The 56,576-nt window shown below is 58.4% G+C and carries 53 protein-coding genes and 3 tRNA genes (1 of these 56 cut by a window edge); 38 read left to right on the top strand and 18 right to left on the bottom strand.

Translation table 11 applies throughout. The features are described from left to right. Both HMPREF0308_RS11330 and HMPREF0308_RS11325 read left to right on the top strand, forming a co-directional pair. A protein-coding gene (locus HMPREF0308_RS11330) for a fumarylacetoacetate hydrolase family protein (RefSeq protein ID WP_172465258.1) crosses the window boundary here: on the top strand, positions 1-523 show its 3' portion. 287 nt of this gene lie to the left of the window's left edge; only the last 523 of its 810 coding nucleotides appear in the window; the start codon falls outside the window, past its left edge; the stop codon is at positions 521-523. 19 nt (positions 524-542) lie between these two features. Next, positions 543-1,166, top strand: a complete 624-nt coding sequence (locus HMPREF0308_RS11325) for a class I SAM-dependent methyltransferase (RefSeq protein ID WP_005531713.1) — start codon at positions 543-545, stop codon at positions 1,164-1,166. Positions 1,167-1,193: 27 nt separating this feature from the next. Here the strand turns inward: HMPREF0308_RS11325 and HMPREF0308_RS11320 are convergent, their stop codons facing one another. After that, on the bottom strand, positions 1,194-2,297 hold the full coding sequence (locus HMPREF0308_RS11320; RefSeq protein WP_005531712.1) for an isochorismate synthase: 1,104 nt from the start codon (positions 2,295-2,297) through the stop codon (positions 1,194-1,196). Between the two features lie 220 nt (positions 2,298-2,517). Here HMPREF0308_RS11320 and HMPREF0308_RS11315 point away from each other — a divergent pair, with 220 nt between their 5' ends. Further along, positions 2,518-3,117 carry a CE1 family esterase gene (locus HMPREF0308_RS11315; protein WP_005531711.1) on the top strand — a complete coding sequence of 200 codons (600 nt, stop codon included), beginning with the start codon at positions 2,518-2,520 and terminating at the stop codon, positions 3,115-3,117. Positions 3,118-3,164: 47 nt separating this feature from the next. On the opposite strand, the gene HMPREF0308_RS11310 is transcribed toward HMPREF0308_RS11315, so the two are convergent. From HMPREF0308_RS11310 to HMPREF0308_RS11280, 7 genes are read right to left on the bottom strand one after another with little or no spacing between them, the layout of a single operon-like run. After that, positions 3,165-4,568, bottom strand: coding sequence for a choice-of-anchor M domain-containing protein (locus tag HMPREF0308_RS11310; RefSeq protein WP_034657527.1), 1,404 nt, complete (start codon positions 4,566-4,568; stop codon positions 3,165-3,167). Next, entirely contained in the window at positions 4,565-5,530 is a 966-nt protein-coding gene (locus HMPREF0308_RS11305) for an anchored repeat-type ABC transporter permease subunit (protein ID WP_005531709.1), read from the bottom strand. Before HMPREF0308_RS11305 ends, HMPREF0308_RS11310 begins: the two co-directional genes overlap by 4 nt. After that, a complete protein-coding gene (locus HMPREF0308_RS11300; RefSeq protein WP_005531708.1) occupies positions 5,527-6,258 on the bottom strand; it encodes an anchored repeat-type ABC transporter ATP-binding subunit in 732 nt (243 codons plus the stop codon). The genes HMPREF0308_RS11305 and HMPREF0308_RS11300 overlap by 4 nt, the downstream gene beginning before the upstream one ends. After that, positions 6,258-7,178: a choice-of-anchor M domain-containing protein gene (locus HMPREF0308_RS11295; protein ID WP_114976225.1), complete on the bottom strand. Its 921-nt coding sequence runs from the start codon at positions 7,176-7,178 to the stop codon at positions 6,258-6,260. The genes HMPREF0308_RS11300 and HMPREF0308_RS11295 overlap by 1 nt, the downstream gene beginning before the upstream one ends. A 57-nt stretch (positions 7,179-7,235) precedes the next feature. Then, the gene (locus HMPREF0308_RS11290; RefSeq protein ID WP_005531706.1) at positions 7,236-8,756 is read right to left on the bottom strand and encodes an anchored repeat ABC transporter, substrate-binding protein; all 1,521 of its coding nucleotides are present in this window, start codon (positions 8,754-8,756) and stop codon (positions 7,236-7,238) included. Beyond that, positions 8,756-9,850, bottom strand: coding sequence for a choice-of-anchor M domain-containing protein (locus HMPREF0308_RS11285; protein WP_005531705.1), 1,095 nt, complete (start codon positions 9,848-9,850; stop codon positions 8,756-8,758). The genes HMPREF0308_RS11290 and HMPREF0308_RS11285 overlap by 1 nt, the downstream gene beginning before the upstream one ends. A gap of 56 nt (positions 9,851-9,906) precedes the next feature. Then, on the bottom strand, positions 9,907-12,411 hold the full coding sequence (locus tag HMPREF0308_RS11280; RefSeq protein ID WP_034657551.1) for a choice-of-anchor M domain-containing protein: 2,505 nt from the start codon (positions 12,409-12,411) through the stop codon (positions 9,907-9,909). Positions 12,412-12,630: 219 nt separating this feature from the next. Between HMPREF0308_RS11280 and gltX the strand changes: the two genes are divergently transcribed. The 4 genes from gltX to HMPREF0308_RS11260 all read left to right on the top strand — a co-directional run bounded on the left by gltX (position 12,631) and on the right by HMPREF0308_RS11260 (position 15,279). Next, the gene (gene gltX, locus HMPREF0308_RS11275) at positions 12,631-14,139 is read left to right on the top strand and encodes a glutamate--tRNA ligase (RefSeq protein ID WP_005531703.1); all 1,509 of its coding nucleotides are present in this window, start codon (positions 12,631-12,633) and stop codon (positions 14,137-14,139) included. A 279-nt stretch (positions 14,140-14,418) separates the two neighbouring features. Then, positions 14,419-14,490: transfer RNA gene (locus HMPREF0308_RS11270), tRNA-Gln, on the top strand. Positions 14,491-14,525: 35 nt separating this feature from the next. After that, positions 14,526-14,598, top strand: a tRNA-Glu gene (locus tag HMPREF0308_RS11265). 608 nt (positions 14,599-15,206) lie between these two features. Further along, a tRNA-Glu gene (locus HMPREF0308_RS11260) sits at positions 15,207-15,279 on the top strand. A gap of 106 nt (positions 15,280-15,385) precedes the next feature. On the opposite strand, the gene HMPREF0308_RS13040 is transcribed toward HMPREF0308_RS11260, so the two are convergent. Continuing rightward, positions 15,386-16,018 carry a hypothetical protein gene (locus tag HMPREF0308_RS13040; protein WP_005531702.1) on the bottom strand — a complete coding sequence of 211 codons (633 nt, stop codon included), beginning with the start codon at positions 16,016-16,018 and terminating at the stop codon, positions 15,386-15,388. 105 nt (positions 16,019-16,123) lie between these two features. After that, complete coding sequence (locus HMPREF0308_RS14250; protein ID WP_005531701.1) at positions 16,124-16,417, bottom strand: hypothetical protein; 294 nt, start codon at positions 16,415-16,417, stop codon at positions 16,124-16,126. Between the two features lie 274 nt (positions 16,418-16,691). On the opposite strand from HMPREF0308_RS14250, the gene HMPREF0308_RS11245 reads away from it, so the two are divergent. Both HMPREF0308_RS11245 and HMPREF0308_RS11240 read left to right on the top strand, forming a co-directional pair. Beyond that, complete coding sequence (locus tag HMPREF0308_RS11245) at positions 16,692-17,498, top strand: chymotrypsin family serine protease (protein ID WP_155115467.1); 807 nt, start codon at positions 16,692-16,694, stop codon at positions 17,496-17,498. Positions 17,499-17,546: 48 nt separating this feature from the next. Further along, positions 17,547-18,137, top strand: coding sequence for an HD domain-containing protein (locus HMPREF0308_RS11240; protein WP_005531699.1), 591 nt, complete (start codon positions 17,547-17,549; stop codon positions 18,135-18,137). A 61-nt stretch (positions 18,138-18,198) separates the two neighbouring features. Here the strand turns inward: HMPREF0308_RS11240 and HMPREF0308_RS11235 are convergent, their stop codons facing one another. After that, complete coding sequence (locus HMPREF0308_RS11235) at positions 18,199-18,882, bottom strand: IclR family transcriptional regulator (protein ID WP_005531698.1); 684 nt, start codon at positions 18,880-18,882, stop codon at positions 18,199-18,201. 50 nt (positions 18,883-18,932) lie between these two features. Here HMPREF0308_RS11235 and leuC point away from each other — a divergent pair, with 50 nt between their 5' ends. From leuC to HMPREF0308_RS11220, 3 genes are all read left to right on the top strand, one after another. Continuing rightward, the gene (gene leuC / locus HMPREF0308_RS11230) at positions 18,933-20,351 is read left to right on the top strand and encodes a 3-isopropylmalate dehydratase large subunit (protein ID WP_005531697.1); all 1,419 of its coding nucleotides are present in this window, start codon (positions 18,933-18,935) and stop codon (positions 20,349-20,351) included. A gap of 47 nt (positions 20,352-20,398) precedes the next feature. Then, entirely contained in the window at positions 20,399-20,983 is a 585-nt protein-coding gene (gene leuD, locus HMPREF0308_RS11225; RefSeq protein WP_005531696.1) for a 3-isopropylmalate dehydratase small subunit, read from the top strand. A gap of 177 nt (positions 20,984-21,160) precedes the next feature. Next, positions 21,161-22,168, top strand: coding sequence for a hypothetical protein (locus HMPREF0308_RS11220; RefSeq protein WP_005531695.1), 1,008 nt, complete (start codon positions 21,161-21,163; stop codon positions 22,166-22,168). 126 nt (positions 22,169-22,294) lie between these two features. Here HMPREF0308_RS11220 and HMPREF0308_RS11215 read toward each other — a convergent pair whose 3' ends face one another. Then, a complete protein-coding gene (locus tag HMPREF0308_RS11215; protein WP_005531694.1) occupies positions 22,295-23,293 on the bottom strand; it encodes an NUDIX hydrolase in 999 nt (332 codons plus the stop codon). A gap of 208 nt (positions 23,294-23,501) precedes the next feature. Here HMPREF0308_RS11215 and HMPREF0308_RS11210 point away from each other — a divergent pair, with 208 nt between their 5' ends. Then, the gene (locus HMPREF0308_RS11210; RefSeq protein ID WP_005531693.1) at positions 23,502-24,500 is read left to right on the top strand and encodes an NAD(P)H-dependent glycerol-3-phosphate dehydrogenase; all 999 of its coding nucleotides are present in this window, start codon (positions 23,502-23,504) and stop codon (positions 24,498-24,500) included. Between the two features lie 23 nt (positions 24,501-24,523). After that, a complete protein-coding gene (locus HMPREF0308_RS11205; protein ID WP_034657526.1) occupies positions 24,524-25,588 on the top strand; it encodes a D-alanine--D-alanine ligase family protein in 1,065 nt (354 codons plus the stop codon). Between the two features lie 19 nt (positions 25,589-25,607). Here HMPREF0308_RS11205 and HMPREF0308_RS11200 read toward each other — a convergent pair whose 3' ends face one another. Beyond that, entirely contained in the window at positions 25,608-26,510 is a 903-nt protein-coding gene (locus HMPREF0308_RS11200) for a DUF3515 domain-containing protein (RefSeq protein ID WP_005531689.1), read from the bottom strand. Between the two features lie 44 nt (positions 26,511-26,554). Between HMPREF0308_RS11200 and HMPREF0308_RS11195 the strand changes: the two genes are divergently transcribed. The 8 genes from HMPREF0308_RS11195 to HMPREF0308_RS11160 all read left to right on the top strand — a co-directional run bounded on the left by HMPREF0308_RS11195 (position 26,555) and on the right by HMPREF0308_RS11160 (position 33,813). After that, on the top strand, positions 26,555-27,526 hold the full coding sequence (locus HMPREF0308_RS11195; RefSeq protein WP_005531687.1) for a thiamine-phosphate kinase: 972 nt from the start codon (positions 26,555-26,557) through the stop codon (positions 27,524-27,526). Between the two features lie 103 nt (positions 27,527-27,629). Then, entirely contained in the window at positions 27,630-28,241 is a 612-nt protein-coding gene (locus HMPREF0308_RS11190) for a uracil-DNA glycosylase (RefSeq protein WP_005531685.1), read from the top strand. A gap of 10 nt (positions 28,242-28,251) precedes the next feature. Beyond that, on the top strand, positions 28,252-29,598 hold the full coding sequence (locus HMPREF0308_RS11185; RefSeq protein ID WP_034657524.1) for a DAK2 domain-containing protein: 1,347 nt from the start codon (positions 28,252-28,254) through the stop codon (positions 29,596-29,598). 2 nt (positions 29,599-29,600) lie between these two features. Then, a complete protein-coding gene (locus tag HMPREF0308_RS11180; protein ID WP_005531682.1) occupies positions 29,601-31,715 on the top strand; it encodes an ATP-dependent DNA helicase RecG in 2,115 nt (704 codons plus the stop codon). Between the two features lie 63 nt (positions 31,716-31,778). Then, positions 31,779-31,994 carry an acyl-CoA carboxylase biotin carboxyl carrier protein subunit gene (locus HMPREF0308_RS11175; protein WP_005531680.1) on the top strand — a complete coding sequence of 72 codons (216 nt, stop codon included), beginning with the start codon at positions 31,779-31,781 and terminating at the stop codon, positions 31,992-31,994. Then, positions 31,991-32,593: a 16S rRNA (guanine(966)-N(2))-methyltransferase RsmD gene (gene rsmD, locus HMPREF0308_RS11170; protein WP_005531678.1), complete on the top strand. Its 603-nt coding sequence runs from the start codon at positions 31,991-31,993 to the stop codon at positions 32,591-32,593. Before HMPREF0308_RS11175 ends, rsmD begins: the two co-directional genes overlap by 4 nt. A gap of 3 nt (positions 32,594-32,596) precedes the next feature. Then, positions 32,597-33,073: a pantetheine-phosphate adenylyltransferase gene (coaD, locus tag HMPREF0308_RS11165; RefSeq protein ID WP_005531676.1), complete on the top strand. Its 477-nt coding sequence runs from the start codon at positions 32,597-32,599 to the stop codon at positions 33,071-33,073. Next, the gene (locus HMPREF0308_RS11160; RefSeq protein WP_034657546.1) at positions 33,073-33,813 is read left to right on the top strand and encodes a sulfite exporter TauE/SafE family protein; all 741 of its coding nucleotides are present in this window, start codon (positions 33,073-33,075) and stop codon (positions 33,811-33,813) included. Before coaD ends, HMPREF0308_RS11160 begins: the two co-directional genes overlap by 1 nt. A gap of 91 nt (positions 33,814-33,904) precedes the next feature. Here HMPREF0308_RS11160 and HMPREF0308_RS11155 read toward each other — a convergent pair whose 3' ends face one another. The 5 genes from HMPREF0308_RS11155 to HMPREF0308_RS11135 form a co-directional block, all read right to left on the bottom strand. Then, complete coding sequence (locus HMPREF0308_RS11155; protein WP_005531672.1) at positions 33,905-34,411, bottom strand: hypothetical protein; 507 nt, start codon at positions 34,409-34,411, stop codon at positions 33,905-33,907. Continuing rightward, complete coding sequence (locus tag HMPREF0308_RS11150; RefSeq protein WP_050765444.1) at positions 34,411-35,091, bottom strand: hypothetical protein; 681 nt, start codon at positions 35,089-35,091, stop codon at positions 34,411-34,413. The genes HMPREF0308_RS11155 and HMPREF0308_RS11150 overlap by 1 nt, the downstream gene beginning before the upstream one ends. A 108-nt stretch (positions 35,092-35,199) precedes the next feature. Beyond that, a complete protein-coding gene (locus tag HMPREF0308_RS11145; protein ID WP_005531668.1) occupies positions 35,200-35,676 on the bottom strand; it encodes a YbjN domain-containing protein in 477 nt (158 codons plus the stop codon). Next, on the bottom strand, positions 35,669-36,172 hold the full coding sequence (locus tag HMPREF0308_RS11140; protein WP_005531666.1) for a YbjN domain-containing protein: 504 nt from the start codon (positions 36,170-36,172) through the stop codon (positions 35,669-35,671). Before HMPREF0308_RS11140 ends, HMPREF0308_RS11145 begins: the two co-directional genes overlap by 8 nt. 83 nt (positions 36,173-36,255) lie before the next feature. Beyond that, entirely contained in the window at positions 36,256-37,671 is a 1,416-nt protein-coding gene (locus HMPREF0308_RS11135) for a TIGR01777 family oxidoreductase (protein ID WP_034657523.1), read from the bottom strand. A gap of 303 nt (positions 37,672-37,974) precedes the next feature. Between HMPREF0308_RS11135 and pyrR the strand changes: the two genes are divergently transcribed. The 16 genes from pyrR to rpe all read left to right on the top strand — a co-directional run bounded on the left by pyrR (position 37,975) and on the right by rpe (position 56,501). Continuing rightward, positions 37,975-38,553 carry a bifunctional pyr operon transcriptional regulator/uracil phosphoribosyltransferase PyrR gene (gene pyrR, locus HMPREF0308_RS11130; protein WP_005531662.1) on the top strand — a complete coding sequence of 193 codons (579 nt, stop codon included), beginning with the start codon at positions 37,975-37,977 and terminating at the stop codon, positions 38,551-38,553. After that, positions 38,554-39,507: an aspartate carbamoyltransferase catalytic subunit gene (locus HMPREF0308_RS11125; protein WP_005531660.1), complete on the top strand. Its 954-nt coding sequence runs from the start codon at positions 38,554-38,556 to the stop codon at positions 39,505-39,507. Positions 39,508-39,523: 16 nt separating this feature from the next. Further along, positions 39,524-40,873, top strand: coding sequence for a dihydroorotase (locus tag HMPREF0308_RS11120; RefSeq protein WP_034657521.1), 1,350 nt, complete (start codon positions 39,524-39,526; stop codon positions 40,871-40,873). 44 nt (positions 40,874-40,917) lie between these two features. Then, complete coding sequence (carA, locus tag HMPREF0308_RS11115; protein ID WP_049062358.1) at positions 40,918-42,087, top strand: glutamine-hydrolyzing carbamoyl-phosphate synthase small subunit; 1,170 nt, start codon at positions 40,918-40,920, stop codon at positions 42,085-42,087. A gap of 25 nt (positions 42,088-42,112) precedes the next feature. Then, a complete protein-coding gene (gene carB / locus HMPREF0308_RS11110) occupies positions 42,113-45,454 on the top strand; it encodes a carbamoyl-phosphate synthase large subunit (RefSeq protein WP_005531655.1) in 3,342 nt (1,113 codons plus the stop codon). Continuing rightward, positions 45,438-46,277 carry an orotidine-5'-phosphate decarboxylase gene (gene pyrF, locus HMPREF0308_RS11105; RefSeq protein ID WP_005531653.1) on the top strand — a complete coding sequence of 280 codons (840 nt, stop codon included), beginning with the start codon at positions 45,438-45,440 and terminating at the stop codon, positions 46,275-46,277. Before carB ends, pyrF begins: the two co-directional genes overlap by 17 nt. Before the next feature lie 294 nt (positions 46,278-46,571). Beyond that, on the top strand, positions 46,572-46,892 hold the full coding sequence (gene mihF, locus HMPREF0308_RS11100) for an integration host factor, actinobacterial type (protein ID WP_005531652.1): 321 nt from the start codon (positions 46,572-46,574) through the stop codon (positions 46,890-46,892). Positions 46,893-46,900: 8 nt separating this feature from the next. Further along, entirely contained in the window at positions 46,901-47,470 is a 570-nt protein-coding gene (gmk, locus tag HMPREF0308_RS11095) for a guanylate kinase (RefSeq protein WP_005531650.1), read from the top strand. 40 nt (positions 47,471-47,510) lie between these two features. Continuing rightward, the gene (gene rpoZ, locus HMPREF0308_RS11090; RefSeq protein ID WP_005531648.1) at positions 47,511-47,813 is read left to right on the top strand and encodes a DNA-directed RNA polymerase subunit omega; all 303 of its coding nucleotides are present in this window, start codon (positions 47,511-47,513) and stop codon (positions 47,811-47,813) included. 110 nt (positions 47,814-47,923) lie between these two features. Further along, positions 47,924-49,198 (top strand): bifunctional phosphopantothenoylcysteine decarboxylase/phosphopantothenate--cysteine ligase CoaBC, encoded by a 1,275-nt coding sequence (gene coaBC / locus HMPREF0308_RS11085; protein WP_050765455.1) that lies wholly within the window; start codon positions 47,924-47,926, stop codon positions 49,196-49,198. Between the two features lie 120 nt (positions 49,199-49,318). Continuing rightward, positions 49,319-50,551 carry a methionine adenosyltransferase gene (metK, locus tag HMPREF0308_RS11080; protein ID WP_005531644.1) on the top strand — a complete coding sequence of 411 codons (1,233 nt, stop codon included), beginning with the start codon at positions 49,319-49,321 and terminating at the stop codon, positions 50,549-50,551. An 11-nt stretch (positions 50,552-50,562) separates the two neighbouring features. After that, a complete protein-coding gene (locus HMPREF0308_RS11075) occupies positions 50,563-52,599 on the top strand; it encodes a primosomal protein N' (protein ID WP_005531642.1) in 2,037 nt (678 codons plus the stop codon). 133 nt (positions 52,600-52,732) lie between these two features. Next, positions 52,733-53,242, top strand: coding sequence for a peptide deformylase (def, locus tag HMPREF0308_RS11070; protein ID WP_034657519.1), 510 nt, complete (start codon positions 52,733-52,735; stop codon positions 53,240-53,242). A gap of 58 nt (positions 53,243-53,300) precedes the next feature. After that, entirely contained in the window at positions 53,301-54,254 is a 954-nt protein-coding gene (gene fmt / locus HMPREF0308_RS11065) for a methionyl-tRNA formyltransferase (RefSeq protein WP_005531638.1), read from the top strand. Beyond that, positions 54,251-55,771, top strand: coding sequence for an RsmB/NOP family class I SAM-dependent RNA methyltransferase (locus tag HMPREF0308_RS11060; RefSeq protein WP_005531636.1), 1,521 nt, complete (start codon positions 54,251-54,253; stop codon positions 55,769-55,771). The genes fmt and HMPREF0308_RS11060 overlap by 4 nt, the downstream gene beginning before the upstream one ends. Positions 55,772-55,835: 64 nt before the next feature. After that, positions 55,836-56,501: a ribulose-phosphate 3-epimerase gene (gene rpe / locus HMPREF0308_RS11055; RefSeq protein WP_005531635.1), complete on the top strand. Its 666-nt coding sequence runs from the start codon at positions 55,836-55,838 to the stop codon at positions 56,499-56,501. Positions 56,502-56,576 lie beyond the last annotated feature (75 nt).

Here is a 56,576-nt window from a genome sequence, read left to right as displayed (position 1 = left end):
CGCGGTCGTCGGGCCGAATGTGCCGATCAAGATTCCGGACTTTGCCACCAACGTAGAGTTCGAGGGCGAACTGGCCGTTGTTATCTCTAAGGTTTCTAAGAATATCAAGGCTGAGAACTGGAAAGACCACGTTTTGGGTTACGTCATCTGCAATGACGTTTCCTCCCGCGACCTGCAGTTCAAGGACGGCCAGTGGGCGCGTGCAAAGGGCATTGATACCTTCTGTCCACTGGGGCCATGGATTGAGACGGACCTGGATTCGCTGAACCTGGATGATCAGAAGATCAACGCCTACCTGACCCACGATGGCAAGCGTGAGCAGAAGCAGGACTCCAACACTGACCAGATGATCGTTAAGATGGGCGGCATCCTGGAGGAGATCTCCGCGGCTTATACGCTGCTGCCTGGCGACGTAGTAACTACCGGTTCTCCGGCTGGTACAGCGCCGATGGTTCCGGGCGACACCATCGAGATTGAGATTCCGGGTCTAGGCTCGCTGATCAACCCGATCGAACGCGCTTAATTTGGCGAAAGGTAGACCCATGCCCCACGTGGACAGTATGCACAATCATCATGAGCACGATAATGAGGGGCATGGGTCAACTCATGGCCCAGGGCATCTGCCCACCCGGGAAGAGTTTGAGGAACGCTACGCACAGAGCCAACAGATATGGTCTGGCAATGTGAACGCAACGTTGGTTGACGAAGTAGCTGAGCTACGGCCCGGTACCGCGCTTGACGTCGGCTGTGGCGAAGGCGCGGACCTCCAGTGGTTAACTGACCGCGGGTGGGAGGCACTCGGCATAGACTTTGCGCCGACTGCTGTGCAGCGTTGCTTGGATCGTGGGCTGTATGCAGAGGTGGCAGACTATAACGAGTTTGAGCACGAACCTTTCGATTTGGTGTCGGTGCACTATGGCGGTATCCCGGCAACCGAGGAGGGCGTGGCTAAGCTTGAGGCCTTGACTGGTGGTGTTTTGGTCTTTGTTCACCACGATCTTGAATCAGATGCCGTTGCCATGCCCGCGTGGCTTGCGGAGAACCTCAAGGAGCTTGAGGTGGTCAAGCTGGATAAGCGGGAACGCCGCGTCGAGGGCGGCGCAGGTGCCCACCATTCCCACGACGTGGTTTTGGTGGCCAAGCGCCCAACTGAAGCTGCTGGCTAAAGGGCTAGGGGTTCGGCGTTCCGAAAGCTAGAGACCCAAAGCCTTGAGGATGGTGCGTAGCTTTGCGCTCGTCTCGGCGAGCTCTTCTTGAGAGTTAGAGGATTCAACTATTCCGCCACCGGCCCAAGCTCGCGCGGAGAGGCCGTCGCCTGCGACTTCGGCGCAGCGAATGGCGACCATGTACTCGCCGTCGCCAGAGGAATCGCACCAGCCAACGGCGCCGGCATAGAAGCCGCGGTCGGATTCCGCAGTTTCAATGAGCGCTTGAGCAGCCTCAGTTGGAGTGCCGCAAATAGCTGGGGTGGGGTGAACCAGCATGGCAAGTTCTAGCGCGGTGAGCGCCGGTTCTTTCAACGTGCCGGCGATAGGCGTGCCTAGGTGCCACATCTCATTGGTGTTGATCAGCTCTGGGGTGGTCGGCGCGTCGAGAGTGGTACACAGCGGGCTGAGGATGCGGCGCAAGTGATCGACCACAAAGGCGTGTTCGTGGAGATCTTTCGCGGAACGTAGTAGGTCCTGCCCGGCCAAATGGTCGCGGGCTTTATCAGCTTGGCGTGGCGCAGAGCCTGCTAGCGGGAAAGCGGTGACAGTCGAGCCTTGTTTCTTGACTAGTACCTCGGGGGAGGCGCCGACCAACATTGCGCCGGGACGTCCTGCTGGAGAGAGATCCGCGATGAAGCCGTCACGGTTAGCGGAGAGATCGATAAGACGTGCTGCGACGAATCGGGGGTCGACCGGTGCGGCAAATTCGATGTCTACCCCACGAGCCAAAACTACCTTGTCAAGCTTTGAGGATTGAATCGTGGCGATTGCAGCATCTACTCGACGCAGGTGTTCCTCGGGCTCTGGGTCGAAACCGGTAACGCGCGCATTGAGGGTGCCCTGGCGGTAGTACGCGTGTGGTTCCAGCGGTCCGTCTTCGCGAATGATGGATGCGGGTTCGGTTAGGGCAACAGCTTCGTCAGGGTTGAAGGGAAGGGCGCCGACAATCATTTCTACGTTGCCAGTTCGAAGGGCGTTAATTGCGGCATCAGTGTCAGTGAAGGTCTTTTTCGCTCCTTGGGTGCGGACAGATCCTGTGGCGCGGGAGAGCAAAAAGTCGGGGGCCGTGGAGGGTCTGTTCGCATGCATGGGTATCTAGCTTACTTCTTTGCTGAAAATTCACAGAATTCCGCGCGTTCAAAGATGCCTGTGTGAAGAATGTGACTATTGTGACAAGGGTAAATTTTGCCCTTGATTAAGGAGTTGTCGGTGTTAAACCTGGGAAATTGGACGAAGAAGGTAGCTCGTTCGGCGATGGCTGTAGGAGCTGCTGCCCTCGTCGTGAGCGGCCCAGTTCAGCCAATCCCGAATGGGTAGTACTGGCGCTGCTAACGAGGCAATCATTGTCTATCCAGAAGGCTTTGAGCGTGCTTGGGAAGCGGCTCCCTATGCCAAGACCCGCGATGGCGAGGACATCCGTTTCATCCAGCGGATCTTGGACGCGGTCGATGCTGATTACCGCGTAGACCACTCGCGCGTATACGCAATGGGTATGTCCAATGGTGGTGGCTTTACCTCGGTATTGGGCTGCCACGCACAGGAAACATTTGCAGCTATTGCCAGTGTTTCCGGTGCTTTCTACAACCCGGTAGAGGTCAACTGTGTTGATGCGCCCATGCACACCCTCATCATGCATGGTGTCAATGACCACATGATGCAGTATGAAGGCGGAACTCACCATGAGGCCGGGTATCTTCCCGTTCGCGATGTGGTCGGTGGTTACCTTAATCGCAACCGATGTGACATGACCTTCCAAGCCGAGCAGAACGGTCCTATGGCTGAGCGTCTCCGCTTTAACAACTGCCTGAAGACCGTCGAGCTGCTTAAGGTCAAGGGCGACCATACCTGGTGGTATGAGCCGGACACCTCCAACGAGGTATGGAATTTCCTGTCCGACAAGCGTAAGTAGCCTCGTGGCTAGGACCGGTGAGGAGCCCAGCCACTAGGCATTAGTTCCTAGCTCCGCGTGTTACTCGGGAACTGCTGGGCGGGTACATCGGTTTGTCGGTTGCGGTTTCGGAAGAACTGCACCCACACGAATAGGCCGGTGCCGAGGAGCAAAGCAAATACCCCCATTCCTGCGAGGAATCCTGCCCAAAAGTTAAACAATGGCATCTCGTAGCTCATCTCTTGCGCATCTGTTTCCACATATCCTTGCTCGTCACCTGCGGCAAGACTATGGCTTTTAGCTGGATTTCTAAGGCCATGGCCCTTGGCGTCTTGTGTCTTCTTATCGCTCTGTTTGTCCGCTGTTTTCTGGGCCGTGCCTTTCCCGGAATTGCCTGAGCCGGAGTTCTTTGGGCTGTGGTCGCTCGTGGTCCCGCCTGAACGCATAGCGGGTGCAGTCTGACCGCGTTGAGCTGAGCCACCAGATTTTTGTCCGTCGGACGAGTCCTTTGTCGGCTCTTTCGAGGTCTTCTTCGCCGTCGTGGAACCTGTCTTGTCTTTCTTAGCGTTCTTGGTTGCAGTGGGCTTTGCGGAACTAGGGCTGCCTACTAGCTTCTCTGCTTCCTTGAGCGTTCCAGCTAGGGTTTTGTCGAGGCCGGCGATGGCTTTGCCAGTATCATTTATGTCCTTGGCCAACTGCTGGGCCCTGTTTTTTGGCTTAGCAGTGGACCCCCCAGCGTCAAAGCCCAGATTGCACAGTTCCGAGTCCGAGGTATTGCTACCCACCAGGAAAGGCACCTTCATGGAGTGCTCGGAGCCATCGGACATGGTGAAAGTAAACGTGACCGCGTATGCGCCAGGCTCGGTAAAGCCAAGATTGACGTGAGTGTGTGAACGGTAATAGTCCCACGCCATGCCGGGGTCGTCGCTGTCGAGCAGCAGCTGGTGACCGGTAAGCTCGTCTTTCCATGCAACGATACGCCCACCGGCCGGCGCGCTGTTGAGCTCCATTGTCAGCTGTGCCGTATCGGAGTCCGTCATCGTGGACAAGTGGAGAAGCGAGAAACCGAACCAGGGGCGGGAGTATTCCTGGTTTTGCGGCAGGAGCCACGCATTGCCAGAGATACCTGGGAACCCGAGATCGTCGAGGGAGCGCGTCATTGCGTCGTCTACTATAACGACGAACTCGCCCTCTTCGCGCTCCACGTGGCTACCACTGCTGTCATCGTCGACGGTAAAGCGCAAAGGGCCATTGTCGTCGCGTACCGCTAGATCCTGGTGACCCTTCGTAATTCGGTAAGCGTTAGCAAGGCTGCATGATTCTTCGGCATGAGCCACGGCGGTGTTGGCATACGTCGGCATGAGAACGGGAGCTGCGGTGCCCAGCAGAGCGGCTGCGCCCAAGGCAAGCGCTGTGCGCGGGAGACGAGTATGAGAAAGCGTGGAACGGAGTGGTCGTTTTACGAAGTTCATGCTGAAGGCTCCTTGTCGGTTTGGTTCTGGGTTTCGCTAGCTACAGGGGCGGAAATGGATGGGGTTGAAGAACCTGGAGAGGCTGCGTCCTTAGTTGAATTCATTCTCGGCTGGCGTGACGGCCTGCGTTGGAGTAGCGGGGAGACAAGCCAGGCCAGAAGGAACAAGGCCGTCAGTACTAGGACGATGGTCGCGCCCGCGGGCAGGTCGATGGCCCATGCGAGGTAGATACCGGCGAAGCTCGCCGCGGCGCCGATGAGACTAGAGGCGCACATCATGGCGCCAAGCGAGTTGGTAAGCAGCCGGGCTGTCGCAGCCGGCGTGATGAGAAGGGCCAGCACCAAGATGTTGCCGATGGTCCCCACTGAGATGACAACCGCGGCGGTAACGCACAGGTAGAGAACTAAGTCCAGAGCGAAGACTGGAAGTCCCATCGCGCGGGCGGTCTCTTTGTCTAGACACGCGGCTGTCAGCTGCGGTCCGAGCAACACGATGACGCCGACCACGCAGACGGTTACTGCCGCAGCGGTGTACAAATCAATGCGGGACACGCCCGTCAGTGTTCCGAAGAGGAAACTGGTTAAGGAAGCCGTGTAGCCCTCAACACGCGAGATGATGACCATACCGAGCGCGAAAGATGCGGCAAAGAAGATTCCGATGACTGAGTCTTCCCGTAGGTTACGACGCTGTGAGAAGCCCGCAATGAGCAGCGCCACGACAGTCCCTGCGACGGCACCGCCCAAAAGCACAGAACCCTGCAAGGCGAAGGCGACCGCCAGCCCCGGGAACACGGCGTGGGAGACGGCGTCACCTATGAAGGCCATTCCGCGTAGCACCACGTAGCAACCCACCACACCGCAGACAATGGCAGCCAATATGGAAATCCCGACCGCACGCGCGAGAAAGTCCAAGTTCGGATTCGCCAGGTCCCTAAAGAAGTCAATTAATGTCACCTCAATCATGCGGCGACTCCAATCGCGGAGAGCAAAGGAGAGTCTGCCTGAACACCGAACGTAGCGACCCACGAGGCGGCGTCGCCAAGCACGAGCTCTGCTGGTCCATCTGCCACCACACCCCGGTTGAACAGGACTAGGCGATGGCAGGAGTGGGCGGCTTCAGCGAGGTTGTGGGTGGACATGACGATGCTCGTCCCTTGGTGGCACAGCTGGTCAAAAAGGAAAAGCAACTCCTCTGTGTTGGGTGCATCCAGCCCGGTGAAAGGCTCGTCGAGCAGCAGGACCTCCGGTTCAGTGGCAAGGGCTCTGGCGATAAGTACTCGTTGGCGCTGCCCACCGGAAAGCTGTGCAATGGGTCGACGCGACAGATCCTCGAGGTTGGTCAACTCCAACGCTCGGCGAGCAGCCTCATGATCCACGCGCTTGGGGCGTCGGCACCAACCGATAAGTCCAGTGCGTCCGCCCAAGACGGCGCGATAGACGTTTATAGGGAAGTCCCACTCCACGTCGTGGCGCTGCGGAACATAGCCCACGGAAGCTGAGCGGTCTATGTTGCCTTGATACGGAATGAGGCCCAGGATCGAGCGCATAAATGTTGTCTTGCCAGCACCATTAGGGCCCAAGAGGCCGATGAACTCACTGCGGTCAACCCGCAGAGAAGCATTTTCGATTACGTTTCGACCGCTGAGCGTGACACATACGCGCTCCGCGCTAATCACCTTAGAGGTTTCCATTATTTGCCTTCCCTGCGTGAAGAGGCGACGAGCATCGCCACGGAACCTACGAGGACCAGGGCACCTAGCCCCACGAGGGCCCATATCCACCACGCCAATCCAGAATCGGCTTTCTCATTTACCGCGGCCGGATCCCACTCGGTGTTTTGGGCCTCCGCCACGTCGGTGTCATTGCCCACCGCAAAGGTGAGGACGCCGTCTGTGCTGAAGTCACTACCGTCCTTGGTTTTGCCGGAGAAGCGGACTCCTACTTGATGCACACCGGGTTCGGTAAAGGTCCAGTTCGCATGGGTGTGGGTGTTGAGATCGACCCAAAAGCCTTCCTGCTGTTGCTTAGCAGTGGACCAGAGGACTTGGGGTGCCTCAAAGCCGCCGTTTTGCAGGAACAAGGAGAACTCACCGGGGCCGGAATGCCCGAGGAACTCCAAGGTGACGCCACGATCGACGGCGTCGACAAGCGAGGGCGACTGAGTATTCCAACCTACCCACGGCACCCCGGCCTGCTCTGTCTGCGGAACAACCCAAACATTTTCGCCAGGGGTGCCGCCAACGAAGTCGAACTGGGCGTCGTCAGGCAGCGCCAGCTGTGCGTCATCGCCGACCTTGAACACAACATCGTTCAAGTCTCGCCACACTGGGGTGGCGGCGGAATCGTCACGCGCCAAGAACTGCGCTTTACCGTCGATAAATTGCGCGCCCACATCGACGTGGCCATGGTCGATGACAGCTTCGGTGCCAGGCTGCGCGATTTCCTCGTCCCCCGAGACCACCTGGGCCAGATCGCCTGCCCACGCACTCGGAACCGGAACCACCGAGGTCACCAGCACTGTCAAGGCGGTGGCCAACCCTAGGAAGACCACGGGGAGACGGGCGAGGAGGGAACCATGTGGAGTATCGGGTGACAGTAAAAATCTATGCATGAGTGTTTCCTTCTGTGGTGTGTATCGGTGTGTGCGAGCGAGGGGGCGTGAATTGGGTTAGGCCAGACATCGGCGAAGCGAATCAGCGTTGAAACGCATGAAGTCGATGTAGGTGGGGACGCGTTCGTCGAGGGTGTCGCCATAAATGGGACAGACTGCCACCCCTAGTTGAGCCGCGGCTTCAGTGAGCGTGGCGGTGCTTGATTGCTGAGTGGGCTCGACAAAGACTGCGGGCAGCTGGAGGTTTTCCAGCGTGCGGCGCAGCGCGATGACGTCGCGGGGTGAGGGTTCGATTGCCGGGTTTGGTGTCACGAAACCAGCCACCTGCATTCCGTAGCCCTGTTCGAGGTAGGCGTAGCCGTGGTGCGGCGTGACCAGGTGCCGGCGGCTTTGCGGAATGGCGTTTAACTGCGCTGCGACGTATTCATCGGTCTGACGTAACGAGTCTGAATAGGATTGCGCTCGCTTGCGATATTCCGCACCATGGGTGGGATCGACGAGGGCAAGTTGGTCCGCGATCACCTCGGCCTCGGCAATGACGTTGTCCACGTCGTGCCACAGGTGCGGGTCCACCTCGCCGTGGATGTGCTTGCCCAAGACCGCCTGGGGAAGAAGATAGGTTTCCGAACCCGGCCGGCCGAGGAAACGATAGCTTGGGTTCGGGGGAATCTCCTGCAGCGTTGAAGAGGGAAGTGCCAGGGCAGTAGTCGCTGGATCGAAATGCTTTCCGTTGTCTTGGAGGTCAATGGTGCTGCCCGCCATGTTCGCGGTGATGTCCACGTGGCCTTCACTAAGTGCCTGCATCCCGTCAGGTGGGTTAACGCCCACAGCCACGGTGACCTCGGTGCTTTCGGTCGGCTCGGTATCGCCCTCCCTGGAGTTCGCGCGGAACCCAAGGCGGTAGATGCCCGGCTTGGAAAAGCCCCAGGAGACGTGGGTATGAGCGTTGGCCGGCAGCTGCGCGGTGTCCTCGCGGGCGGAGATACCATCAGCGCTGTTGAAAAGAACTTCTGGGGTGCCAAAGGTAGTGACCACGTATGCGGACACATCCCCGGGCCCCTCTGCAGAAACCATGCTCAGCTCAACGGCGTGAGAGTTTGCTGGGGCATCCTGGATGCGCAGGCCCAGCCAGATGGCGTCGAGGGCGACGTTTTCTACGAGTGGGACCAGCTTTGCACCACGGGTTGAGGCTTGATCGGAGACTTCAACGACGGGAGCCGACGACGTCTCGCGGAGGGTGTCCATCAGCGCTTGGGGTTCGAGGAGATAACCGTTGGCGAAGGTGACGTCGGCGTTCGCTGCGTCGCGGATGGTACGCAGGGAGGGCTCAAAGGTGTGCGGGTCTTTGCCTGCAGGAATGAGCGTGGTGACGTTGACGTCAGGTCCTGCGACGTTGCGAACAACGTCGGCGAGGATTGGCGTAGTGGCTACTACGTTCAAGGCCGCGGGGCTGGTCGTCGCGCCTGGATGTAGTTCCGCTTGGCCTGCACTGGTACAGGCGCTGAGAGCGAGTGCGCTTAACGACGCCCCCAGCACCATGCATCTGCGCAGCCCAAGGCTAGGGATTGGGTATTGCATTAGTCGCGCGCCTTAGCCAATGCGAGACGAGCAACGCCCAAGCCAAGTACCAACATTCCACCGCCGAGGATTGCGATGCCCCAAGGCAAGTAGCTCCTGGGTTCCCCGTAAGCACCTGCTACTGATTGCAACTCGACGTCGGTATCCGGATCACCTTCCCCAGCGTGGGCCGCGGCTTTTTTGGAGTGGTGCTTGTTGCGGGATTTCTTCTGTTCAGCCTTGGCTTTTCGTCCGTCACCCGTGGTTCCGTTGGACGATCCTCGGGAGGAGCCGTTGCGCGAACCTGCAGCTGCGCCGCTTCCAGCACCGGCAAGGCCCGCGGCGGACGAGCCACCGCTGCGGGATACTCCGGAGGCAGCGGAGTCGGAGGATTCCTCCGAACCGGAGTAGTCCCCGTCCTCGGACGCTTCTTCATCCGAGGACGCTGCCTGTCCATCGCCCACGTCCCAGGTGTAGGTGACGGTGTTACTGGTGTCGCCGTTGGAGGCTGCCTGCACCGTCATGGTATAGATTCCTGGTTGGCTAAACGCCCAGTTGACGTGACGGTGCGCTGGGTATGGCTGATTGATGACATCGCCGCTGGTCAACTCCAGTGAGCCGGAGTTGGTCACGGCGTTGAGCTCGCCAAAGCCAGCGGTTTCGAAAACATAGACGGAACCTGGTCCGCTGACTTCACGGAACTTGAGATCAACGTCGGTGTAGCCGGCCTTTTGGGCGGGCTGGGTGTCCCACCCGGGCCAAAGGATGTCTTGTCGCTGCGTCTGGGGCAGGTAGTAGGTGGATTCGCCGATTCCGTCGATGCTCTCAGTGACGTCGGACCACGCGTTCTCATTGACTTTCAAAATCACGTCATTGCCTGGTCGCTCCACGGCAGCGCCCGTGATGTCTTCTTTCATAGACAAAGAAAGCTGACCATCGGGCGCAGACACGAAGAACGCGTCGACGTGCCCGGAATCGAATACTTCCTGTGCATGCGCCATAGGCCACGGTGCGATGCACACCGCTAGCAGACATGCCAAGAGCAGGCTAAACCTCCGCCACAGCTGGCGGGTATGGATGACAGGCGTTTCCAACAGGCGTACGAGTGAGTTCATGAAAATGGGTCCTGAATGAGTTTGGGTGAGTTGGGGAGGCGAGGGGAGTCCTCGGATTAGCGTCCGGTAAGACCACGCATCCACCGGTCAATTTGGGCGCGGTGATCGCGGTAGAAATTGAAGAACGCCTGGAAAATAGTTGCCAGGACCACTGGAAGCACGAGCGACAACGGATTAAAGGAGGAACCCTCCCCCTGCGGCTGTGGCGTTGGCGTTGGCTTTGTTTTAGGTGCAGCCGACGTCGAAGACGGTGCTGGTTTAGGAGCAGGGGCCTTAGACGTGGAGCTTGGGGCAGGCTTTGGTGCGACCGAGGTCGTCGTTGGTGTTGGTGCTGGTGCTGGTGCTGATTCCTCGGTGGTCGGAGCTGGTGATGGTGCAGGCTTTGGCTCTGGCTTATCCGCGGCACAGTCAGCAATAGCTTTGTCACCCATTGCCATGGTGAGATGCTGTGGCTGGGAAGCAAGCTTCTTACCGTCTGTCGTCTCAGCGGTGTAGGTCACCTCGAACACATAGGTACCTGGCTTAGAGAAAGCCCAGTTAGTATGGGTGTGCGTTGGGAACGTGGTGTCGATCGTGAAGTCGTCCTTAGTGGAGTCCACGAGAATCTCGCCTGGGCCACCGAGATTACCGGTGAGCCACATACCGAACGACGCCCCTTTAGGCATGGAAACCGGCTTGATGTTCAGCTGAACGACGCCGTCCTTGTAGTCCTTGTAATTGAGTTTCTCGGTGTTATAGCCAGGCCAGATAACGTCGCGTTTTTGAGTCTGCGGAAGCAAGAAAGTCTTTTCGCCGACCGGGCCCATGAAATCGAAGCTTGGGTTGCTATGGTTCTCAGGGCGGGGGATCATTGCATTGTTGTGTACCGCAAAGACGACGTCGTCAAGCTTGCGGTAGGTCAGCCCTGAAGCACCGATGTTTGTCTCATCCTTGAGCTTGGTCTCAAACGCATCGCCCTCGCGAACACCCATGATGTCGACGTGACCGTGGTCCAGGGAGAGCTTCGCAGAGCACACCGAGCCCTCGGCGTTCTTCCCTTCCGTTGCCGGGACAGAGGTCTCTTCGGTTGCTGGAGAGGTCGTCGGATTGGCTGAATTTTCATCGGATGGTGCCTCGGCTACGTCGAGCTTTCCGTCGGCGTCGTAGGTCTTTCCGAACTCGTACTCGTCTGTCAAGACGACTGAGCCGGATCCCGCCTTAATAGTTGGATGAGGCGTGACGGTGACCTTCACTTTAGCCCCGTTGTAGAGTCCCTCGTCCTCAAAGAGGAACTCGCCGTGACCATTGTTGATCGCACCTTCAAAATCGACGGTGGCGAAGTTAGAGTTGCCTTCGTAAAGACCGCCGTTGATAAAGCCGGAGAAGCTCTTGTCCTCGGTATCGACCACCAGCTTGGATACAGAATCGTTGACACGCTCGATTCGCGTATGGAATGCAGGTGTCGATGGAACGGTTTCTTCCATTGGCGCGAGATTGCGCGGCTTGTGCGATTCGTTCCACTTGACAGCGGACTTGGCGGAATCCGTCGATACTTGCCTCTGCGGCGCGTAGGCGAGCGTTTCGGAGATCCAGCGTGGTGCGTCGCCCTCAGGGGTAAAGACCGCCTGAATCTCAGAGCCCAGTGGGCCGAGGAACTCATCCCACTGCGCCACGCCATCGCTTACGGGCAGATCGGTGAGGAAATAGCCGCCGATAAGCAGCGTTAACGTGCCCGAAGCCTTGTTCTCTGCATTGAAGCTAATGGTGGACAGGTTCTTGTCGCCGTCCTTTTCAGGATTGGATTTCGGAGCAATGCTGAGCTTGTAGCCTGCCGCAGAGGCATCGCCGTCAGCCGCAGCGTCGTAGCGCTCCTGCAAGGAAGGAGTCGGGCTATCGGCAGGCTTCATGCCTCCTACCTGTAGGGAAGTGGTGGTAGGCTCCGAAGCAATGAGCGTGCCGTCCTTCTTGCGCGCTGTGGTGCGGTAGGTGACCTCGTAACGCCCAGGCTTCGTGAACATTGTGTAGTTGTGCGTGTGCGTACCAGCGGTGAGCTCAGCAGAATGCGCAGAGTTCGGTGTTGTGCCGAGCATCCGGCGAAGGTCGGCTGGTGAGTTGTGGTAGTTGAAGAGCTCGAAGTCGCCCGGACCATCGACAGATACGATGTCTAGGGACGCGTACTCGTCGCGGAAGTTTTTCACAGGCAAGCCTGCATCGGCGCCGAAGCCGAGCCAAATCGGATCGTGGGAGCCAGTAGGGTTGTGAGGAGCAGCGTAGTAGGTTTCGCCGGGCTTTCCGATGAAGTCGAACGAGTTATCTGCAGGAAGAGTGAATTGGTACTGGTTTCCACCATCGCGGCCCCAGCCTTTTCCGATCCACGCGACGGTATCTGGCAGTGGCGTCGTGGTTGAGTTGTGCTCAGACTTTAGGACAAAGTTGTCGCCTTCCCAAAATGTCTTTGGGGAATCAACGTGACTTTGGGTTGCGATTGCTTTTCCGTCGTCAGGACCAGCGAGTGCCACTCCAGGTGTGAGAAGCGAGAGGGTAGTGAGAAGAGCTAGATAGCGAGTGCGGTTACGAGCCACAGTGTGGAGACCTTTCTTCAGTTCTGATGTGAGGTCTTCACTATAGAAAATGACAACCATTACCGGTAGCAGAAACTCGCTCCCGATAGTGGTCGCTGGGAAAACTTAATGAAATTGACTTTCGGTTACCCCAATTTGGGTTTAACCCGTCGATGGGGAGGGCAGTGCGGGGTGATGCAGGCTTGGCCGGTGGTACGGCGCTAAAGCGCCTGCACTACCATGGTCGGCATGACTGAAACTATTTCTGACGTACGCGTACGTTTCTGCCCATCGCCCACCGGCACCCCGCACGTGGGCATGGTCCGTACAGCCCTGTTTAACTGGGCTTACGCCCGCCATACCGGTGGCAAGCTCGTCTTCCGCATCGAAGACACCGACGCTGCACGTGACTCCGAAGAGTCCTACCAGGCGATTATCGATTCGCTGAAGTGGCTGGGCATGGACTGGGATGAGGGCGTTGTTACGGGCGGCCCGCACGAGCCTTACCGCCAGTCTCAGCGCATGGACATCTATGCCGATGTTCTGGAGAAGCTGAAGGAGGGTGGCTACGTCTACCCGGCTTATTCAACTGCTGAGGAAGTGGAGGAGCGCCACAAGGCGGCTGGCCGCGACCCGAAGCTGGGCTATGACAACTACGACCGCGATCTCACCGATGAGCAGATCGCTGCATTCGAGGCTGAAGGCCGCAAGCCGGTGTGGCGCCTGCGCATGCCGGAGCAGGATTGGACCTGGAAGGACCTCGTTCGTGGCGAGTTGACCTTCAAGTCTGAGACCCAGCCGGACTATGTTGTTGCACGTTCCAACGGCGCGCCGCTTTACACTCTGGTTAACCCGGTCGATGACGCGCTCATGGGCATCACGCATGTTCTGCGCGGCGAGGACCTTCTTTCCTCCACACCGCGTCAGCTGGCGCTCTACGAGGCGCTGAAGGAACTCGGCATCGCTAAGCAGACCCCTGAGTTTGGCCACCTGCCATTCGTTATGGGTGAGGGCAATAAGAAGCTGTCCAAGCGTGACCCGCAGTCCAACCTCTTTAATCACCGCGACGCCGGCATTATCCCGGAGGGCATGCTCAACTACCTGTCCCTGCTGGGCTGGTCCCTGTCTGCGGATCGGGACATTTTCTCTGTGGACGAGCTCGTTGCGAACTTCGATGTGGAAGACGTTCTGGGTAACCCGGCTCGCTTTGACCAGAAGAAGCTGGAGGCTATTAACGCCGATCACATTCGCTTGCTGGAACCCGAGGTCTTCGCGCAGCGTCTGCGTGATTACCTGACCGAGTACACCGATTTCCCGGCTGACTATGACGAGCAGAAGTTTGCCTTCGTGGCAGACCTGGTACAGACCCGCATCAAGATGCTTGGCGACGCCTATGGCCTTATGAGCTTCCTGGTTACTCCGGATGCTGAGCTGGAGCTCGACGAGAAGTCCGCAAAGAAGAACCTCAAGGAAGATGCGGTGCAGCCGCTGGAGGTCTCTATTGCTCGCTTGGAGGAACTGGAAGAGTGGAAGACGGACGCCATTGAGTCTGTACTGTCCAAGGCCCTCATCGAGGAGCTTGAGCTGAAGCCGCGCAAGGCCTACGGAGCTTTGCGCGTAGCTATCTCCGGCCAGCAGGTCTCTCCGCCACTGTTTGAGTCCATGGAGCTCCTGGGTAAGGAGTCCACCCTCAATCGCTTGCGTGCCGCTCTGGCTGTTACGCCGTTCCAGGCACCCGCGCAGCAGTAGTGGCAAGCTGTAGCTACTAGCTAAGCACTTCTCGTGGCCCCATTCCCGCAATGCGTTGGGAGTGGGGCTGCTGTCTTTGTGGGCGCCTGTAAATGGCCGCCACCGGGCAAAGCGCATCGATGTAATTAGAACGCTTTCAAAGCCACCTTATTAGCCCTAAAAACCGGCAATGACATTGCGATTTGTGTGAAAACCGAAACGGTGGCTATAGTAATAAACCGTTGCAGCGAGCAACACCGCGGGGTTTGACTCCAAGGTGGTTAAAGCTCAAAGCGATAATGGCCTATGGTGTAATTGGCAACACTACGGTTTCTGGTACCGTCATTCTAGGTTCGAGTCCTGGTAGGCCAGCAGTGATGACTGCTAAGCAGAAGTCACAGTTCTATGCCCCGTTCGTCTAGCGGCCTAGGACGCCGGCCTCTCACGCCGGTAACACGGGTTCAAATCCCGTACGGGGTACAAATAGAAAATCTCGAAACACTTTCGTTAAAGATCGTGTTTCGGGATTTTTCTTATGTTGGCGGCGCGGACCGGTCCTTGTTTACCCCATACCAGCGCGCTAAATCTCGAGCACTTCTTGTCTTAGGCTTAAGTACCAGGGGAGGGACCACTGGGAAGTTCTCCAAAGTGCTTCCGCGGCTGATATTCGGTGCCTAGACTGCAGATACAAGCAGTTACCGGATGAAAGGAGAGTAGATGGCGGATATTGAAACGCATCATTTTCACCGACGCTACTCTAACGCCTTCGACTAGGCAGCATCGCTAGAATCCTTAACTTCCTTTTAAACCAACTCTCGTAGAAGTAGGAGCCTCGTGCGAATGCTGTTAGACGTTAAGCGTCATCCCGAACCCGAGTTGGCACGCTAAATTTCCAGGCTCTGTCTATCAACAGATTGCAAGCGGAATAACCACTGATTCGATCCGCGCCCAGCCTAAGAGAAAGCAAGCTGCTAACCACGCAAGAAAAGCGCCAAAGGGTTCGGGATTTTTCTATTGCTAGCAGGCGATTTGTTTAAGTGTTTAGGCATCGTTTACTCTTAACAAGTCCGCAACGGACAGCTAAACGAGCCCCGTTCGTCTAGCGGCCTAGGACGCCGGCCTCTCACGCCGGTAACACGGGTTCAAATCCCGTACGGGGTACAAATAGAAAATCTCGAAACACTTTCCAGGTGGTTAGTGTTTCGAGATTTTTGCTTATGGTTTAAAAATCGTGCGTACCGATCGCTGGCGCTTTTGACTCAATGCCCTAGACGATGAAAATCGTGGCGTTGTTGCCGCCCTTGCAAGTGATCAGCGAGTTTTCGGACACGGTGCAGCTCATCTGATAAGCCTTGCCGGTTACTGGGCTAGCAACGTTTAAGGAGCCGGGGATATACCCGCGGAGGTCCTCTGCAGGGCTTGGGGTGGCATTGATAAGCACACTGGTGGTTTCCTTGGCAAAGTCACAGCTGGTGTTGGGGCCCGCTATGAGGAAGTTGATGTGGTAACCGTCACCCATCATGCACAGCTCGGATGGAGTGCCGTTAACCGTCACTTTCGTTCCTGAAGCGTCTCCCGCCTGTACGCCGAGGGAGTCGATGAGCTTCTGGCGTGCGTCTTGGTCGGTGACGTGGTTAGTGGGGGCTTCTTGGCCACCGTCTTGTGGGGTTGCCTGCTGTGCCACGGTTTGTGGTGCGTTAAGGTCCAGCGTGGGCTGCGGGGCGTCGGGGACAGAAGCGCCGTTGGTTTGCTGAAGGGCCTTTAACTCTTCAAAGCTGTTGTTGAAGCTTGGCTCAGCCGGGGAGGGTTGATCGCTCGGGGCGGGGCTGCAGGCCGCAGCAAAGCCGCCGGCGAGTGCGATGGTGGCCAGCGTTAGCGGAAGGCGTCGTGAAGCAAACATGCCCTAAGCCTAACGCGGATCGTGTGGCGTATGTTCGAAAAGATTAAAACCGTCACCTCTAAGAAAGAGGTGACGGTTGAGGTAACGGGTATAGCTCGCTACCGATTAGTGGTCATCCCAGTGACCTTCGTGGGCGGCGTGGCGGTGGCCATCGTGCAGGTAGTCAACATGATCGCCGTGAGGGATGGCAACGTGGCCGCAGCCCTCGCCATGCTGGTGATCGTGGTCAGCGTGCTCATGGTGCTCGGTGGTCTCGCACTCGTCCCAGTGGCCCTCGTGCTCACGGTGGATGTGGCCCTCGTGGAGGTAGTCGGTGTGATCCTTGTGAGGGAAAGCTACGTGGCCGCAGCCTGCGCCGTGGACGTGGGTATGCTCTTCGTGGATAGTGTGGGTGCTCATGGATTGCTCCTTCGAGTTGATGCGGTTTGTCCGCGTTTTCAGTACGTTTTCATTTAACAATGTTTTCATTCCAATTTCAATAACCCGCGCAAACTTTTTCAAAATATTTTCAATTTCACTCTTTCTCGGTGAAACTCTGAGCCTTTTCCTGGTCTTTCTCTGACTTCGAATGGGTGAGCCGAGAAGGGGGCAGCAAGAGACAGAGCGTGTAGGGATAGGAAAAAATTGGTGAAAGCGCTATGTTATGGAAGTGACTGAAGTGAAAGGGGAGAAGATGCGAGGCTTAAAGAACGGTCTGGTCGCAGCTGCTGCGGCCTTCATTGCAGTGGCGGGAGGTCAGGCAATTGCGCAAGCTGCGCCGGGTGTATCTGTGACGCAGGGGCAGGTTGTGATGACGGCTGAGGGGGCCAGCTGCACCGTGGGCTATGTTGAGGGTGACCGTGCCTGGACGGCTGCGCACTGCGGCCTGTCAGGGCAGCAGGTTTATAACCAGTTTGGCCAGCACGTAGGAACGTTGCGTTGGTTTAAGCCATCGGGCGCTGCAGAACATGACTTGGCGTATATCCAATTTGCGGCTGGAACGTATAGTGGGGGCAACCCAAAGACAGGTGACGGTATTCGTCCGGTTCCTGCACCAGGTACTGAGGTTTGCATTAATGGGCGTCTGAGCGGCAACGACTGTGCACAGGCTATTAATGGTCCGCGTGACTTCGATGGCATGAACTATGCCAACAACATCCCGAAGGTAAATGGTGACAGTGGCTCGGGCGTGTACGTCCCGGGACAACCAGGCGTTGTCGGAATCTACCAAGGTGGCACCGTTGTCTCACGTAATGGACAAACGGCCTTCTTTAGCAACTACGCGCGCATGCCTTACGCGAACGAGCTCGCCGCACTTCCGCATAAGGGCTTTGTCGCCCGCCGTCCTGATATTGCCACTCCACGCAATATCGCCGAGGTTCCTGGCGTCGAGTTACGCAAGGTAGGCGACCAGGTGGAAGGCCTTGCCACCACGAGCAGTGAAGGCTTTGGATTCGATGCCATCCGTGGCATTGCAAACAACTACGGCATTATCATCTAGTGACTAGTGACTAGTGACTAGTGACTGTGGCTTGAGAGGGGCGAAACCATGTGGCAAAACACTGGGCCTGAAGTTCTCACGCCGCGTATTTTGCGTGCGCTAGACGTCGCTGCGCGGGCACACAACGGACACTATCGCAAGGGGAGCGATACCCCATACGTTTCGCACCTATTTGGCGTGATGCACCTCGCTGCAGCGCAGGGGCTGGCGGACGATATCCGTGAAGACGTCCTCATTGCTTGTTTGCTCCACGACACGTTGGAGGATGTCCCTGAGCGCTATTCGGCCCAGCAGATGGAACAGGACTTCGGCCCGCACGTACTGAATATCGTCCGGGGAGTAACTAAGGATGACTCCTTGGAATCGTGGCGCGAGCGTGCAGACGCATACTTGGCTCACCTGAGGGGTGCCTCCGAGGCGTCGGTCATCGTCAGCGCCTGCGATAAGCTTCACAACCTCAGTTCTATCCTTGCCGACCATGATGCTTATGGCGATAAGCTGTGGGCGCGGTTCAACAGCGGTAGATCAGACCAACAGTGGTGGTATGGGGCCGTCTTTTCCGTTGTAGAACAGCGATGCCCGCAACTGCCGCTGCTCGGTGAGTACCGGCAGAAGCTAGAAAAGCTGCGGGCTCTGTAGCTTAGAACTCAGTAGTGAGCTGAACTCAGTGTTGAGCTGAACGCATAATGTGCGGAGCCGTTTAGAGGCGTGCGGTGAGCTGTGTCGCGGCGTCGGCAAGCAGCGGAGCGTACTTCTGTGCCGGGGAGGGGCGGAAGCGCTCGGCGGAGCCTGAGACCGAAATAACCGCCACGAGGTTGCCGGCTGAGTCGAATACTGGGGCGGAGATCGAGGCAAGACCCGCCTCGCGTTCTTCGATCGACTCGGAATAGCCATTCTCGCGGGCTAGAGCGACGTCTTCATCGCTAAAGGTGGACCCAGTAGTGTCGATGTTGTCGAATGCCGCGAAAATGCGGGCGGCTGAACCGGAAGTAAGCGGTAGCTGGCGGCCCACCGGTACCACGTTGTGCAAGCCGGACTCGGGCTCGCGAGTAGCAATGCAAGTGCGAGAATTGCCCGAGAGCTGATAAAGCTGGACGGATTCACCAGTCTCAGCGAGCAGGCGTTCCATGATCGGACCGGCTGCTTCGATGATGTGATCCCGGTTGCCGGGAAGTGCAGGGCCCGCGCCCCACTTGCCGTCGGGTGTGCGGGTCAGGATTCTGTGAACTTCCAGTGCGGTTGCGAGGCGATGGGCTGTTGCCCGAGGTAGACCGGTGGTCTCACATAGTTCGTTGAGGGTGGACGGACGGTTGGCTGCGGCCATCATGATGGCGACGGCGCGGTCAAGTACCTTAATTCCGGATACTGCGCTATACTCTCCCATACAGTGAAATCTACGTCCCAACTAATGAGATTTCAAGTGGAGTGATTGAAATGACTGAGAAACTGACCCTAGCTGAGAAAGTTTGGCGCGACCACGTCGTGCAGAAGGGCGAGAATGGCGCTCCTGATCTGATTTATATTGACTTCCAGCTCTTACATGAAGTTACCAGCCCACAGGCCTTTGATGGCCTGCGCCTCGCTGGACGTAAGATGCGCCATCCGGAGTTGCACCTTGCCACCGAGGACCACAATGTCCCGACCGTAGGTATCAAGACCGGCAACCTCTTGGAGATTAAAGACGAGATTTCCCGCACCCAGGTCTCTACGCTGCGTCAAAACTGTGAAGAGTTCGGGGTTCGTCTTCACCCCATGGGCGATGCACAGCAGGGCATTGTCCACACCGTGGGACCCCAGCTGGGTATCACCCAACCCGGCATGACCATCGTGTGTGGCGACTCTCATACTTCGACCCACGGTGCTTTTGGCTCCATCGCGATGGGCATTGGTACCTCCGAGGTTGAGCACGTTATGGCTACCCAGACCTTGTCTCTGAAGCCCTTTAAGACCATGGCAATCGAAGTTAGCGGCGAGCTCGCAGAGGGCGTTTCTGCCAAGGATCTGATTCTGGCGATCATCGCGAAGATCGGTACCGGTGGCGGCCAGGGCCACATTATCGAGTACCGCGGCGAGGCTATCCGCAAGATGTCTATGGAAGCCCGCATGACCATTTGCAATATGTCCATCGAGGCTGGTGCACGTGCTGGCATGGTCGCGCCGGATGAGACCACCTTTGAGTACGTCAAGGGCCGTGAATTCGCGCCGAAGGGTGAGGACTGGGATGCAGCGGTCGAGTACTGGAAGACTCTGCCAACCGACGAGGGCGCGCAATTCGACACCGTGGTCGAAATTGACGGTTCTGCACTGACCCCGTTCGTCACCTGGGGCACCAACCCAGGCCAAGGCCTCCCGCTGGGCGAGAGCGTGCCGGACCCCGAGTCTTTTGGGGATGAGAACTTGAAGGCCGCTACTGTGAAGGCTCTCGCCTACATGGACCTGCAGCCAGGCACCCCGCTGCGTGACATCAAGATCGACACCGTGTTCCTGGGCTCGTGCACCAACGCGCGTATCGAGGATCTGCGTGCCGCTGCGGAGGTGGTGAAGGGCCGTACCATCGCGCCGAGCACCCGTATGATGGTGGTTCCTTCCTCTGCTGTAGTCAAGGTCCAGGCAGAAGAAGAAGGCCTGGACAAGATTTTCACCGACTTCGGTGCTGAGTGGCGCACCGCAGGTTGCTCGATGTGCCTGGGTATGAACCCGGATCAGCTCAAGCCTGGGGAGCGCTCGGCATCTACCTCGAACCGCAACTTTGAGGGCCGCCAAGGCCCAGGCGGGCGCACACACTTGGTCTCGCCGGCGGTTGCCGCAGCAACTGCCGTGACCGGTCACCTCGCGTCCCCGGCTGACCTTTAACTCACCGACCCATAGCCATATCTGCAGATAACTAGGAGACTACGACAATGGAAAAGTTCGTAACCCATACCGGTGTTGGTGTCCCACTTCGCGCATCCAACGTCGATACTGACCAAATCATCCCGGCGCGCTACTTGAAGTCGGTCAAGCGCACAGGCTTTGCCGACGGCCTGTTTTCTAACTGGCGTTCCGACGAGAACTTCGTCCTCAACCAGGAGCCGTTCAACCATGGTTCGGTGCTCTTCGCCGGCCGCGACTTTGGTACTGGTTCCTCCCGCGAGCATGCGGTGTGGGCGTTGAGCGAGTTCGGTTTCAAGGCGGTATTCTCGTCGCGCTTCGCCGATATTTTCCGCGGCAATTCTGGCAAAGCCGGTTTGCTAACTGGACTTATGGAACAAGAGGATATCGAGCTTATCTGGAAGCAGCTCGAGCAAGGCGAAACCGAAGTAACGGTGGACCTCGAGGCTCGCACTGTCACGGTCGGCGGCAACTCTTACTCTTTCGATATCGATGACTACACCCGTTGGCGCCTGATGGAGGGCCTCGATGACATTGGGTTGACCCTGCGCAGCGAAGACGCCATCGAGACATTCGAGGCACAGCGTGCTGCCTTTAAGCCCGCTGTATCTTAAGGCATTTTTAGCGCTCGTATCAGCGTTTAGAAATGCCCTATTTGCCCTAATCCGCAGACACATGCGGAGATGAAGGTGAGTGGGACTGCTTATGTTTTGCCCCCGTTGCGTGAACAATTGGTAACGGGTGCCGCGCATGGCTGTTAGCGAATTACCAGCGATAATATTGTTGCCTACATGAGTAATAATTTTGGCAATAATAATGACTTTGGTGCCGGTCAAGGTTCAAACTATGGTCAGCAGGGCGGCGACGCCTACGGTGGTGGCTCTTACGGTGGGCCCAACGGCCCGGCAAATCCCTTCTCGCAGGGCAATACCGGCGCCCCCGGCCAGCAGCCTTTTAGTGGCAGCAATCAGCAGCCCTACGGGGCTTATTCGCAGCAGCCGATGCAGCCGCAACCGGGGCAATACATGCAGTCGCAGGCAGGTTATGCGGGCTATGGAAACGGGTCCTATCAGAACGCGCCACGCGAGTTCGATGCTATGGACGTTATCGGACAAGGTTTCAAGGGCTTCTTCCGCAATTGGGCTCCGTGGACCGGCGCGATTACCGTTCACTTCATTATTCTCGTCGTAGTCATGTTCGTCCCTATGCTTTTTGGTGGCGTACTCGCCTTAGGATCGGCGTCAACGAGCAGTAGCTATGACTATTATGGCGACAGCTCTTTCGATAGCGCCAGCACGGGAATGAGCGCGGCTGCAGTGCTGTCAATAGTCTTGGGAGTCGTGATTGGCTTGGTCTACAGCTGTTGGATGATCGGCAATATCCAGTGTGCCGCGTCCAAGGAAGCTGATGGGCAACGAGCCACCTTCGGAGACTTCTTCAAGTCCAAGAATGCATTCGCTGTTGCAGGACATTCACTGGTCGCTGCTCTAGTGGTTAGTGCTGCTTCCCTTTTGTTTGTTATCCCCGGCATTATTGCAGCGTTCTTGCTCTACTTTGTGCCATATATCAAGGCAGATAACCCACAGATGAGCATAGGGGAGACTTTCCGCGCATCTTATGAATTGACCAAAAACAACATTGGCCAGAGCCTTTTGTGCATCGTGATCTGCGGATTGCTCGTCGGCATCTTGTTCTACATTCCGGCCGTAGGTTTTGGTTTTGCCTACGGCGTGCAATCGATGGTGCTGCTGCTGTTCTACCGCTACGCAGCGGGTAAGCCCGCTGTGCGTTGGACCTAAGTTAAGGCCAAAAGGCGCACAAGCTGCTTTGCAGTCTGTTCTAAAATAGCTAATCCCCAGTCCTTTCGCCGCACTCTAGAAGTAGCGACAGGTCTGGGGATTTTTCTACGGTCGTCCCTATTGCTTTTAACGCACAGGAAGGGAGCTGGCGAGGTAGTCAGCGCCGGTGAGCTCGCCTTCGTTGAAGGAAAGGACCCACACCGAGCCCTTCTTAAACTTGAGGTCTTCAAAATCTACCTTAAGGAACTTTGGATCGAGGTCCTTGAGGATGCCCGGGATAGTTTCGCCCTGGCTGACAATGACGGGGATGCCGCCGCGTGAGACAACGCGTTGGAATGCTGCCTTCGCCGCAGTGGGATTGCTTAGCCACACTTCGTCACCGAAGTCCTTGTTTATTGCAATGTCCAAGCCAAGTTCATCCGCCAAGGGTGCTGCGGTTTGTTGGCAGCGTTGCGGTGCTGCCGAATAAATAGCGGTGGGATGGAATGGCGCCAGCATGGGAACGAGCATTTCTGCTTGGCGACGCCCCTTCTTGTCCAACGGACGCAGGTTGTCGTCGCCAGCCCAGTTGCGGCGCTCATGCGCGTGGGCATGGCGGACGTAGAGCACGCGTGTGGTGGGGGCCAGGAGGAGGCGTTTCTTAGCCTTTTCCAGCACATCGGTATCAACGGCGTAGGTCAATAGCTCGCTGGCCTCATCGATGGGCATCCAGCGCAGTTCATCGGTTTCGCTGTTGTCTGTGAAGTCACCGCTGAGTACCTTGGCGAGCCAGTAGTAGACCACCTTGGTGCGCCCCTGCACTGGGTATGTCACCTTGCCGATGAGCTTGCCTAGCTTGGCGTCGTAACCGGTTTCCTCACGGAGTTCGCGCGCGGCGGTAGTAGGAAGCGATTCGCCCGGATCGACCTTGCCCTTGGGCAGGGACCAGTCGTCATAACGGGGGCGGTGAATAATGGCTACCTCTGGGTCATGAGGGTTTCCGCGCCACAGCACAGCGCCAGCTGCCAAGGTGGTGCGCTTGAATTCCTTGGCTGGGTTGGTGGGAATTTCCTGGTGTCGGCCGGAGATGAATACCTCAGACTTTACGTCCTTGTCAGTCTCGTGCATGTTCTTTGCCTTCGGCATTGTGCTCCTTTAAAGATTATGGCGCGCAGATTAACGCTTCTATTTTCCACTTTCTGGGCGAGCTTTGCATCCGCACGCGCCGCGGCGAAGTTTGTCCACCCCTATGTGGAAGTAGCGAGCGCCGAAGCAGTCTTAGTCCAGGCTTCCCGTGCGTTAGTCTGGGTGCAGAAAATAGTCCATGAATAAGTCTGGGATTAGAGGTAGGGCAATGCATAACGTTGCGGTGATGGGTGCCGGTTCTTGGGGTACGACCTTGGCAAAGGTGTTTGCTGACGCAGGCAATGAAGTTCGTCTGTGGGCTCGGCGCCCAGCACTGGCGCAAGCAATCAACCAGACCCACGTCAACGCCGATTATCTGCCGGGCTTGGCGCTGCCAGAAAGCCTTTACGCGACGTCGGATGCTACAGAGGCACTGGCTAACGCAGACATCGTGATCTTTGGCGTGCCATCCCAGACGCTGCGCTCCAACCTAGAGAAGTGGACTCCGCTCCTGCCAGCTGACTCCACCCTGGTATCGATCTCCAAGGGCGTGGAGTCTGCGACGCTCAAGCGCATGAGCGAGGTCATTGCAGACGCAACCGGAGTAGAGGCGTCGCGTATTGCTGTGCTCTCGGGTCCAAACTTGGCCAAGGAGATCGCTGGGGAACAACCGGCGGCCACAGTTATCGCGTGCACCGATGAGGAACGCGCAAAGCTGGTGCAGCATGCAGCGGCGGCCCCGTACCTACGTCCGTATACCAATACGGACGTCATTGGCGCGGAAATCGGTGGCGCTTGCAAGAACGTCATCGCCCTGGCCTGCGGTATGGCCTCTGGACGAGGCTTAGGCAACAACACGCTTGCCACCATTATCACCCGTGGATTGGCAGAGATCACCCGGCTTGGTGTGGCGCTTGGTGCGGATCCTTTCACCTTTTCCGGCCTCGCGGGCATGGGCGACTTGGTGGCAACCTGCAGCTCGACGTTGTCTCGCAACCGCACCTTCGGTTACCGCCTAGGCCAAGGCGGAACGCTGGAAGAAGCCAAGGCTGCCACAAATGGGCAAGTCGCAGAGGGCGTCATCTCCTCGGATTCTATCTTCCGCCTCGCCCAACAGGTTGGGGTGGAGATGCCAATTACTCAGGCGGTGTTCGGCGTGTGCCACCGCGGAGTGAGCGTAGAAGACATGATTGTTGCGTTGATGGGGCGTACTAAAAAATCGGAGTAGCCGGCGGGGTAAAGTTTGACTCCATGAGCGAAAAGATCCGTGTAGCCGTAGTTTATGGCGGCCGTAGTTCCGAGCATTCAGTTTCCTGCATTTCTGCAGGAGCGATTATGAAGCATCTGGATCCCGCCAAGTACACGGTGGTGCCGATTGGCATCACCAAGGATGGCCAATGGACGCCAGGCACCATGGAAGGCCTAGAGATTGTTGACGGCGTGTTGCCAGAGGTCACTATGGGTGACGAGTTGGCGCTCTCCCTCAATCCTGAAACCAAAGGCCGTTTCCACAACGTGACCCAGCACAGCCACTTCGCGGAAGTCGACGTTATTATCCCCGTGCTGCATGGTCCTTATGGCGAGGATGGAACCGTCCAGGGTCTATTCGAGCTTTCCGACATCCCTTACGTTGGCGCCGGGGTCCTTGCCTCCTCCGCTGGCATGGATAAAGAGTTCACCAAGAAGCTGCTCACTGCCGAGGGACTGCCAGTTGCGCCCGAGGTGATTCTCAAAGGCCGCACCGAGCTGAGCGCTGATGAGAAGGCGCAGCTGGGGCTGCCTGTGTTCGTAAAGCCGGCACGCGGCGGATCGTCGATCGGTGTTTCCAAGGTCACCGATTGGGCAGAGTTCTCGCGCGCCGTCGAGGTGGCATTCGAAAGCGACAACAAAGTGTTGGTAGAGCCGGAAATCGTGGGCGCTGAGGTGGAAATCGGTGTGCTCGAATATGCGGATGGTTCGGTGATCGCCTCTGTGCCTGCCCAGCTCAACGGCATTGAAGAAGCAGAGGAAGGCTTCTACGACTTTGATGCTAAGTACATTGATGAAGGAGTGAGCGCACAAATTCCGGCGCCTCTTGACCCGGATCTGATCCAGACCTTGCGCGAAACTGCGGTCTCGGCCTTCCGCGCGCTCGGCTGCGAGGGGCTCAGCCGCGTTGACTTCTTCGTCACTAAGGATGCTTTCTACATTAACGAGATCAACACGTTTCCGGGATTCACGCCGATCTCCATGTACCCACAGGTTCTTGCAGCAACAGGCGTGGACTACGCCGCGCTTCTCGACGCCCTCATCGAAGGCGCGATGGCACGCGGATAACGCGGCGCCCAGCCTCCAGCTACTGGCTTGGGGTGGCTTTAACGAGGGCGTCGCTAAGCCGCACCAGAGCGGAGTTAGCGGCATCCTGCGGTGCGAACAGCGCTAAGTCATTCGCACGGCCGAGTGCGAATCGAGTGCCGCCAGTGGTGCCCTCAGCCAAGGTGGTGTCCTCAAACCAGGGGACGTTATTGACCTGCTGCAGCTGCGCGCCAGCAGCATAGTTCTCGGGGGGTGCTATGCCACACCGCACCACAATGTCCTCGCGGCCTTTAGCGCTCCAGACGTAGGTGTTCTTTTCTTTGATATCGGTGCGGCGGGTGTACTCATCGGCTGCCTCCGCTGGAAGTGCTTTTTCTAGGGCTTTGCACATGTCAGCGGGTCCGGATTTGAGCTGGGAAAGCGGTGCCTGACGAGGCTCGTGCTTGGCTTTAGGAAGCTTTGTGAGTGCTTCTCCAAGACCTTCTGGACGTTCGTCATTAAACGTGGTTACTGCAACAACCGGAGTGCGTTCAGTGTTGTACCACGTGGTGAGGTTCGATCCTGGGGTCATGTCTTTTACCTGCAGCCATTGATCGCCATCAACATCCTCGGTTTGGGAGTAGGTGGTGTATTGATAGGGCAGACTTGCTCCGCAGCGCAGGCTCACCGATTCAGAAGATAGTTTGGCCCATGCGACGGCCCCTGGTGGGACTGGCTCGGCGATTTCAGCCCGGGGCTGGCCCATCAATTCTTCAGGGGCAGCTGCAACAACTGCCTGGCACTCGGGGGAGTCTGCGTCTTCTGATTGAATAGGGGAAAGCGCAATTGGCGCTTTGGCTGTGTTCTCAAAGTAGAACTTGGCACCAAAAATAACCGCGAACACCATCGCTATGGAGAGGCCAAGTGAGATGAGAACGGCGGTGCTGTTAAATTGGTTGCTCATAAGCGTTTATCCTAACGCGTCGTAGAAGTACAAACTCAAACCCCATGAGAAAGGCAATCGTGCATTTGTCTCACACTCTCGGGCAAGCAGGGGAACACTATGTCATCGGTGAGATCATCGCAGCGGCGCCGAGTGCCCTCAATGGCGACGACGCGGCAGTGATGTATCCCGCCACACCGAATTCCCGGACCGTGGCATCGACCGACATGATGGTCGAAGGGCGGCATTTCCGGCGCGATTGGTCAACTCCCAACGAGATTGGTCAAAAAGCCATTCTGCGCAACTTTGCGGATGTTGAAGCAATGGGTGCGCGCCCCACGGTGGCCCTACTAGCTATCGCAGCGCCTGCGGATACTCCAGTTAACTTCGTGCGAGGGATAGCCGAGGGAATCGGTCTGCGCTGTGCTTTTTATAACGCTGAGCTGGTGGGCGGCGACCTAACGCGTTCCAAGGAACTAGTCATTACAGTGACTGCAATCGGTTCCTTGGGGGGCAGTCAAGAGCCCTTGGTCTTGTCAGGAGCGCGGCCGGGTCAAAAGGTGGTCAGCCACGGCAAGATTGGCTATTCGGCTGCGGGGCTTGCGTTGCTCCAGGAGTTTGGCAGAGATTTACCGCCCGAACACGAAGAGCTGTGGCCGCTTATCGACGCCCACTGCAATCCTTGGCTAAAGCCGGGCCGCGGCGTGATTGCGCGGGCAACCGGTGCAACCGCCATGACTGATAACTCGGATGGCTTGGTGCCCGATATCGGCACGATGGCGAAGCAGTCGAATGTCCACATTGACCTGAACTCCCACGCTATTGCGCCGGACTCTTTGTTGGTGACGGCCGGAGCAGTTCTCGGTATAGACCCGTGGGAATGGGTCCTGACCGGTGGGGAAGACCACACTCTTGTGGCCACGACGCAGAAGGACGCTCCTTCGGGCTTCCGCGTTATCGGAACGGTCAACCGTGGTACCGGGCTCACCATCGACGGGAATAAGCCTCGTTATGCCTCAGGATGGCAAAGTCTCTAGCACGGTCACGCGTGAAGAGACGTTCACGCGTGAAGAGAGGGGATAGGACATTAAAGCATTACACAGTCAGCTCTTCGATACCTCGGTTATCGATGAGTCATGGTTGCCCGTCTTAGAACCCGCGCTTGAGCGCTACCTGCCAGGCATTGAAGAAGCATTGGCTGGCCAGGAGTTCTTGCCTGCGCCTCCTTACGTGTTTGCTGCTTTTAGCCTGCCGCTGCCGCAGGTGAAGGTTCTCATCGTGGGGCAGGACCCTTACCCCACGCCAGGGCATGCGATGGGGAGGGCATTCTCAACGGCTCCCGGTGTTCCCGCGCCTCGTTCGCTGCGTAACATTTTTGCCGAGTTGGAGGCCGATCTGGGCATCGCGCCTAAGGCCGATGGGGACCTGAGCGCGTGGCAGGAGCAAGGGGTTCTGATGCTCAACCGCGTTCTCACCGTTGCGCCAGGTGATGCTGGTTCGCACCGGAATTTGGGGTGGCAGCACATCACGGAGGCTGCGATTAAAGCCCTGAATAAACAGCCAATGGTGGCGATCTTATGGGGTAAGGATGCCCAGGCGTGCGGCGCATTTTTACCCGACGTTCCGCGAATCGAGTCGCCGCACCCGTCGCCGCTTTCTGCGCGTCGAGGATTCTTTGGCTCTAGGCCCTTTTCCCGCACCAATGCGTATTTAAGTGACCAAGGCGCGCGGAGTGTCGACTGGCACTTGTAAACTAATCGGCATGTCTTTCCCGAGTTCGTTAGATGCCCGCGGTCTCCACAATTGGGCGATCCGCACCGTCGGCGAGCTTTCCCATCGAAGAGCCGAGATCAATGCGCTCAACGTGTTTCCGGTCCCGGACTCCGATACCGGCTCAAACATGGCGCACACCATGGAGGCCGCCCTCGCAGAGGTGGAAAAGGGCGGCGACGTAGCCGAGGCTTTGGCTATCGGCTCGGTGCGTGGTGCACGCGGCAACTCCGGCATGGTGCTCTCGCAGGTGCTCCGTGGCGTTGCCGACTCAACCGTGGACTCCCGGGTGGACGGCCAAACGCTGGCAGAGGCGTTGAGCCTGGCAGTTCGACTCGTTGAGAGAGCGATTGCGCGCCCAGTCGAAGGAACGGTCATCTCGGTGCTTCGTGCAGCAGCAGCTGCAGCGGAGGAATCCGCCCAGCGCCCTGGTGTTCAGCTCCATGAAATCTTGGTTGATACCATCACCGCTGCGCGCGAAGCGCTAGAGAAAACACCCACCCAGCTGGCGGTCCTCCGCGAGGCTGGAGTGGTCGATGCAGGAGGAACTGGATTCGTCATCCTGCTCGAGACACTCTTGGCCGAGATCGAGGGCGGTGCCGTTCGCGATGCTGAGGCTATTGAAGAGGTAGAGGCTGAGCTCGAGGTGGTCTTCTTCTTCGAAGGTGATTTGGTTGCGCTCGAGCAGATCTTGGCGCCGCACGGCAACAGCTTGGTCGTAGCGCGCGCAACCGAAGACGCTGGCACCGTTCACATTCACACCCGCGAGGCGGGCCCTGTCATTGAGATGGCTTTCGCAGCTGGAGCAGTAAGCAGCCTGCGCCTCGAGGTTCTTCCTGAAGCACAAGCACAAGCGGAAGCTGAAGCGGAAACGCGCACCATCTTCGCCGTTGCGCCAGCTGGTCCTGTAGCCGCGCTATTCGAGACCGTTGGTGCCCGGATTGTGCGCCCTGATGAGATCGTGGAGACCTCGGCGGCGCAGGACATCTATCTGCCCAACGGCTACGGTGGTGACGCCGGCGATGCCCGCGTTGTGCCCACCGCCTCCCTGGTGGCCGGACTCGCTGCGATTTCGGTCTACGAGCCAGATAACCCGGATACCGACTCCATGGTGTCAGTCATGCGCGACGCCGCGCGTTCCATGCGGGTAGATAGCCCAGATGAAGAGTCAGTGGAGGCAATCATCGCCAAGAGCCGGGAGATGCTCGCCGGGGGCGGGGAACAAGTGACTATCCTGTCTGGTGTTGAGCTCAGCGACGCTGAGTTGAGCGATGAGCTCGACGTAGAAGTCGTTGCGATTCACGTAGGCGGAATCACTACTGAAATTGGGGTGGAGTAGGCATGTTGGGCTGGCAAGATGATCGGCTATTAAAGGATGTCTTGCCTGCGAAGGATGCCGCCAAAATCAAAAAGGCCTTTGGGTACACCACCTGCGGGCAGCTGCTTAGCCATTATCCGCGCGACTACATCCGCCACAACAAGGAAGTAGGCCTAGGCGGCGCCAATGAGGGCGACTACGTCACCGTCACCGGCCAAGTATTGCGCCTCCAGCAGCGCAACACGGGCAAGGCTTTCCTGCTGACATTGTCGATGGATAACGGCATCACCGCCACCTTTTTCAACGCCCATTACCTGACGCGAGTTTTGCGCCAGGGCATGCGCTTGATGCTCAGTGGCAAGCTCAAGTTCTTCCGCGGTCAGCCACAGCTTCAGCATCCTGACTTTGTCATCATCGATGCCGGCGGGCAGAGCGATGCGCTTTACGACGTCGACGATTCAGCAAGTGGCCCCAAGCTCAAGGCCACGGGCTCTCTGCGCAACCTCTCGCAGTTTGGCCAACTCGAGCAGCTGCTCGAGCAGGAGTGGATCCCTGTGTATCCGGCCAGCGGTAAGGTCACCTCGTGGTACATCATGGGCGCCATTCACATGGTCTTGGCAAATACGCCGCCGATTCCTGAACCATTGGACTATCGCATGATGGTGAGCCTGGATCAGGCTGTGCGCGAGATTCATCAGCCCACGGCCGCTGGCCCTGAACGCGCTATCCAGCGGCTGAAGTACAACGAGGCGCTGTCCATCGGTATTGTTATGGCACTGCGGCAGCGCGATAGCCAGGCGCGCACTGCGGTGGCCATGCCCGCCATTCTGGAGGGATATCGTGACGAGTTGCTGGCTAACCTGCCTTTCGAGCTCACAGCAGGCCAACGCCAGGTCATCGGCGAGATCGACGCGGATCTCTCCGGCACGCTGCCAATGATGCGCCTGCTACAAGGCGAGGTCGGCTCGGGCAAGACCATGGTTGCAACCTGCGCGATGCTCCAAGCCGTCGATGCCGGCAAACAGGCAGCACTTCTTGCCCCGACGGAGGTCCTCGCGGCGCAACACGCGGCGTCGATTAGCGCCAGCGTCCCTGCTGGAGTAACCGTTACCTTGTTGACCGGTTCTATGCGTACAGCACAAAAGCGCCAAGCGTTATTGGACATTGTCTCGGGTGAGGCCGACATCGTTATCGGCACACACGCGATAATCCAGGACACCGTCGAGTTCTTTGACTTAGGCCTTGTGGTGGTCGACGAGCAACACCGCTTCGGAGTCGAGCAGCGCGACAGCCTGCGCAATAAAACCAGGGAGGGAATTAGCCCACACCTATTGGTGATGACGGCGACGCCGATTCCGCGCACGATTGCCATGACCGTGTTCGGCGATCTTGCGGTCTCTACGCTCAAGGAGCTGCCGGGTGGGCGCAAACCTATTCAATCGAATGTGGTTCCCGAATGGGCCCCCGCCTGGGTGCAGCGCGCCTTGGCTCGCATCCGCGAGGAGGTTGCGGCCGGCCATCAGGCCTATATCGTGTGCCCCCGTATCGAAGGCGAGGGTGGGGTTCTCGAGGTAGCAGAACAACTGGAAAGTGGGCCGCTGCAGAGGCTCACCGTGGACATACTGCACGGCAGGATGGCCGACAAGGAAGAAGTCATGAATCGCTTCAGCCGAGGCGAGACTGATGTGCTGGTTTCCACGACTGTGATTGAGGTGGGCGTGGACGTACCCAATGCCACGGTGATGCTCATCCGCGAGTCAGAGCACTTTGGTGTATCCCAGCTCCACCAGCTGCGCGGACGTGTGGGTCGGGGAGGCAACGCCTCCATTTGTTTATTTCACACCACGGCTGCGGAAAACACTCCGACCTTTAAACGCATCATGCAGATCGCGGACACCACCTCCGGCTTCGAGCTCGCTGAGTTGGACTTAAAGCAACGCCACGAGGGTGACATCTTGGGCACAGTGCAGTCGGGCACGCAACGTTCCCTTAAGCTATTGGACTTGGCTCAGGATAGGGACATCGTCGAGCGCACACATGACGATGCTTTCGCTTTAGTGCAGCGCAATCCGCAACTGGCGCATGAGCTCACTAAAAATCTGAGCCAAAGTGAGCAGGAATATTTGGAGAAGAATTAGTTTTCCCGGCGGATAGTGCAGCCGGTTGAATGATGCCCCGCTTTAGGCGCTAACCTAGAATCCATGATTATTTGCGCCCCCTTCGCCGGCACCGTGCGCTATCACGTACGCGTGGGCGAGCACGTCGCGGCAGGACAAGTGATAGCGACGGTGGAGGCGACCAAGCTCGAAGCGCCTGTTGTGGTGCCGGGGCCAGGTATCGTCGCCGAGTTGTCCCAGGAAGACTATGCCAGTGTTTATGGCGGGGATGTGCTCGCAAATATTGGGGAGGAACGATGACCAGAATCATTGCAGGCGAGGCGCGTGGGCGCAGCATAAAGGTGCCCGAGTCCGGTACTCGACCGACCTCCGACCGTGCACGCGAAGGACTGTTTTCTTCGCTCAACGTGCGGTGGGGTTTTGCCGATAGTCGCGTTCTAGATCTGTTTGCAGGCTCGGGTGCACTGGGCTTGGAAGCCGCGAGCCGTGGGGCAGAGGAGGTCGTGCTCGTTGAATCGAGTCCGGCGGCCGTAAAGGTCATCCAGCACAACATGGGCGTCGTCAAGCACCCGCGGGTGACTGTCCGCGCGATGAAAGCCTCGACGTACCTGGCATCCGCTCCGCGCAAATACTTTGACATGGTGCTCGCGGATCCTCCGTACGCTTTTGACGACGTCGATGGCTTGCTTGCGGCGATTGAGCCAGTGCTTGACGACGCCGCGATAGTGGTCATCGAGCGTCACGTTGATAGCCCCGAACCCGTTTGGCCGAAGGGCTTTGAGCCGACCGGACAGAAACTGAAAAAGCGTACGTTTGGCATCGCCCGCTTTGACATGGCTATTTATCATCGAGCACTCGAGACTGAGCCGAACGGCAATGCCAGCGAGGAAGAGGAATAGAAGTTGACCACTAAAGCGGTATGCCCGGGTTCATTCGACCCGATCACCTTGGGCCACGTAGACATCATCAACCGTGCGTCTGCGATGTTCGATGAGGTGACGGTTCTGGTGACCGCCAATCCGGACAAGCCTTCAGGCCTGTTTAGCGTTGAGGAACGCGTGGATTTCATCCGCGAGACCTTCGATTCCCACATCAAGGTCGACTGGTGGTCGGGGCTGCTGGTGGACTACACCACTGCGCATGGCATCGACACCTTGGTTAAGGGCCTGCGTTCCTCGCTCGACTACGAGTACGAGCTGCCGATGGCGCAGATGAACCGCCGGCTTTCTGGGATCGATACGATTTTTCTGCTAACCGACGAGAAGTACGGTTACATCAGCTCCTCGTTGTGCAAACAGGTGGCGAAGTTTGGCGGTGACGTGACGGGTATGTTCCCTGAACACGTAGGACGAGCCGTGGTGGAGAAGTACGCACAATGATGTGGATTCCATTAGCGATCCTGGCGACGGTAGCGCTTGGGTCGTGCCTCCAGCGCGTCTCAGGCATGGGTCTGGGGCTTGTTGGTGGACCGATCCTAACTCTGCTGTTGGGACCAGTCCAAGGAATCATGGTGATCAACGTTTTGGCGGTGGTCAATGCGCTGCTCACCACGTATTCGATGCGCGCGAACGTAGACTGGAAGAAGTTCCTGAGTATCGCACCGGTGATGGTTCTGGGCGCAATACCAGCGGCATTGCTGGTCGCAAACATTGACTCGGCGGTGCTGCTCGTCTTGGTCGGTACGGCTTTGCTCGTGGCACTGGGCGTAGTGACTTTTGGTAAGAAATTCGTGCCGGAGATGAACGGAATTGGTCCGGCCCTGTCTGCCGGCGTTATCGGTGGCTTTACCAACACACTAGCGGGCGTGGCTGGTCCAGTGATCACGGTTTATGCGCAGGCTGCTCGCTGGCCGCAAGCCGTCTACGCCGCGACGTTGCAGCCGTGCTTCTTCGTCGGCGGGCTATTCTCCGTGACGACGAAGTTGCTTGTTGGTGCCGGGGGATTCTCCGATGTCACGTGGCTCATTTGGCCAGCTGGCGTGCTGGGCATGTTCATCGGCATTACGGTGGGCAAGCGCATCGCTCGCCACGTCCCGCGCGAAAAGGCGCGCATGCTGTCTTTGAGCGTGGCGTCATTGGGCGCGTTCAGTGCGTTGGTGCGCGGCTTGCTGAGTCTTTGAAATCGACTCGTGGCCCCTTCGATCATGGCTTCGACCCAGAGGCCGAAAGGCCGCGCATTCGCGACGCCGAAGAGGCGACAGAGCCAGTGGGCTAGTTGACCCCTTGCTCATCGGCCTCTTTGACGGCCAGCGCGAAGGCGTTGAAGCGGTCCAGGGAACTAAAGAGGGCATCCTGAGCTGCGATGATGGCGAGATTCAGCGCGTGAAAGAGCTGATCATCATTCATGCCGGCGGTGGTGACAAAGCTGGCGTCGCCACGCAGCTCAATCATGCCTTCTTCGGTTTGACCGAGCAGCGCGCGGCCATCAAAAGCTGATGCGTTGTGTTCGTTCGTGATCACTTGCAGGACTTGGGCGACATCCTCGTAGGACAGCGTGGTGGGCAAGATGCACTCCAGCTTGACCAGATCCTCCGCAACCGAAATCACCCAGTCAAGATTGTTGAGCTTGCCGCTAAGTGAATCCGGAAAGTCAGGATTCTCAACCGGGTCCATGTTGAGTTCAGGGGTGCCCAATTGCTTGGCGGTGCGCTGAACGGTCACAGCGGGAAACGACAGCTCACCGAAGAGTTGAAATGGGTCAACGTTATTGTTCGACATTAGCGGCCTTGACCTTTCTTGCGCGCAGCAGGGGACTGGTGCACATTTTCTTTCTCCTGCCACTTCACAGACTGTGGAAACTCCTGAGCCACAGTTTCGAACGCGGAGCCGAAGCTATCCAAGGCGCTCAGCACGAAGCTGCCGAGCTGGTTGCGGGTGAGACCTTCGCCGACGCCCATGGCGCGGTTGGCGCAGATGGCAATCTCTTCCGTGGGTTCCTTATCTGTGGGGGCGGCATTGCCTTTGACCCGGAAGTCATAGCTTAGCGTCGGGGCGGCCATGTTCCAGTTGAAGTGGGAGACGAATGCTCCTACTTTCGCCTCAGCGCGGGCTGGAATTCTGCCTTCCCACACCGCAAAGGCACTAAGCACATCGTCCTCTAGATCAAAATGGATCGTGATGTGGGGAAGACCGGTTTGCAGTACAAGGGCGTCGCCAAGCGAGGGGCCTGTGCTGCTCTCAGTGTTCTTTTCAGTGTTCTTTTGAGTGTTCTTTTCAGCGTGCTTCTCGGCGGTGTCATCAAGGTCGCCGTCGCTGCCGGACTCGATGACCTTGTCTACCAAGACATAGTCTGCTTCAAGCAATTCAAAGAGCTCTGCGAGACGGTGGATATTGACCGGCTTAATTTGATGCAGGTCTGGGGATGCGGGAGATTGGTTGGAAGTGGACGTGATAGCCACGAAAGATGCCTTCTTTATCAATGGAGGATAAAAGGAGGGAGGCGCATTGGCCTCCCTCGGAAAACGGTGAGAACTTAGGCTTGGGGCGCTTAAGCTGCGTTGTAGAGGCTAGGAATCCTCGCCGGCCTTCGCCGCTGTCTCGGACCCCAACTTCGCCATCTCTTCTGCGGAAGCCACCATGGCGTCCTGGGCGCCAATAACGCCGTCAACAGCTACTTTCAACGAAGCAGCGAGTTGCTCATCGGACATTCCAGCGGCGCAAGCAATATCCCGCTCGGTCCGGACCACGAGGAGTCCTTCGTGCTCGGTGATGACTGCGCGTGCACCTAACGCGACGGAGTTGATTTGATTAGCAGCCAAGAAAAGACCGGCGTCGGCTTTTGCATAAGAAGCATCGGTAGGAACATCGCAGCGGACGATGGTCACTGAGTCTAGGACTGCAAAAAGGCATGGTAGGCCGTTTAGGTTAGCGGTAGCCGCGTCATCGCGGCCTTCGACTGCAGTTAGTTCAATGTCGAAGGTCTTCATGGCTTCAATAACGCGGTCTAGATCGACCTGCGGCTGAGCGGCGGCTTGATTAGTCATTCTGGTGCTCCTCCCAGGTTACGAGCTGCGGGTACTGTTCTTCCATCCACGCGAAGGACTGCAAGATGGCGTCCAAAGTGGACATCACGAAGGCACCGAGCTGGTTACGCGACGCGCCGTGCGTGATGTCTAGTTCTCGAACACCGGAAACAGCCAGGGTGTTTTCCGGGCCTTCGAAGAAACGGAAAGTGGGTGCAAAGTGAGTCTGATTCCACTGGTTGATCAGCATCAGGAGGTTTGGCCCCTCAGAAGCAGGAACAGTACCGCGCCACACAGAATCAGCAGTGAGCGTATTTCCGCGCAGTTGCAATGCGATGGCGGTATTCGAGAAACCAGTACGCAGCAGCTGGACCGTCTGGTCCTCAGATACTGGTTGCTCTTCGATGCGGTACTCCAGATTCTCTGAATCGAAGATTTCAGCCACCCGCTCAAGAGTCACTGCCTCAATTGGGGTGTCTGGCACGATGGTGGGTTGACCGTTGGGCTGATCAGTCACTGATTACAATCCTCACGTTGGTACTTAGTGAACAAATTGGACGACTCACCCAAGGGTACCGGAGTGATAGGTGATGTGTTTACTCACCCGCGCTGCGACTTAGACCCCCACAGCTCTTCGCCGCCCAGCTCGTGTGCAAGGGCCGCATCGACACTTTCATAGCGGAAGGAATGACGCACCTGCTGAAGCTTTGTGGGAAGTACCCTTTGGTTGGCCAAGGCCAACTCACGCGCGCCTTCTTTGCCCAAAAGCAGTGCCGGCCCGATCGTGGGGATCGGCACTACAGCAGGCCGTTTGAGTTCCTCGCCCAATGCGCTCACAAACTCCTTGTTAAGGATTGGGGTGGGGGAGACTGCGTTGATAGCGCCGTTAAGTTGGGGATCTACCGCGGCGCGGAAATAGATGTCGGTGAGATCATCGAGTGCAATCCAGCTATACCAAAATTCGCCTTTTCCGAAAGAGCCACCGAGTCCTGTGGAGAAAAGGGCGCGCAGAATTGGGAGCAGGCCGGTGTTGCCAGAGAGAGCGATGCCGGTGCGCACATTTACTACCCGCTTTCCCGCGTTCCGGGCAGGAGCACAAGCATCTTCCCAGGCCTCTACGACATCGGCGAGGAATCCCTCGCCGCGCGGTGCGGCTTCGGTCAGCTCTTCATCGCCACGGTCAGATCCATAAAAACCAATAGCAGACGCGCACACCATGGTGCTCAATCCTGAGGTATGAGCTGCAACCTGCGCCAGGAGGCGCGTCGGTCCCACGCGGGAGTCCCGAATCTCTGCCTTGTGGGCGCTGTTGAATCGCCCAAAGATCGGCTCGCCAGCGAGATGAATGAGTACATCTACGCCTTCTAAGAGCTCAGGTGAAGGCAGATGTGGCCGCCACAAACGCTGGCCCGGCTTCGGGTTGGCGCGTACAAGTTGGATGACCTGGTGCCCAGCGGTGGTGAGCTGGGCAGTCAACGCACGGCCCACCCCGCCACGGGAACCGGTAATAGCGAAGACGAGCGGACGGACGGCTTGTTGCTCAGCGACTGCAGGGGGTAGCGCATGCGGTCCCAGCTCCTTGAGCTGCGTAAGGAATTCAAAATCCTTGATGAGCTGCTGCTGGCGGTAAGCGAACAGGGAGTTCATCGCGTGGGCTGGAATGCGGGTATCGACGTTATCCGTGATCCGCGTGTACGGGACCTCGGCGCCTTCCTGCTTTTCGTCTTTGAAAAGGTGATCATGGCGCCATGTAGCCAGGGAGCGCATTGGCGCGGTCAGGCAGACGTCGGTGAAACTTACTCCGGTTTGGAAGCGCGAAAGGTCATGCCGCGCGATCCATTTAAGTCCGCCTGGCAGGCCGAGAATCGATGTACCGTCTGCCAAGGACTCGGCTTGTTGGAGCGGCGTCATGAAAACGAATGGAGGAGTAAGACGCGCTAGGGCTCCTCGGCGGGCGTGCCATTGCCATACTTGCTCACGTGGGGCAGGTACCACGTGCTGTGCCGAAAAACTCACTAGGCCTGTGCCTTCCTTCTCATCTGTTTGGTTACCTTATTAACGCCTTAACAGCACCAAACGAACTAATTCTTGATAGCTATGCACGACGCTAGCAGCGCGGAGTGCTGCTGTGTGGTTTCACCGTGCGCAAGTGCACACAAGTTAGGCACCGAAGTGCTAAAGTAATTGCTGTCTTTTAAGCATAGACATCCAATACCATTCGAGGTGGAGTTTGTTGCGCAATCCCGCGGCAGATTTCCCTCGATTACATCTACCGGCATCCTTTAAAGACCGCACCGTGAGGCGGGGAAGGAGGTCACGATGAGTGGAACTGGCACCAACGCGGAGTCAAATGAGCTGTTGAGCTCTGATGACGTCGCGCGAACTGTCGCACGCATCGCGCACCAGATCATTGAAAAGACGGCGCTCGACTCTGAGGACGCACCTCGGGTCGTACTCCTTGGCATTCCCTCTGGTGGCGTGCCATTGGCTATGCGCCTAGCAACCAAAATTGAGGAATTTTCAGGGGTGGAAGTTCCATGGGGCTCGTTGGACATCACGCTCTACCGCGATGATCTCAACAGCAAACCGCACCGTGCCCTGCAGCCAACCAAGATCCCTAACGGAGGAATTAACGGCGCAACCGTTATTTTGGTTGATGACGTTTTGTTCTCCGGTCGTACGATTCGAGCGGCACTTGATGCTCTCTCGGACGTGGGACGCCCCGACATCATCCAGCTCGCTGTCCTCGTTGATCGCGGTCACCGCCAGGTTCCGATCCGCGCTGATTACGTGGGCAAGAACATCCCTACGGCACGCGACGAAGACGTCACCGTCTTCAACGCTGATATTGACGACCGCGACGCCGTCGTCCTGACCCGCACCACCGCGGAGGCTTAAATGAAGCACTTACTGTCCATTTCAGATCTGTCCAAGGACGAGATCGTTGGCCTTCTCGACGAAGCCGACCGGTTCCACGAGGCTCTCGACGGCCGTGAGGTTAAAAAGCTGCCGACGCTGCGCGGCCGTACCGTCTTTACCCTGTTCTATGAAAACTCCACTCGCACCCGTTCCTCGTTTGAGACCGCGGGTAAGTGGATGTCTGCTGATGTCATCAACCTGTCTGCCTCGACGTCGTCAGTGAAGAAGGGCGAGTCCCTCAAGGATACGGGCCTCACTCTTTCCTCCATTGGCGCGGATGCCATCATCATCCGCCACCCATCTTCGGGAGCTGCTCAGCAGCTTTCCGAATGGGTTGCACCAGGTGGCAAAGGCCCGTCCGTTATCAACGCGGGCGATGGCGCGCACCAGCACCCAACGCAGGCGCTTCTCGACGCCTTGACTATGCGTCAGCGTCTTGGTCTAAAGGACGGAAACTTCTCGGGTCTCAAGGTCAAGATCGTTGGTGACTGCCTGCACTCCCGCGTAGTCCGCTCCAATGTTGATTTGCTGACCACGCTTGGCGCGGAGGTCACCCTTGTGGCACCGCCGACCCTCTTGCCTTTCGGAGTAGATACCTGGCCGGTGAACGTCTCCTATGACTTTGACTCTGAGATTGCCGACGCCGACGTTGTGATGATGCTGCGCGTTCAGGCTGAGCGCATGAACGGTGGCTTCTTCCCGTCGCATCGCGAATACGCCAACCTCTACGGGCTGTCCAAGACCCGTGCTGCAGCGATGAAGAAGGACGCCATCGTCATGCACCCAGGTCCTATGCTCCGTGGCATGGAGATCAATTACGCGGTGGCTGACTATGACCAGACTGTGGTTCTGCAGCAGGTAAACAACGGTGTCCACGTGCGCATGGCAGTGCTGTTCACACTTCTGACTAATGGCGAGAACGCTGGAATCTAAAAGGGGAGAGCAACTTATGACTAACTATCCAGAAACCGGCCGTCTTTCCGCCCCCGCGGAAAAGAGTCTGTTGCTGACCAACGTTCGCCCTTATGGTGAAGGCGAGCCAGTGCAGCTCCTTATTGAGAACGGCGTAATTGCTGCCATCGGAGCAAACTTGGAATCCAACACCTCCTTCGATGAGAGCATCGACGGTCAGGGCAACGTCTTGCTGCCGGGCCTTGTGGACATGCACGTCCACCTGCGCGAGCCTGGCCGTGAGGACACCGAGACCATCGAGACCGGTTCCAAGGCAGCCGCCAAGGGTGGATTCACTGCGGTGTTCACCATGGCTAACACCACTCCGGTTACTGACCAGCCGATCATCGCTGAGTCCGTCTGGGCTAAGTCGCAGGCACTGGGCTTGTGCGACGTTCACCCGGTGGGTTCCATCACCAAGGGCCTCGAGGGCAAGACTCTTACTGAGTTCGGCATGATGGCGCGCTCTGACGCGAAGGTCCGCATGTTCTCCGACGACGGTAAGTGCGTCCAGGATCCGCAGCTGATGCGCCGCGCGCTGGAATACGCCAAGGGGTTGGATGTCTTGTTGGCGCAGCACGCGGAGGATCACCGTATGACCCAGGGTGCTTCGGCGCACGAGGGCGAGACCGCCGCGAAGCTGGGTCTGCGTGGCTGGCCGCGCGCGGCTGAGGAGTCCATCGTGGCCCGCGACGCCCTGCTCGCCCGTGACTACGGCAACCGTATGCACATCTGTCACGCCTCGACCGAAGGCACGGTGGAGCTTTTGAAGTGGGCTAAGAGCCAGGACATCCCGCTGACCGCAGAGGTCACCCCGCACCATCTGCTGCTCACCGACGAGAAGCTCGTGACCTATGACGGTGTGTTCCGAGTGAACCCGCCGCTGCGCGAGGAGCGTGACACCCTTGCTTTGCGCCAAGCCCTGCTCGATGGGCTTATCGACGTCGTTGCAACCGACCATGCGCCGCATGGCTCGGAGGACAAGTGTGTGGAGTTCGAGAACGCGAAGCCTGGCATGTTGGGCCTAGAGTCTTCACTGGCGGTCATTGCGAAAATCTTCGTTGCCACTGGGCTCGCTGATTGGCGTTTCGTCGCCCGCGTGATGTCTGAGCGCCCAGCTGAGATCACCAAGCTACCAGGTCATGGTCGTCCGATTGAGGTTGGCGAGCCTGCGAACCTGACCATCGTTGACCCGGAGCACCCGTGGGTATCTGATTCCACGCAGCTTGCCTCGAAGTCTGAAAACAATCCTTATGAAGGTGAGGAGTTTGGCGCCCGCGTCACCCACACCATTCTGCGCGGCACCGTAACTTATGAACTCGGCGCAGACGAAGCTGAAGGCAAGTAATCTTGCAACCTAGGAAATCTTTTGAGCCAGAGAAAGGCCACATTGTGACTGACAACAAACCGGCAAGGATCCCGGCAATTCTCGTGCTGGCTGACGGTCGTACCTTCCGTGGATACGGGTTCGGCGCCACCGGCACCACACTCGGCGAGGCAGTGTTTACCACCGCCATGACCGGTTACCAGGAGACCTTGACGGACCCGTCCTACCACCGCCAGATTGTGGTTGCAGCCGCACCACAGATCGGTAACACTGGCTGGAATGACGAGGACAACGAGTCCCACGGCAACAAGATCTGGGTCGCGGGCTTGGTTATCCGCGACCTTGCACAGCGCGTGTCTAACTGGCGTGCCGAGCGCTCACTTTCCGAAGAGATGGAAAACCAGGGCATCATCGGCATCCGCGGCATCGACACCCGCACCCTGGTTCGCCACCTGCGCAACTACGGTTCCATTGCCGCCGGCGTGTTCAGCGGCGAGGCCGCTGAGCGCCCTGTCGAGGAGTTGCTTGCTGAGGTCAAGGGACAGCCGTCGATGGAAGGTCTTGACCTTTCGGCAGAGGTCTCGACTAACGAGCCTTATACCGTTCCGGCAGAGGGGGAGAAGAAGTTCACCGTTGTTGCCTACGATATGGGCGTCAAGACAGCGACTCCGGCCAACTTTGCTAAGCGCGGAATTGAGACCATCGTCGTGCCGGCGAACACCCCTTACGAGGAGATCAAACAGTACAACCCGGACGGGGTCTTTGTTTCCAACGGCCCTGGTGACCCAGCAACCGCTGACAAGATGGTCGTCGTTGTGCGCGATGTTCTGGACGCCCGCGTGCCTTTCTTCGGAATCTGCTTCGGTAACCAGATTCTGGGTCGTGCCCTGGGCCTAGACACCTTCAAGATGAAGTTCGGCCACCGTGGCATCAACGTTCCGGTCCGGAATCACCTGACCGGCAAGATTGATATCACCTCCCAGAACCACGGCTTTGCTATCGCTAGCCCATCCGGCAAAGAGAATCCGGCTGGCGAGGAATTCGACACCGACTTCGGTCGCGGCATCGTGACCCACACCTGTCTTAACGACAACACCATTGAAGGCGTGGCGCTCAAGGACGGAATGGCTTATTCCGTGCAGTACCACCCTGAGTCGGCAGCCGGCCCTCACGATGCCAACCCACTGTTCAATCAGTTCATTGAGCTGATGACCGAGCACACCCCGAACAAGTAAGAACCAGGAAGAGGATTAGAAACTTATGCCAAAGCGCAACGATGTAAACCACGTCCTGGTTATCGGCTCCGGCCCGATCGTCATTGGTCAGGCTTGTGAGTTCGACTACTCGGGCACCCAGGCCTGCCGCATCCTGAAAGAAGAAGGACTGCGCGTCACCCTGGTCAACTCCAACCCGGCCACCATCATGACCGACCCGGAATTTGCCGACCACACCTATGTCGAGCCAATCGACCCTGTCTTCATTGAGAAGATCATCGTCAAGGAGCTCGAAGAGGGCCACAAGATTGATGCCGTCCTGGCTACCCTGGGCGGCCAAACCGCGCTGAACGCTGCCGTGCAGCTCGACCGCGCTGGCATTCTTGATAAGTACGGTATCGAGCTCATTGGTGCAGACATTGACGCTATCGAGCGCGGCGAGGACCGTCAGAAGTTCAAGGACATCGTGGCCTCCATCGGTGGCGAGTCTGCGCGCTCCCGCGTGTGCCACAACATGGACGAGGTCCACGAGACCGTTGCAGAGCTTGGCCTGCCGGTAGTCGTGCGTCCTTCCTTCACCATGGGTGGTTTGGGTTCTGGCCTGGCTTATAACCAGGAAGATCTCGACCGCATCGCAGGCGGCGGCCTGGCTGCTTCGCCCGAGGCCAACGTTCTCATTGAGGAATCCATCCTTGGTTGGAAGGAATTTGAGCTCGAGCTGATGCGCGACGGCGACGATAACGTCGTGGTCATCGCTTCTATCGAAAACGTCGATGCATTGGGCGTGCACACTGGTGACTCTGTAACCGTGGCACCAGCCCTGACCCTGACCGACCGCGAGTATCAGAAGATGCGTGACCTCGGCATTGCGATTATTCGCGAGGTCGGCGTTGACACCGGCGGCTGCAACATCCAGTTCGCCGTCAACCCGGTTGATGGCCGCATCATCGTCATCGAGATGAACCCGCGTGTGTCTCGTTCCTCCGCTCTTGCCTCCAAGGCAACGGGCTTCCCCATCGCCAAGTTGGCTGCAAAGTTGGCCATTGGATACACGCTGGATGAGGTTCAGAACGACATCACGGGTGTTACCCCGGCCGCCTTTGAACCGACCTTGGACTACGTCATCGTCAAGGCTCCTCGCTTTGCTTTCGAGAAGTTCCCAGGTGCAGATGACACCCTGACCACCACCATGAAGTCGGTGGGTGAGGCCATGGGCATCGGCCGCAACTACATCTCTGGTCTCAACAAGGTGATGCGTTCGCTCGAGAGCAAGCCTAACGGGTTCTGGACCAAGCCTGACGAATTCTTTGCAGGCGATCGTGCTCAGGATCTGGACGCAGTCCTCAAGGACCTCGAGCGCCCGACTGAGGGCCGCATGTACGACGTCGAACTAGCTTTCCGCTTGGGCGCTACCGTTGAGCAACTCCACGAGCACTCCAAGATTGACCCATGGTTCCTTGCTGAGCTCAAGGCACTCGTTGATTTCCGTGCAGAACTCGTTAATGCGCCGGTTCTCGATGCTGAGCTTCTGCGTGAGGCAAAGGTCTTCGGGCTTTCCGACGCCCAGATTGCCGCGCTTCGTCCTGAGTTCGCGGGCGAGGATGGCGTTCGTTCCCTGCGTTGGTCCCTGGGCATTCGCCCGGTGTACAAGACCGTCGACACCTGTGCAGGTGAGTTCGAGGCACAGACTCCGTACCACTACAGCTCTTACGAGCTCGACCCAGACGCTGAGTCCGAGGTCCGGCTGGCGCCGGACGACAGCAAAGGAAAAGTCATCATCCTGGGCTCCGGCCCGAACCGAATTGGCCAGGGCATCGAATTTGACTACTCCTGTGTTCACGCAGCGCTCGAGCTGTCCGCACAGGGCTACGAGACCGTCATGGTTAACTGCAACCCTGAGACCGTGTCCACGGACTACGACACTGCTGACCGCCTTTACTTTGAACCGTTAACCTTCGAAGACGTGATGGAGGTATTCCATGCGGAATCCGAGTCCGGCCCGGTAGCTGGCGTCATTGTCCAGCTTGGTGGACAAACTCCACTGGGCCTTGCTGAGCGCCTGACCCAGGCCGGTGTTCCAGTCGTTGGTACTTCCGCAGCAGCGATCGACCTGGCCGAGGACCGCGGCGAGTTCGGCAAGGTACTTGCCGAAGCAAAGCTGCCAGCACCAGACTTTGGTACCGCCACCTCCTTTGAGGAGGCACGTTCTGTTGCCCTCAGTATTGGATACCCCGTCTTGGTCCGCCCGTCCTACGTCTTGGGCGGCCGCGGTATGGAGATCGTGTACGACGAGACCTCCTTGCGCGATTACATTGAGCGCGCCACCGAAATCACCGCCGACCACCCAGTGTTAGTTGACCGCTTCTTGGATAATGCAATCGAAATTGACGTCGATGCGCTCTGCGACGGCGAGGATGTCTACCTGGGCGGCGTTATGGAGCACATCGAGGAAGCCGGTATTCACTCCGGTGACTCCTCCTGCGCACTGCCTCCTATGACCCTGGGCCCTGAGGACATTGAAAAGGTCCGTCAGTCCACTCGCGCCCTTGCGCACGGCATCGGCGTGAAGGGCTTGATGAACGTTCAGTACGCACTAAAGGATGACATCCTCTACGTCATCGAGGCTAACCCGCGCGCATCGCGTACCGTGCCTTTCGTTTCTAAGGCAACAGGCGTCCCGCTAGCTAAGGCTGCCGCACGTGTGATGTTGGGCGATTCTATCGCCAGCCTGCAGGCTGAGGGAATGATTCCAACTGACTACGATGGCGGCTCGCTGCCAATTGAGCACCCGATCGCCGTTAAGGAAGCTGTTCTGCCGTTTAATCGCTTCCGCCGCGAAGACGGCAAGTTGCTTGACACCCTTCTTTCGCCGGAGATGAAGTCCACCGGTGAGGTCATGGGCCTTGCCAGCAACTTCGGTGCTGCTTATGCCAAGGGCGAGATGGCAGCCTTCGGCCCGCTGCCAACTGAGGGCAACGTGTTTGTTTCGGTGGCTAACCGCGACAAGCGCACCCTCATCTTCCCGATCCAGCGTCTGGCCTACATGGGATACAACATCATCGCTACCTCGGGAACTGCGCAGATGCTGCGCCGCAACGGCATTGACTGTGAAGTAGCAGTCAAAGTATCCGAGGCTGCAGAGGGCCAGGAATCCATCGTGGACCAAATCCTTGGTGGCAAGATTGACCTCATCCTCAATACCCCAGCTGGTTCTGGTACCGCACGCCACGATGGCTACGACATCCGCGCGGCTGCGGTATCTGTAGGCGTGCCACTTATCACCACTGTGCAGGGCGTAACCGCAGCGGTTCAGGGTATTGAGGCGCTTCGTGTTGGCGACCTCGAGGTCCGTGCACTCCAGGAGCTCGAGCATGGTCCAACCAAGTAAGACCTTTGGTGAGCGGCTGGTCGCTGCAGGGGTTGAGCGCGGACGTCTGTGCGTAGGCATTGACCCACACGCGCACCTTCTGCAGGCCTGGGGCCTGAACAACGATGTCGACGGTCTGCGGACGTTTGCTCGCACCTGTGTGGAAGCATTTGCTGACACTGTTGCGGTGGTTAAGCCGCAGGTGGCCTTCTTTGAGCGTTTCGGCTCCGCCGGCTTTGCAGTACTGGAGGAAACACTCCAGGGCCTACGCGAGGCCGGATGTCTCACGCTTGCTGATGCAAAGCGCGGTGATATCGGTTCCACCATGGCTGGCTACGCTGATGCCTGGTTAGGAGAGACCTCACCGTTGCTTTCGGATGCGGTCACGGTATCGCCGTATTTGGGGGTTGGCTCTCTTAAACCAGTCTTCGACTTGGCGGAAGAGACTGGACGCGGTGTGTTCGTTCTCGCTGCGACCTCCAACCCTGAAGCGGTGAGTTCCCAGTCCATCAAGGACGCTGACGGTGTGACAGTGGCACAGGGAGTGGTCAATCAATGTGCTGCGATTAATGCGTCTTACGCGGCAGAAGGCCGTGCTGGCAATGTCGGAGTAGTTGTTGGTGCAACATTAAAGCATCCACCGGTCCTTGACCAGCTTGCGGGTCCAGTTCTGCTTCCTGGCGTTGGAGCACAAGGGGCCACGGCACAGGACGTGAAAGCAATCACCATCGCAGCGCCGGAACTTGGTTTTGCAAATGTTTCCCGCTCTGTGCTCGAGCGCGGTCCTCAGGTGCGTGACCTGCAGGAAGCCGTAAAGGAAGCACTGGCAGAGACTGCTTTTTAGGGAAGTGGTGTGGCCGATTAACAGGCCCGCCATTTACCTGGTAGTTTGTAAAACGCACCGCGATGACGTGCGGGAATTCCATCCAAACTGGACCCAAGTAATGTCATCGCGTAAACACCAGTGCTAGGATTGCCAGAAGTCGGTTCGCGCCAGGTGACAAAACCGAGCTCTACTCATGGGTTGTAGCTTGGGGAGTTCTCATGGCATCAAGGGATTCGCTCCCGTTATTGCGGCCGGAATCTGGTAAGACTTACTGGACGTAAATTATCAATCTAATGAAATCGGAGGAAACCCGTGGCCCTTCCCAAGTTGACTGATGAGCAGCGCAAGGAAGCTCTCGCAAAGGCTGCTGAGGCTCGCAAGGCTCGCGCTGAGCTCAAGGCTGCGCTGAAGCGCGGCGAGACCAACCTGAAGGACGTTCTGGACAAGGCTGAGACCGATGAGATCATCGGCAAGACCAAGGTCTCCGCGCTCCTCGAGGCTCTGCCGAAGGTTGGCAAGGTCAAGGCTAAGGAAATCATGGAAGATCTCGAGATTGCTCAGACCCGTCGTCTACGCGGCCTCGGTGATCGCCAGCGCCGTGCTCTGCTCGAGCGCTTCGGCTACGGCGAATAAGAGTCGCGATGTCTGACGCAACTACACGCGGTCGCCTAGTCGTTCTGGCTGGGCCTTCCGCGGTGGGTAAGTCCACTGTAGTTTCGCGCCTGCGCAATGACGTCGACAAGCTGTACTTCAGCGTCTCAATGACGACGCGTCAACCCCGACCTGGTGAGCAGGACGGGGTTGACTATTTCTTCGTTACTCCTGAAACCTTCCAACAGCGTATCGACGCCGGGGAGATGCTCGAATGGGCAGAAATCCACGGCGGCCTGCAGCGCTCCGGCACTCCTGCCCGTCCCGTACAAGAGGCAATGGCAGCTGGTCGCCCCGTGCTTGTCGAGGTAGATCTGGAAGGGGCTCGCAACGTCAAGGCGGCTTTGCCTGAGGCAAAAACCGTGTTCTTGGCGCCACCATCCTGGGAAGTGCTCGTTGAGCGCTTGACCGGTCGTGGAACGGAGCCGCAGGATGTCATCGACCGCAGGCTAGAAACCGCACACGCGGAACTTGCCGCTCAAGACGAGTTCGACCACGTGGTTGTCAATGAAAATCTTGATGACGCCGTGGCAGCAATTAGTGATATCCTGCAGGGATAGAACTAGATTTTGACCATTTCCAAGTGAAGTAAAGGTGCATGTGACTAACGTGACCACCCCTGCTAATACTGAGGCCCAGAAGCCAGAGCCAGTATTCGATCCGCCAACGGGCATTACCGCCCCTCCGATCGATGAGCTCCTCGACAAGGTCTCTTCCAAGTACGCACTGGTGATCTTTGCCGCAAAGCGCGCGCGCCAGATCAACAGCTACTACCAAGAGCAGGATGAGGGCGTCTTCGAGTTCGTTGGACCTCTGGTAACTCCTGAGGCCGGCGAGAAGCCGCTTTCCATCGCTCTTCGTGAGATTGAAGCTGGCCTCCTCGACCACGAGGAAGGCAAGTAAGCTTTCTCCCGTTAAGGCCCCCGCTCGCATCACCCGATGTGATTGGGGGCCTTCGGCATGTTCAAGTGCGTGGAGTACCACCCTGTAGACTCGGGCGGGTGACTGACGCAATTGAGAATCTAGCGGCTCCTACTAGCAGCCAGGAGCCGGCGAAGCAGCCGCGTAGCATCGTCGTTGGCGTGGCTGGCGGAATCGCTGCCTACAAGGCTTGCCACTTGGTCCGTGACCTTAAAGAGCACGGCGATGAAGTCCGCGTTGTTCCAACGCCCGCTGCGCTAAACTTCGTTGGCGCTGCAACCTTCGAAGCGCTCTCCGGCAATCCCGTCTCCACAACTGTATTCGATGCCGTCGATGAGGTGCAGCACGTCAATATTGGCCAGCATGCTGATGCCGTTGTTATCGCGCCGGCTACTGCAGATGTCATCGCCCGAATCGCTGCAGGCCGCGCAGATGATCTGCTGACAGCAACCGTGCTTGTGGCCACGTGCCCGGTCATCGTAGTACCGGCCATGCACACCGAGATGTGGCTCAATCCGGCCACCGTTGAAAACGTTGCTACGCTGCGTCGCCGTGGTATCACAGTCATGGAGCCTGCCCATGGACGGCTTACTGGTAAGGATTCTGGCCCCGGCCGTCTACCTGAGCCTGCGCAGATCGCGGAGCTCGTGCGCACTGAGCTAGACGGCTACCGTATCCCGCATGATTGGACAAGCAAGAAGGTCGTCATCTCCGCGGGAGGCACCCAGGAGAACCTAGACCCAGTGCGCTACCTCGGCAACCGCTCTTCTGGGCGCCAAGGCTTTGCGTTAGCCGAGATTGCAGCGCAGCGCGGGGCAGAGGTAGTCATCGTGGCCGGAAATACCGCTGAGCTTCCTGTGCCATCCGGAGCCAAAATCCGAAACGTGGTCTCTACCGCAGACCTAGAGGCTGCAATGGCTGAGGAATCGAAGGACGCCGACGTCATCATCATGGCCGCAGCCGTCGCTGACTACCGGCCAGCGCTCGTCGCCGACTCAAAGATGAAAAAGGGCACGGCTGACGACGCCCTCTCCTCACTCCAGCTCGTGGAAAATCCCGATGTCCTCAAGGGGCTGGTGGCCCAGTGTGCAGCAGGAGAGCTCAAAGAAGGCGTCGTCATCGTCGGCTTTGCAGCCGAGACTGGCGATTCCACCCATACGGCTTTGGAGTTCGCGCAAGCGAAGTTTGAACGCAAGGGTTGCGATGTACTCATGGCTAACGAAGTGGGCGAGGGCAAGGTCTTCGGCCAGACCACCAGCGAAGGGTGGATTCTACGCCGGGATAGCGAGCCGCAAGTCGTTGCCCATGGCTCAAAGCATGTGGTCGCAGCGCAGATCCTGGATGCTGTGAATCAAATCCTCAGCTAGTAGACCGGCCTAATTGCATTAATAGACCGCTTGGTCTATGCTGGCTAGTTGTTAAAGCTTGGGGCCAGAACCATGCAATGAACGCTAAATAAGCACTTCTTTCTGCACTAAGGAATATTTGTGACTGTTAACCATGCACCGGCTACCCGTTTGTTCACCAGTGAGTCTGTGACTGAGGGACACCCGGATAAAATTTGCGACGCAATCTCCGACACCATCCTCGACGCGCTGCTCGAGAAGGACCCGCATGCTCGCGTCGCCGTCGAGACCCTAGTCACCACCGGCCAGGTCCACGTAGTAGGTGAGGTCCGCACCACCGGCTATGTCGAGATCCCCCAATTGGTGCGCAAGACTCTCACGGACATCGGCTTTACCTCTTCTGACGTTGGATTCGACGGACACACCTGTGGCGTAAACGTCGCCATTGGCGAGCAGTCCCAGGAAATCGGCGCCGGCGTCGACACCTCTACCGAGGCCCGCGATCGCGGTGACGACTTTGATGAGGAGAATGACTCCGCAGGCGCCGGCGACCAAGGCCTGATGTTCGGCTACGCCACCAACGAGACCGCCGAGTTCATGCCGCTGCCTATCGCTCTGGCGCACCGCCTTTCCCGCCGCCTCAGCGAGGTGCGCAAGGAGAAGATCGTTGATCACCTCCGCCCAGACGGCAAGACCCAGGTGACTTCCGCCTATGACGACAACAACGTTCCTTCGCACTTAGACACCATCGTCATTTCCACCCAGCACGACCAAGACGTGACCCAGAAGTGGCTTGAGGAACAGCTGCGCAAGCACGTCGTCGAATGGGTCATCCAGGATGCTGGCTTGGAAAAGTACTACGGCGAAGACACCACCTTGCTCGTTAACCCTTCCGGCTCCTTTATCCTCGGCGGCCCAATGGGCGATGCGGGTCTTACTGGCCGCAAGATCATCGTTGACACCTATGGAGGCATGGCCCGCCACGGCGGCGGTGCCTTCTCTGGCAAGGATCCGAGTAAGGTTGACCGTTCCGGAGCTTACGCAATGCGTTGGGTGGCTAAGAATATCGTCGCCGCAGGACTCGCCGATCGGGCCGAGGTGCAAGTGGCCTACGCCATCGGCCGTGCGAAGCCGGTGGGCCTGTACGTCGAGACGTTCGGCACCGCACACGAGGGACTCAGCGACGCCGCTATTCAAGCGGCAGTCAACGAGGTCTTCGACCTTCGTCCGGCGGCCATCATCCGTGATCTCGATCTGTTGCGTCCTATCTACCGGCAGACTGCGGCCTATGGTCACTTCGGTCGTACCGACGTTGACCTGCCATGGGAGTCGACCTCCCGTGCCGCCGCACTGCGAAAGGCAGCTGGCCTGTAGAATCTGAGCCTATGCCGAAGAGAACACCCGCCGCCCACAAACCGGTCGCGCGGGTGTTGCCTCTTTTAGGGGTTGCTCACTTAGATCGCGGGTTCGACTACCGCGTGGACGAGGAACAATCGGAGGCCGCACAGCCTGGGGTTCGCGTACGTATCCGCTTCAATGGGCGGCTTAGCGACGCCATCGTTCTGGAGCGCCGCAACGACTCGGAGTTCGCGGGCGAGCTGCGCTATCTCGACCGAGTGATCTCACCCTTTGCAGTCTATCCAGCGCAGCTCTCACAACTCGTCGAATCGCTTGCCGCCCGGTACGGGGCAGTTCGCTCCGACATCATTCGTTCCGCTATCCCTCCGCGTCATGCCAAGGCGGAAGAATCAGACTTGTCGACGCCGTGGGAGGAGCTGGGAGACGCCAGCGAACCCGATCTGTCCAGCTGGTCCGCGTATCAGTTCGGCGAGTCTTTCGTGGATACAGTGCTAGGCGGCGGCATTGCGCGCGCTGCCTGGCAGGTAGCACCCGGCGATGATTGGGCGGCAGCGCTGGCTGCTTTGGCTGCAAAAATCGCGGTAGACGGAGGCGGCTCGCTCATCGTGGTGCCGGATCAACGTGACGTCGACAAGCTCGAGCGTGCGCTGCGCGAGATAGTCGCGGCTAAACAGGTAACCGTGCTCGGCAACGCCACTGGTCCGCAGGCTAGGTACCGGCGCTATCTGTCAGCCTTGGTGGGCCAGGCACGCATCGTCATCGGCACGCGGTCTGCGGCTTTTGCTCCGGTGGCGAATCTGCGCCTTGCCGTCATCGTGGACGATGGCGACGACAATCTCGTGGATAATCTCAAGCCCTACGTACATGCGCGCGAGGTGCTCACCACGCGCTCTGCGTTGGAGGGATGCAGTCTTATTTTGGCCGGTCATTCGCGCACCGCGGAGACGCAGCTCCTGGTGGAGTCGGGGTGGGCGCACGACCTAGTGCCGAGTGAGTCGTCGCTTTCGGCGCGGCGTCCTGCGATCACGCCGGTCGGAGCCTTCGGATTCCAGGTGGCGCGTGATCTGCAGGGCGGAACGACGTCGCTAAGCGGTCCTGCTTACCAAGCCGCGCGTCGTGCCCTCGACCGCGGCGAACCAGTTCTCGTGCAGGTCCCGCGCAAGGGCTACGCGCCCATCCTGGCATGCGGGAATTGCCGCGCGCCGGCAAGGTGCCGCCATTGCAACGGTCCGCTTGGCCTGCCGGGTGATTCGCACGGTGGGCATGAGGGCCAAGCATCCCTGCCAACCTGTACGTGGTGCGGACGCATCGACTCCAAGTTCCGGTGCACGGAATGCGGCTCGCCGCGCCTGCGCGCCATCGTATTGGGCTCGGAGCGTACGGCGGAAGAGCTGGGTCGCGCCTTTCCAAGCACGCGGATTGTCATGTCTGGCGGTAACAAGGTCATCGATGAAGTGCCAGGGGAGCCGGCACTTGTCATTGCGACTCCCGGTGCGGAACCCCATGTTGCGGACGGCGGTCATTATGGCGCGGCGCTGCTGCTAGAAGCTGCCACGCTGCTCAATCGTCAGGATCTGCGCGCAACCGAAGAGGCCCTGGCCAAGTGGGCTGCGGCAGCGACCTTGGTGAGCCCGCACTCCAAAGGCGGGGAAGTGATTATCGCTGCGGATGAGGCGTTAGCAGTTGTCCAATATTTAGTGAATTGGGACATGGTGGCAGCAGCGCGCGCTGAGCTGGCGGGGCGTCGGGAAGTGCGCTTCCCACCGGCCGTGCATATGGCAGCCGTGGATGGAGCGGATGCCGCACTGGATCACTTTCTTTCGATTGCAGAGCTGCCTGAGCATGCTGAGATCCTGGGCCCGGTCCCGCTTCCGCCCGGAGTCACCCTGCCCGGTGAGTATGACGAACAGCGCTTTGGACCGCCACAAAGGGCACTCATCCGCACCCCGTTGGGGCCGCGCTCACAGCTGGGCACGGCGCTGCGCAACGCCAACGCTGCGCGCAGCGCCCGTAAGGACGAGCTGCCACTGCGCATTCAGGTAGACCCAATTCACGTCGGCTAAACGCCAGCTTATGGACGTGGAGCGCGTGGTGGAGACGGTTTAGTGCTGCTGGGTCTACCCAGTCCGCCGCTGTGTCTGGCATGTCCACTATTGTCGAGTGCGACGTAATTGTTTGAAAGGTAGTGGTTCCGCAGTGGCAATCAGAGCAATTCGCATGTACGGCGATCCAGTCTTGACGTCTCGTGCTACCGAGATTGAAAAGTTTGATTCATCGCTTGAGGCCTTGGCCAATGACATGCTGGAGACCATGGACGCGGCCGGCGGAGTAGGCCTTGCCGCAAACCAGATTGGTTTGACCAAGCGCATTTTTGTCTATGACTGCTCCCACTTTCAGACCGGCTTGCGTGGGGCCATCATCAACCCGGTGTGGACCCCGTTGGGGGACAAGACGCAGGACGGCCCCGAGGGCTGCCTATCGATTCCGGACATCACCGAAAACACCGAGCGCTATGAATCGGTCGTGGTCCACGGCCGCGATGTACGGGGCAATGCCATCTCGATGGTGGCCTCCGGGTTGATGGCGCGTTGCATTCAGCATGAGACTGACCACCTTGATGGCGTCTTGTTCCTGCAAAGGCTCACCCCTGAGCGGCGCAAAGAAGCGATGCAGGTTATCCGCAATTCAGAGTGGTTTAACTCCTAGTAGCTAGAGCAGCCTAAGAAACTAGAGCAACAAGAGAAGAAAGAAGTAAAGGTTCAGCATGCGAATTGTCTTCGCCGGTACCCCGGAGCCCGCAGTGGTGGCTTTGGAAAAGCTCATTGCCTCCAAGCATGAGGTTGTCGCGGTCATCACTAGGCCCGATGCGCGCAGGGGCCGGGGCCGTACTCTGCACCCCAGCCCGGTGAAAGAGCTGGCTCAAAAACATGGAATCGAGGTGCTCACCCCAAGCACCCTCAAGCCCGGCACCGAGGACGGCGAGGCGCTGCGCGCACGTCTGCGGGATCTTTCTCCTGAGGCTATCCCCGTTGTGGCCTACGGCAACCTTATTACGCCGGATCTTCTTGACCTACCGCGCCATGGCTGGGTCAACCTGCACTTCTCCTTGCTACCTGCGTGGCGCGGTGCGGCCCCAGTGCAAGCTGCGATCGCAGCCGGCGATGAAGTCACGGGTGCTACTACGTTCCGTATCGATAAGGGATTGGACACCGGCGTCATCCTGGGCACGCTCGAAGAGAAGATTCAGGCAACTGATACCGCAGACGATCTTCTGACCCGCCTGGCCTATGCCGGTGGTGATCTCTTGGTGGAAACGATGGACGGCTTGGCGGCAGGCACCATCACCCCACACGAGCAATCGGGCGAGCCCTCCTACGCGCACAAGATCGCAGTTGAGGATGCTCGCGTCAATTGGCAGGATTCCGCGGAAGCCATCGACCGCCACATTCGTGCACACACCCCGGCCCCGGGTGCCTGGACCATGCTTGGGGAGGAGCGAGTCAAGCTTGGCCCGGTTAGCCTCATAGGCGTTGACCCGGCACTTGAGGGCGTTGCCCTCGCACCAGGTGAGGCGCACATTACGAAGAAGTCCGTGTACGTCGGCACAGCTGATGCGGCAGTCAAGCTGGAGCGTCTGCAAGTCCCCGGCAAGAAGATGATGAACGCTGCAGACTGGGCGCGCGGCCTGGGCGGCAACAAAGAGGTGAGGTTCTCATGAGTGGTGGTTTCCGTTCCCGCTCCAAAGGCGGCGATTCCGAGCGCAAGGCCGATGGGCGTAAGCAGTATGCGCGTGACGCACAACGCGGATCTTTGCAGCGCAAAGGCAAGAATAATTCGCGTAATTCACACCACCCTCGAGGCAGGCGGGGCGCGCAGGAGAAGAACTCCTTCGTCCAGGCTGCGCGACGAAGCGGCGTAGACACCGCTCGTGCGGTCTCCTTTGAGGTACTGCGCCGCGTTCACAGCGATGATGCGTTTGCGAACCTGACCTTGCCCAAGGCTTTGCGCGTGCACAAGCTTGAAGGCCGCGACGCTGCCTTTGCAACCGAGCTGACCTATGGTTCTCTGCGCACCGAGGGAGTGCTCGATGCAGTCATCGGGGAGTGCTCGTCCCGTGCGCTTGATGCAATTGCCCCTGAGGTTTTGGATGCTTTGCGGCTGGGCGCCTACCAGGTGCTCTTTACCCGCGTGGAGCCGCATGCTGCCGTAGACACCACTGTGCGTTTGGTTGAGGCCGCAGACTTTGAGAAAGCTAAGGGCTTTGCCAACGGCATCATGCGCACCATCACGCGCACCCCAGCCGAGAAGTGGCTCGACAAGCTCGCCCCGCAGGGCGAGATCGCGGCACTGGCCTTCAAGCACGCGCATCCCGCGTGGATCGCACAGTCTTTTAGCCGTGTCGTCGGCTTGGGCGAACTCGAAGCAGCGCTGGAAGGCGACTCCCAGCGTCCTATCGTCCACCTAGTAGCGCGTCCCGGCGAGATTAGCGCCGAGGAGCTGGCGCTTATGACCGGCAACGAAGAAGGCAAGTACTCGCCTTATGCCGTCTACATGGAATCTGGTGATCCGGGTGATCTGGAGCCTGTGAAGCAGGGCTTTGCCGCGGTCCAGGATGAAGGCTCGCAGCTCATTGCCCGCGCAGTGGTCGAAGCACCCGTTGCAGGTACTGATTCCGGGCGGTGGCTCGACCTGTGTGCGGGCCCTGGCGGCAAGGCGGCCCTCATGGGTGCGCTGGCACGCATTGAGCAGGCCCATGTCGATGCGGTGGAAGTCTCGCCGCACCGCGCTGAGCTCATCAAGAAGACTGTTGCGGATCTGCCTGTTCGTGTGCACGTAGCTGACGGCCGTAACCCCGGCCTTTTGGCTGGCTTCGATCGCGTGCTTGTCGACGCCCCGTGTTCCGGCCTTGGCGCCCTTCGTCGCCGTCCGGAGGCTCGTTGGCGCAAGTCCGAGTCCGACATCGCCGGACTCAACGAGCTGCAGTTTGAGCTGCTCGAATCCGCGCTCAAGCTCGTGCGCCCCGGCGGTGTCGTGGTTTATTCGACGTGTTCGCCGGACCTGAGGGAAACGCGCGACGTTGTGGATCGCGCCGTCGCCAAGCTGGGCGCCGTGGAGCTCGATGCCCACGAACTCATTCCGGATATGGGTGACGTTGGACATCACAAGTCGGTCCAGATGTGGCCGCATCGCCACGGCACCGACGCGATGTTCTTCGCCGCGCTTCGTCGTGACTAAGCGTTAGCCGAGCTGCTAAAGAAGTGGCTGCGCGCAATCGAAGGGAAGGTCTAGACTGAACACCATGCCTGCACCGATTATTTCCCCTTCGATTCTCGCCGCTGACTTCTCCCGTTTGGGGGAAGAGGTACGTGCGGTACACAACGCTGACTGGATCCACGTCGACATCATGGATGGCCACTTTGTGCCCAACCTGTCCTTCGGCCCTGACATCACCAAGACTGTTGATGGCATCACGGACCAGGTCTTGGACGTCCATCTCATGATTGAGGAACCGGAAAAGTGGGTCGAAACCTACGCTGAGGCAGGCGCTGATTGCATCATCTTCCACGTGGAAGCCGTCGCTGACGAGCATGCGGCGCTCGCGCTGGCGGATCAAATCCGCGGCATGGGCGTACGCGCGGGCTTTTCCATCAAACCCAACACTCCTATCGAGCCGTGGTTGGACAAACTGGAGCACTTTGATTTGGCACTCGTAATGTCGGTCGAACCTGGCTTCGGAGGCCAGAAGTTTATGCCTGAGATGCTGGATAAGGTACGCACATTGCGCGCTGCCATTGATGAGCAGGGCCTCGATACACTGATCGAAATCGACGGTGGCATCTCCGCCGAGACCATCGCTGCATCCGCGGAAGCTGGCTGCCACGCGTTCGTGGCCGGTTCTGCCATCTACAAGCAAGCAGACAAGGCCGCAGCAGTCGAGGAATTGCGCCAGCTGGCCTCGCAATAGTTTTCTAACTGCTTCACGCCCCGAATCTTTCGTGGGACCGTCCTTGACCAAACGGAAATTGCAATCAGAAAGTCT

It is taken from the genome of Corynebacterium striatum ATCC 6940 (genome assembly GCF_000159135.1).
Taxonomy (GTDB): domain Bacteria; phylum Actinomycetota; class Actinomycetes; order Mycobacteriales; family Mycobacteriaceae; genus Corynebacterium; species Corynebacterium striatum.
Note: the sequence above shows the minus strand (reverse complement) of the source record. Positions and strands in the feature narration are given on the sequence as shown.

Excerpts from the sequence above, each read along its gene's own strand:
- HMPREF0308_RS11325 (WP_005531713.1), top strand. The coding sequence starts at position 543 with ATGCCCCACGTGGACAGTATGCACAATCATCATGAGCACGATAATGAG.
- HMPREF0308_RS11320 (WP_005531712.1), bottom strand. The coding sequence starts at position 2,297 with ATGCATGCGAACAGACCCTCCACGGCCCCCGACTTTTTGCTCTCCCGC.
- HMPREF0308_RS11315 (WP_005531711.1), top strand. The coding sequence starts at position 2,518 with ATGGGTAGTACTGGCGCTGCTAACGAGGCAATCATTGTCTATCCAGAA.
- HMPREF0308_RS11310 (WP_034657527.1), bottom strand. The coding sequence starts at position 4,568 with ATGAACTTCGTAAAACGACCACTCCGTTCCACGCTTTCTCATACTCGT.
- HMPREF0308_RS11305 (WP_005531709.1), bottom strand. The coding sequence starts at position 5,530 with ATGATTGAGGTGACATTAATTGACTTCTTTAGGGACCTGGCGAATCCG.
- HMPREF0308_RS11300 (WP_005531708.1), bottom strand. The coding sequence starts at position 6,258 with ATGGAAACCTCTAAGGTGATTAGCGCGGAGCGCGTATGTGTCACGCTC.
- HMPREF0308_RS11295 (WP_114976225.1), bottom strand. The coding sequence starts at position 7,178 with ATGCATAGATTTTTACTGTCACCCGATACTCCACATGGTTCCCTCCTC.
- HMPREF0308_RS11290 (WP_005531706.1), bottom strand. The coding sequence starts at position 8,756 with ATGCAATACCCAATCCCTAGCCTTGGGCTGCGCAGATGCATGGTGCTG.
- HMPREF0308_RS11285 (WP_005531705.1), bottom strand. The coding sequence starts at position 9,850 with ATGAACTCACTCGTACGCCTGTTGGAAACGCCTGTCATCCATACCCGC.
- gltX (WP_005531703.1), top strand. The coding sequence starts at position 12,631 with ATGGTCGGCATGACTGAAACTATTTCTGACGTACGCGTACGTTTCTGC.
- HMPREF0308_RS13040 (WP_005531702.1), bottom strand. The coding sequence starts at position 16,018 with ATGTTTGCTTCACGACGCCTTCCGCTAACGCTGGCCACCATCGCACTC.
- HMPREF0308_RS14250 (WP_005531701.1), bottom strand. The coding sequence starts at position 16,417 with ATGAGCACCCACACTATCCACGAAGAGCATACCCACGTCCACGGCGCA.
- HMPREF0308_RS11245 (WP_155115467.1), top strand. The coding sequence starts at position 16,692 with ATGCGAGGCTTAAAGAACGGTCTGGTCGCAGCTGCTGCGGCCTTCATT.
- HMPREF0308_RS11240 (WP_005531699.1), top strand. The coding sequence starts at position 17,547 with ATGTGGCAAAACACTGGGCCTGAAGTTCTCACGCCGCGTATTTTGCGT.
- HMPREF0308_RS11235 (WP_005531698.1), bottom strand. The coding sequence starts at position 18,882 with ATGGGAGAGTATAGCGCAGTATCCGGAATTAAGGTACTTGACCGCGCC.
- leuC (WP_005531697.1), top strand. The coding sequence starts at position 18,933 with ATGACTGAGAAACTGACCCTAGCTGAGAAAGTTTGGCGCGACCACGTC.
- leuD (WP_005531696.1), top strand. The coding sequence starts at position 20,399 with ATGGAAAAGTTCGTAACCCATACCGGTGTTGGTGTCCCACTTCGCGCA.
- HMPREF0308_RS11220 (WP_005531695.1), top strand. The coding sequence starts at position 21,161 with ATGAGTAATAATTTTGGCAATAATAATGACTTTGGTGCCGGTCAAGGT.
- HMPREF0308_RS11215 (WP_005531694.1), bottom strand. The coding sequence starts at position 23,293 with ATGCCGAAGGCAAAGAACATGCACGAGACTGACAAGGACGTAAAGTCT.
- HMPREF0308_RS11210 (WP_005531693.1), top strand. The coding sequence starts at position 23,502 with ATGCATAACGTTGCGGTGATGGGTGCCGGTTCTTGGGGTACGACCTTG.
- HMPREF0308_RS11205 (WP_034657526.1), top strand. The coding sequence starts at position 24,524 with ATGAGCGAAAAGATCCGTGTAGCCGTAGTTTATGGCGGCCGTAGTTCC.
- HMPREF0308_RS11200 (WP_005531689.1), bottom strand. The coding sequence starts at position 26,510 with ATGAGCAACCAATTTAACAGCACCGCCGTTCTCATCTCACTTGGCCTC.
- HMPREF0308_RS11195 (WP_005531687.1), top strand. The coding sequence starts at position 26,555 with ATGAGAAAGGCAATCGTGCATTTGTCTCACACTCTCGGGCAAGCAGGG.
- HMPREF0308_RS11185 (WP_034657524.1), top strand. The coding sequence starts at position 28,252 with ATGTCTTTCCCGAGTTCGTTAGATGCCCGCGGTCTCCACAATTGGGCG.
- HMPREF0308_RS11180 (WP_005531682.1), top strand. The coding sequence starts at position 29,601 with ATGTTGGGCTGGCAAGATGATCGGCTATTAAAGGATGTCTTGCCTGCG.
- HMPREF0308_RS11175 (WP_005531680.1), top strand. The coding sequence starts at position 31,779 with ATGATTATTTGCGCCCCCTTCGCCGGCACCGTGCGCTATCACGTACGC.
- rsmD (WP_005531678.1), top strand. The coding sequence starts at position 31,991 with ATGACCAGAATCATTGCAGGCGAGGCGCGTGGGCGCAGCATAAAGGTG.
- HMPREF0308_RS11160 (WP_034657546.1), top strand. The coding sequence starts at position 33,073 with ATGTGGATTCCATTAGCGATCCTGGCGACGGTAGCGCTTGGGTCGTGC.
- HMPREF0308_RS11155 (WP_005531672.1), bottom strand. The coding sequence starts at position 34,411 with ATGTCGAACAATAACGTTGACCCATTTCAACTCTTCGGTGAGCTGTCG.
- HMPREF0308_RS11145 (WP_005531668.1), bottom strand. The coding sequence starts at position 35,676 with ATGACTAATCAAGCCGCCGCTCAGCCGCAGGTCGATCTAGACCGCGTT.
- pyrR (WP_005531662.1), top strand. The coding sequence starts at position 37,975 with ATGAGTGGAACTGGCACCAACGCGGAGTCAAATGAGCTGTTGAGCTCT.
- HMPREF0308_RS11125 (WP_005531660.1), top strand. The coding sequence starts at position 38,554 with ATGAAGCACTTACTGTCCATTTCAGATCTGTCCAAGGACGAGATCGTT.
- HMPREF0308_RS11120 (WP_034657521.1), top strand. The coding sequence starts at position 39,524 with ATGACTAACTATCCAGAAACCGGCCGTCTTTCCGCCCCCGCGGAAAAG.
- carB (WP_005531655.1), top strand. The coding sequence starts at position 42,113 with ATGCCAAAGCGCAACGATGTAAACCACGTCCTGGTTATCGGCTCCGGC.
- pyrF (WP_005531653.1), top strand. The coding sequence starts at position 45,438 with ATGGTCCAACCAAGTAAGACCTTTGGTGAGCGGCTGGTCGCTGCAGGG.
- gmk (WP_005531650.1), top strand. The coding sequence starts at position 46,901 with ATGTCTGACGCAACTACACGCGGTCGCCTAGTCGTTCTGGCTGGGCCT.
- HMPREF0308_RS11075 (WP_005531642.1), top strand. The coding sequence starts at position 50,563 with ATGCCGAAGAGAACACCCGCCGCCCACAAACCGGTCGCGCGGGTGTTG.
- fmt (WP_005531638.1), top strand. The coding sequence starts at position 53,301 with ATGCGAATTGTCTTCGCCGGTACCCCGGAGCCCGCAGTGGTGGCTTTG.
- HMPREF0308_RS11060 (WP_005531636.1), top strand. The coding sequence starts at position 54,251 with ATGAGTGGTGGTTTCCGTTCCCGCTCCAAAGGCGGCGATTCCGAGCGC.
- rpe (WP_005531635.1), top strand. The coding sequence starts at position 55,836 with ATGCCTGCACCGATTATTTCCCCTTCGATTCTCGCCGCTGACTTCTCC.